This window comes from Stenotrophomonas maltophilia, from assembly GCF_006974125.1.
Classification (GTDB): domain Bacteria; phylum Pseudomonadota; class Gammaproteobacteria; order Xanthomonadales; family Xanthomonadaceae; genus Stenotrophomonas; species Stenotrophomonas maltophilia_O.
In genome coordinates, this window is record NZ_CP037858.1 from 3809294 (window position 1) to 3864142 (window position 54849).

Below are 54849 nucleotides of genomic sequence, written 5' to 3' on the forward strand. Positions count from 1 at the left end.
CGGGTTGCGGCCGCACCACCTCCGAGTTCTTCCAGGAGCTGGCCAAGGTGGTGCAGAACCACGTGCGCGAGAAGATGCCGCTGTGGAAGATCCACCACCCGGGTGCGGAAAACATGACCCTGGCGGTGATGGGCTGCATCGTCAACGGGCCGGGCGAGTCGCGTCATGCCAACATCGGCATCTCGCTGCCGGGCACGGGTGAAACGCCTGCGGCGCCGGTATTCGTCGATGGCGAGAAGAAGGTGACCCTGCGTGGCGACAACATCGCCCAGGAGTTCGTCGCCCTGATCGACGATTACGTCGAACACACGTATGTCCGAAGCGCCGGATAAGCCTGCGATCCTCGCTGCACCGGAGTCCGCCTCCGGTTTCCGCCACTGGATGGCGCGCAACGCCTGGCGCCTGGTCCTGCTGTTCGGTGGCGTGCTGCTGCCGCTGGCGGGCTTTGTTGCCCTGGCCGACGAAGTGCACGAATTTGAATCGTTCCATTTCGACGCACCCCTGCTGTGGCAGATGCATGGCCTGCATTCGCCGTGGCTGGACCGCTTCTTCGTGCTCATTTCGAAACTGGGCTATGAGTGGTTCCTGATCCCGGCAGACGTGCTGATCATCGGCGCGCTGCTGGGCTACCGGCGCTGGCGTGAGGCGACCTTCGTCGCGGTCAGCTTCGTGGGGTCGGCGCTGCTGAACATGGGCAGCAAGCAGTTCTTCCAGCGCCAGCGCCCCAGCCTGTGGGAATCGATCGCGCCGGAATCGACATTCAGTTTCCCCAGTGGGCATGCGATGGGTTCGATGACCCTGGCGGTCACCCTGGTGCTGCTGGCCTGGAACACCCGCTGGCGCTGGCCGGTACTGATGCTGGCGCCCGCGTTCAGCCTGTTGGTCAGCGTGTCGCGGGTCTACCTGGGGGTGCACTACCCCTCCGACATCCTGGCCGGATGGTGTGCGGCGCTGGTTTGGGTGGTAGGGTGCTATCTGGTCATGTTCAGTCGCCGGCACCCATGGCGACGTCACGGCTCGCCGCCAGCGAAGGCCAGCGAAGCATCATCACAGGGGGATTGACGTGGATGGCCCTTCCGGGACGTCTACGTGATAGATCAGTTGTTTCGTTGCAGCAGGTTCTGCAAGACAGGGGGCAAGCACAACGCGCGGTACTGTGATGCGCAAGGCAGATTGCCGGGGTCGCATTCCGAACGCGCTTGCAGGGGTATCGGCACCCTGCCTAGCTTGACCTGCAATGGCCGCATTCGAAGAGGTACGTGAATGACGATTCGAGTCTACCTGGTGGATGACCACGCGCTGGTCCGCACCGGTATGAAGATGATTCTGTCGGGGGAAACCGACATCGAGGTGGTGGGCGAAGCCGAGACCGGCGAGGACGCGCTGCGCGAGGTCCGCCAGCTGTTGCCGGACGTGGTGCTGTGCGATCTGCATCTGCCGGGCGTGAGCGGCATGGAAGTGACCGAGCGCATCGTCCGCAGCCACCGCAATACCCGCGTGGTGATCGTGTCGGTACTGGAAGACGGCCCGCTGCCCAAGCGCCTGCTCGAAGCCGGCGCGGCCGGTTACATCGGCAAGGGCTGCGATGCGCAGGAACTGCTGCGTGCGGTGCGTGATGTGGCGGCCGGTCGGCGCTACCTGGGCACCAGCATCGCGCAGAATCTGGCGCTGTCGACGGTGGAGGGCAATGGTTCGCCGTTCGACAGCCTGTCGCCGCGCGAGCTGGAGGTGGCGCTGCTGCTGACCCAGGGCCTGCGCCAGGAAGACATCGCGCGGCGCCTGAGCCTGAGTGCGAAGACGGTGAACACGCACAAGGCGCGGTTGTTCGAGAAGATGGGGATTCACGACAACATCGCGTTGGCGCGGATGGCGAGCCAGTACGGGCTGGTGGATCCGGCACGGCCGCTGTAAGGGGTTCGGCCAACGGCGAAGCCCCTCGCGATGCGCGGCAGGATTCGTGGGGTTGGCCCTGCGGAGGGATTGCGCAGGGGACGCCGTGAATCCATCCCTGGAGGCTCGGGCGCGCCATCCATGGCGCTTACGCCCCTGCGCAATCCCTCCGCAGGGCCACGGACAGGTTCCGTGCGCCGCTACCACGGAATGAAGAAGGAAGAGCAGGAGCGGGTCGCGCGCTTTGCGCGCTCGTTGCTCGGGGTCGGATCCCTTTCCCGGCGGGAAAGGCTCTGACCCCTGATGATGCCGGAGCCGAGCATGGGCTCGGCTCTACACCTTTGTCGGGCTCAGTGGCCGCGCACGCGCTGGATGATCCTGGCGGCGTCTGCGGCGCTGGCGCGCACCTTGTCCCATTCGCCGTTGGCGATCCAGTTGCCCGGCACCATCCACGAACCGCCGATGCAGACCACGTTCTTCTGCTCGAGGTATTCGGCGGCGGTGTTTTCGGTGATGCCGCCGGTCGGGCACAGCTTCAGGTCCGCCACCGGGCCGGCCAGACCCTTGATCATTGCCAGCCCACCCACGGCCGTGGCCGGGAACAGCTTGCACACGCGGAAGCCGCGGACGTAGAGCGACAGCAGCTCGGTCGGCGTGGCCGCACCCGGCACCACCGGTAGCGGAGCAGCGGCCAGTGCGTCGGCCAGTACCGGCGGCGTACCCGGGGTCACCAGGAAGTCCGCGCCCGCATCGATCGACTGCTGCATCTGCTCCACGGTCAGCACCGTACCGGCACCCACCACCACGTCCGGCAGCTCACGCTTGAGCATCGCCAGCGCTTCCATCGCCACCGGCGTACGCAGCGTCAGCTCGATGGCCGGCAAACCACCTTCCAGCAGCGCCGCACTGACCGCACGCGCCTGGTCCAGCGTATGAATCGTCACCACCGGCAGGATGCCCGCCGCATGCAACAGCTCCGCCGCCTTCACCTGATGTTGTTCGATACCCATGCTTTTGCCCTTGCCTTTGCTCTTCTTGATTCAGTGGCCGCAGCGCAAATGACGCGCCGGGAATTGTCCAAGGGCAGTAGAGCGCCCTGGCCGGGACCGTGAGCGGCATGGATGCCGCGATCGAGCCCCCATGGATGGGTTTACGGCGTGTCCCGGCCAGGGCGCTCTACTGCCCAAGCCGGGAAGCCTGCCGCGGCTTTTCGCTTCAGGCGTCCTTCGCCTCGTGCGGCGCCGCCGCCGCCGCGGCATCGTGCCCCAGCTCGTATTCCGCGTCGTACTCCCACGGCCCGCCATCGGCCGCCGCCGGCCCGCACGAAATCGAAATCGCGCCCTGGTCGGCCGGACCCACCACGCGACGGTTGATCGCGAACAGATTGCGGCCCAGGTCATGCGCGGCCGGTGCGGTGTTCGGTGCCAGCGGACGTGCGGCCCATTCCGCCGCATCGACCAGCACTTCCAGCGTGCCGGCTTCGCCATCCAGGCGGATCATGTCGCCCTCGCGGACCTTGGCAAGCGGGCCACCGCGCGCCGCTTCCGGTGTCACGTGGATCGCCGCTGGGATCTTGCCCGAGGCACCGGACAGGCGCCCGTCGGTGACCAGCGCCACGCGCCGGCCCTGGTTCTGCAGCAGGCCCAGCAGCGGCGCCAGCGAATGCAGTTCCGGCATGCCGTTCGCACGCGGGCCCTGGTAACGCACCACCGCCACGAAATGCTCGGGCAGCAGGCCACCGGCGTGCAGCTTGTTCAACACCTGCGGTGCATCGACCACCACCGCCGGTGCTTCGATCGTGCGGTACTGCGGCTTCACCGCCGACAGCTTGATCAGCGACTTGCCGAGGTTGCCGCGCAGCAGGCGCAGGCCACCCTGGTGCTCGAACGGGTTGTCGACGCCGCGCACCACTTCGTCATCGGCGCTGCGTTCCAGGCCCGGCAGATAGACCAGCTGGCCATCGCGCAGCTGCGGTTCGCGTGCGTAGTCGGCCATGCCGCCGCGCGCCACGCTGACCAGATCGCCGTGCATCAGGCCGGCCTTGATCAGCTCGCCGAACACGAACGCCGGGCCACCGGCAGCCGCGAAGCGGTTCACGTCGGCCTCGCCGTTCGGATAGACGCGGGCCAGCAGCGGGATCAGCTGTGATAGTTCGTCGAAGTCGTCCCAGGTCAGCACGATGCCGGCCGCACGCGCCACCGCGATCCAGTGGATGGTGTGGTTTGTGGAACCGCCGGTGGCCATCAGCGCGATGACTGCGTTGATGATCGCGCGCTCGTCGATGATCCGGCCCAGCGGACGGAAGTCGTCAGCGAGCGCGGTGATGTCCAGTGCACGTTCGGTCGCTTCGCGGGTCAGCGCGTCGCGCAGCGGCGTGCCCGGATTGACGAACGACGCGCCCGGCAGCTGCACGCCCATTGCTTCCAGCAGCACCTGGTTGGAGTTGGCCGTGCCGTAGAAGGTGCAGGTGCCGGCGCCGTGGTACGACGCGGACTCGGCTTCCAGCAGTTCTTCGCGGGTGGCTTCGCCGGCGGCGTAGCGCTCGCGCACTTCGGCTTTCTGCTTGTTGGGGATGCCCGGGGTCATCGGGCCGGCCGGCACGAACACCGCCGGCAGATGGCCGAACGCCAGCGCACCGATCAGCAGGCCGGGCACGATCTTGTCGCAGACGCCGAGGTAGACGGTGGTATCGAACATGTCATGGCTGAGGCCGATCGCCGTGGCCTGGGCAATGACATCGCGCGAGAACAGCGACAGTTCCATGCCGCCGCGGCCCTGGGTGACGCCGTCGCACATCGCCGGAACGGCGCCGGCCACCTGTGCAGTGGCGCCCAGCTCGCGGGCGATCTCGCGGATCTGCTCGGGATAGGTCTCGAACGGCTGGTGCGCCGACAGCATGTCGTTGTAGGCGGTGATGATGCCCAGGTTGGGCGTCACGCCGCCGCGCAGGCGGCTTTTGTCGGTGCCGCCGCAGGCGGCGAACCCGTGCGCGAGGTTGCCGCAGCTCAGGCGGCTGCGGAACGGGCCCTCGCGCAGGGAGGCGTCGATCGCGGCCAGATAGGCGGCACGCGAGGCGGCGCTGCGGCGGATGACGCGCTCAGTGATGGCTTGCAGTTGCGGATGGAGGCTCATTGGCTACCGGCGTTCGTGGTGGCGAGAGGCAAGCGGCGGCATGCGCCGCCGCCAACATCAATCAGCCCAGTGGACGCGCAGGCGCGCGCCGTCCAGGTTGATCGCATTGAGGATCGGGTACTGCTGGGCGTCATTGCTGTCCAGCGCCTGGCGCAGTACCTGCAGCTTCTGCTTGCCGCGCAGCAGCAGCAGGCGCTGGCGGCACTGGCGCAGGCCATGCGGGGTCAGCGTGATGCGCAGCGGCCACTGGTTCGCACCCGGGCAGCCGGTGGCATCCAGCGCGGCATAGGGCAGGGTGCTTTCCAGTGCGCGGGCCAGGTCCTTCGAGCCCGGGAACAGCGAGGCCGTGTGGCCGTCGTTGCCCATGCCAAGTGCCACCAGGCTCGGCGGCTGGCTGTGCTGGGCCTGCAGGTTGGCGGTATAGACGCATTCCGGCAGCGGCTTGCCGATGCGTACCAGCGGATCGAAGTGGGCGCCTTCGGCGCGCTTGAGCAGGTGCTCGCGCACCAGCCAGGCATTGCTGTCGCGATCCTGCGGCGACAGCCAGCGCTCGTCGGCCAGGCTCACCTCCACGCGGTCCCAGTGCACGTCCAGTTCGGCCAGTGCCTGGTACACCGGCGCCGGCGTGGTGCCGCCTGACAGCAGGATGCGCGCGCGGCCCACTTCATTGATGTCGTGGCTGAGGGTCTGCGCCATCTCGGCGGCCACCGCTTCGATCCAGCCATCGGCATCGCCGTGGTGGATGAACTCGATGCGGTCGTCGTGGAAGGTGGGGCTCATGCGGCAACTCCTGGTGCGTCACGTTCGGCGTCGGCGGCATAGGCGGCGGCGCCCAGCAGCCCGGCGTGGGGGTGCATCACCGCCAGCGACAGTACCCGCGCCATGATCGAAGAGAACCGCCCCTTGTGTTCGAAGCGCTGGCGGAACCCGGAGTGCTGCAGCGAATCGAGCATCTTCGGGGTCAGTCCGCCGGTGAGGAACATGCCGTCCCAGGCGCCCTGGGTCAGTACCAGGTCGCCGGCGATGGCGCCGAACACGGCGCAGAACACATCGACCGTGCGCATCGCTTGCGGATCACCGTGCAGGGCACGGGCGGTCACGTCCACCGGCTGCAGCTGGCCCGGGTCGATGCCGGCCATCTCGCACACGGCGCGATGGATGTTGACCAGGCCGGGGCCGCAGATCAGCCGCTCGTTGGAGACGCGGCCGAACTGCTCGGACAGGATCTCCAGGATGCGGATCTCCTCCGGGGTTCCGGGCGGGAAGCTGACATGGCCGCCTTCGGTTTCCAGCGGGTAGCAGCGCCCATGGCGCAGGATCAGGCCGCCGACACCCAGGCCGGTACCCGGACCGATCACTGCGTAGTTGCGCGGCTGGCCCGGCTTGCCTGGTACCCAGGCAGCGCCGCCGACCTGGACCACGTCATCGGGTTGCAGCAGCGAGATCGCCATCGCCTGCGCGGCGAAGTCATTGATCAGGTGCAGTTCGTTGAAACCCAGCATCGCTGCGGTGCGGCTGCGCGAGATCACCCACGGATGGTTGGTGATGCGGGCTTCATCGCCATCGACACGGCCGGCCACCGCGAACACGCCGCGGCTGGCGGCAGCGCCGATCTGCTCAAGGTGGTGGCGGGCCGCATCGCCGAGCGACGGGAACTCCGCCACGGCGTATTCGCGGATGCTCTCCTTCAGCAATGGCGCGTCCAGCGAGGTGTCGGCCAGGGCGAAGCGGGCGTTGGTGCCACCGATGTCGGCGACCAGCACCGGCTGCGAGCTTGCACTCATGCCGACGCTCCGCTGTCCGGCGCGTCCACGCCCTGCGGCAGGAACTCGCCCGCATTGCTCGGACCCCATTGGCCAGCCGGGTAGGGCTCCAGCGGCAGCTTGGCGTCCTTCCATGCGTCAGCGACGCTGTCGATCCAGGCCCACGCTGCGCGCACTTCGTCATCGCGCACGAACAGGGTGTGGTTGCCGTTGAACGCATCCAGGAACAGGCGTTCGTACGCGATGCGGCGATGCAGGCCGGTCGGCACCGACAGTTCCAGTTCCAGCGGATGCAGTTCCAGTGCCCCCCATTCCGGGCCGGCCAGGCTGCTCATCAGGCCCAGTTCGATGTTCTCCTGCGGCTGCAGCTGGAACACCAGGCGGTTCGGTGCTGCCTGTGCGCGCTGCGGGCGCTCGAACAGCCAGTGGGTGACCGGCTTCAGCGTGACCACCACGCGGGTGGTGCGTTCGGGCAGGCGCTTGCCGGTGACCAGGTGGAACGGCACGCCGCTCCAGCGCCAGTTGTCGATATGCGCGGTGACGCCGGCGAAGGTTTCCACGTCGCTGCCTTCCGGCGGCTGGTAGGCCTGCGCCGGCTGGCCGTTGATGGTGCCGGCGGTGTAACGGCCACGGATGCTGTCACGCGCGGCGTGCTTGGCATCGAGCGGGCGCAGCGCCCGCAGCACCTTGACCTTCTCGTCGCGGATGCGGTCGGCTTCCAGCGACGCCGGCGGCTCCATCGCCACCATGCACAGCAGCTGCAGGATGTGGCTCTGGACCATGTCGCGCAGCGCGCCGGAGCGGGCGTAGTAGGCGTCGCGGCCGTCCACGCCTTCGCTCTCGGCCACCAGGATGTGCACCGATTCGATGTAGTTGCGGTTCCACACCGCTTCCAGCAGCGTGTTGCCGAAGCGCAGCGCGATCAGGTTCTGCACCGCCGCCTTGCCCAGGTAGTGGTCGAGGCGGAATACGCGGTCCTCGTCGATCCACTGGCCGATGGTGCTGATGATTTCCTCGGCACTCTCGCTGTCGCTGCCGATCGGCTTCTCCAGCATCAGGCGTGCCGGCGCGGCGAGGGCGCCGCCCTTGGCCAGGCCTTCGCAGGTGGAGATGTACAGGCCCGGCGGAATGGCCAGGTAGCTGACGCACTTGCGGTGCACCAGGTCGGAGACCGCGGCGGCGACCGAGTCGACATCGCGCAGGTCCACCGAACGGTAGTCGATGCGGCGCAGCAGGCCGTTGATGTCCTCCTGCGAGGCCATCGGCATGGCCTGCTGCAGGCGCGGCCGCAGGATGTCATGGAAGGCTTCGGTGTCATGCCCGGACAGGGCCAGCGCACGGATGCGGAAGTCCTCCGGCAGCAGGCCGTCGCCAAGCAGGCGAAGCAGCGAAGGGAACAGGTAGCGCTGGGCCAGATCACCTGTGGCACCGAACAGGAAGAGGGTGTCGTGCATCGCTCGAGTTTCAGATCCGGGTGACATCGTTGTCAATCGCTTCATGGCTGGGTTCGGGGGACATCCGCGCAACTGCCTGTCCGAGGTTCGTCGGGGGCGTTCTACCGGGCACCGGAAGACCGTTCCATTCGAAACCACTGCCTCGGCGGAAGCTTCGTTCCACCGCCGACGCAGATCGGTGCGCACCGATCATCGGATAGTGCCACGTGAAAACGTTTACATGGCAGAATGGGCAACTGTATTCGATTGCAGTGCTCGCCGCCATGCGGCAAGCGCGCAATCATCACTGCCATCGGGAGGGCCGAGGCAGTCCCAAAAGACAGCCCGGCTTCGGGCGGACCGGATAGGTGATATGGCAAAAGTGCAGTTGCAGGGTGTGCGCAAGGTCTATGACAACGGCCAGGTCGCGGTGAAGGACGCCACCTTCGAGGTCGCCGACGGCGAGCTGATGGTGCTGGTCGGCCCGTCCGGCTGTGGCAAGTCGACCCTGCTGCGGATGGTGGCTGGCCTGGAGGAGATCAGCGGCGGCACGCTGAGCATCGGCGACCGCGTGGTCAACGACGTGGCACCGAAGGACCGCGACATCGCCATGGTGTTCCAGAGCTACGCGCTGTACCCGCACATGACCGTTGCCGAGAACCTGGCCTTCGGCCTGAAGCTGCGCGGCCATGACAAGGCCACCATCGACAAGCGCATCGCCGAGGCGGCGCAGACGCTGGGCCTGACCGAGATGATGGACAAGCTGCCCAAGGCGATGTCCGGTGGCCAGCGCCAGCGTGTTGCGCTGGGCCGTGCGCTGGTGCGCGAGCCGGCGGTGTTCCTGCTTGACGAGCCGCTGTCCAATCTGGATGCCAAGCTGCGCCACAGCGTGCGTACCGAAATCGCGCAGCTGCACCGCAAGCTGGGTACCACCATGATCTACGTGACGCACGATCAGGTGGAAGCGATGACCCTGGGCCAGCGCATCGTGGTGCTGAAGGACGGCATCATCCAGCAGATCGATACGCCGATGGCGCTGTACGACCGCCCGGCCAACCTGTTCGTGGCCGGCTTCCTCGGCAGCCCGGCGATGAACGTACTGCGTGGCACGCTGCAGGGCGATGCCGGTGGCGTGACCGTGGTCGACGGCGACTGGCGTGCGCCGCTGGGCCAGGCCACGATCGATCCGGCGTGGCTGCAGAAGCCGATCGCGGTGGGTGTGCGACCGGAACACCTGCAGCCGGCGGCCGCCGATGATGCGCATGCGTTCAGCGCGCGCATCGAAGGTATTGAACCGGTCGGCAACGAAATTTTCGTCAATCTGAGCAGCGGCCAGCATGCGCTGACCATGCGCGTGGCGCCGCAGACGCTGCCGGCGGTGGGCGAGCAGATCCGCGTGGCGATCCACCCGCAGGGCCTGCATTTCTTCAACCCGGAAACCGGCGAGCGCCTGTAACGCGGATCGCGCCGGGCACAGCCCGGCGGAATGTCTTCAGTGCAAGGCGCGGATTCTTCTATTGACTCAAATGTCGAAAGAGGGAGGGGCTATACAGAACCCGTCTTTAATCTGTTCATAAGATCTTCAAGGCTTTCTGTTCGAAATGCTTGAACTGTGGATATTATTAGCCACACAAGCGCGCCTGATAACGCAACGATGAATATTGCCCTCCATACATCTCCAGGTACGCCAAATGATTCTTTAAAGTTTGTCGTGAAAATTGTGGCGAGTAGGGTTATGAAGAGCGCTAGTGCGGTCTGCCAGTCCCTGCCTTTCTCGCTTCTTTTCTTGTGATTGGATATAAGTAGTTGGCATCGATCGCTCGTGATTATTATTATTTCCTGCGATGTATTCTGGTGAACTTTTTCAATGGCGACTTTGGCTGTTGGGTATCTGACGTTGTTGTTCATGGCAATGCTTCCATTGTGAACTGAACGCAGACGTGATGAGCGTTCTCGACGCGGCTGATTATTGCCGAAATGCAGAGATTCACGTCTATCTCCCTCGCGTTGCTGCCATCGCTATCTGATTCTTCTACCTTTAAATTGACAAATGGTGCAGCTTTGAGGAGCTCTGGTTCGATGCTGTTCCAGTTTGTTAGCGTTAGCAATCCGCCGGGGCCGTCTGGGTCTGGGCCTGATTCGGCTAGCCTTCGTTCCGAATTATCTTTGTTGTCGACTAGCTTTATGCGATAGGAGATGGTGTCTTCCATTAGTGTAAATGATATTTTCGCATCTTCTCCTGCGGGAATGAGTAGAGTCGATTGGTGTATCAGTTTTTTGTTTCCGATTTTTACATTTGTATTTGTTGGATTTACATCATGAATAGAATTTGACATTTTTATTGGTGTTGTTGGTGATTTTTATGCGGGAGTTTGGCGGCTATTTTTGTGATTTTATTATTTTGCGAATTTTTCGATATTTTGACTTGAAGTTGCCGTTGGTTCGCTGTTCTGGGAAGGGTGTATGGTTGACGTCTAATGTGACTTTGTCGAGATGCTTTGTGTGGGGTGTCGCGCCGATCAAGGTCGCACGGATGAGTCGGCTTGGTTTTTGGGTGTGATTCTGTCTAGGGGCACTCGTCGCGGGCTATTTGCAGGCCGTCGACGCGCTCATCGAAGGCATCGAGCCGGTCGGCAACGAAATCTTCGTCAACCTCAGCAGCGGCCAGCATGCGCTGACCATGCGCGTGGCGCCGCAGGCGTTGCCGGCGGTGGGCGAGGACATCCGCGTGGCGATCCACCCGCAGGGCCTGCATTTCTTCAACCCGGAATCCGGCGAGCGCCTGTAACCGGTAGTGCCGGCCGCTGGCCGGCAACTTCAACCCGGCGTGGTTGCCGGCCAGCGGCCGGCACTACCACTGCTCCGCCGAAGGCGCGCGGACCAGCGGTCCGCACCCACCGCGTGGATGAGTACCTTCCGGATTCAGCGCGCCAACCCATCCAGCAGCGGCACGCGCTGCGCGGTGGCATCACCCACCTGCAGGTCAGCATCACCGGCCTCCAGCGGCAGCACCGCCAGTGCCAGGTCGCCGGCCACGCTGGCGATCGTGCCCAGCGCGGCGCCGTCCTGCTGCACGCCATCGCCGGCCTGTGCCGGTGCTGCGGTATGCAGCAGCTGCACCGCACGCTTGGCCTTGCCGAGGAAGTGGGTGCGGGCAACGATTTCCTGGCCCGGGTAGCAGCCCTTCTTCACGCTGTAGCCGTTCAGGCGGTCCAGGCCCAGCTGCTGCGGGGTCCAGACTTCACGCTGGCTTTCTTCCAGGCGCGGCAGGCCGTAGCGCAGGTCGGCCTGGCGCCAGGCCAGAGCGAAAGCGGCCTCATCGGTTTCGCTGTCGGCGGCAAACGCTTCGGCGCCGCCAATGCGCAGGGTGCGCGGCAGTGCATCGCTGCCCAGGTCCAGTTCCCAGCCATCACCGGCAGCGTGCGCAATCGCGGCGTCGCTGGCGGCCTCGGGCGCGGTGAAGGCGCCGGCCACGGCCAGATCGCTGCGCACCTGCACCTTCACCTTGCGGCGGAACACGAAGCGCTGCAGTTGCGACGCAATCGCATCGGCATCGCCGTCGGCCAGTACCAGCATCACGTGCTCTTCGGCCAGCCGAAGCAGCTGGAACACTGCCAGGGTGCGGCCCTTGGCACTCAGCCAGGCACTCCACTGCCAGTGCAGCAGGGGCAGCGCGGTGACGTCGCTGCTGAACTGGGCGTGGGCGAAAACGGCCGCATCCGCACCCAGCAGGCTCAGCAGCTGGTGGCCGGGCAGGCGCGGATATCCGACGAAAGCAGGGGGCAGGTTGTCAGGCACGTGAACGAGGTCTAAAATTTGTGCGTTGCGAGACCGAACATGATAGGCCAAACAACCCCCACTCCCGACGACGAATCTGAAGCTCCGCTGGTCCCCGCGGCACCCGTGCCCGTGGAACAGGAAAAAGCAGAGGAATTCGGCGGCCGCGGCGGACTTGATCCGGTGCGGTACGGCGATTGGGAGAAAAACGGACGCTGCATCGATTTCTGATCAGCATTGAGCCAACGCGGCCGTGTGCCGCCCAGCCGAGACAACGAGCCCAGCGAATGGCGACCAGACAACGCCCACTTTCCCCGCACCTTCAGGTGTATCGCTGGCAGATTCAGATGGCCACCTCGATCCTGCATCGAGCCACTGGCGTCTTTCTGTCTGTTGGTGCCCTCATCATCGCCGCCGGCCTGCTGGCCCTGATGATGGGGCCCGAGTCCTGGAACTGCTTCACCGGCCATGCCGGGGCCTGGTATGGCCGCGTGTTCCTGTTCGCGTGGACATGGTCGTTCGCCTACCACCTGTGCAATGGCATCCGCCACATCGTGCAGGACTTCGCCATCGGCTTCCGCATCGCGACGTTCATCCGCAGCAGCTGGATGTCGGTCATCGGCAGCCTGGCGATCACCCTGGCCGTGTGGGCCTATGTGATGTTCGGAGGTGCCGCATGAGCAAGTTCCGTACCCCGCTGAAGAGCGTGCGTGGCCTGGGTTCGGCCAAGACCGGCACCGAGCACTTCGTGCATCAGCGTCTGACCGCTGCCGCGCTGGTGGTGCTGGGCATCTGGTTCCTGGTGTTCGTGCTGGGCCTGCTGGGCTCGGATTACGCGACCGCCACCGCTGCGATCGCCAAGCCGTGGAACGCGGTGCCGCTGATCGGTCTGCTGATCGCCATGTTCTGGCACGCGCAGCTCGGCCTGCAGGTCGTGCTGGAAGACTACATCCACGAATCGCTGCTGGCCCTGGTGCTGCAGACCGCGGTGAAGTTCGTCGCCGTGCTCGGCATGATCGTCAGTGTGTTTGCGGTGGGCCGCATCGCCCTCGGCGTTGCCTGAGCCCAGGCGCCAAGACAGGAATCCAGACTAGATGTCCGCTTACAAGATTACCGAACACAAGTACGACATGGTCGTGGTCGGCGCCGGCGGCGCCGGCCTGCGCGCCACGTTCGGCCTGGCCGCCAAGGGCCTGCAGACCGTGTGCCTGACCAAGGTCTTCCCGACCCGTTCGCACACCGTTGCCGCCCAGGGCGGTATCTCGGCCGCACTCGCCAACATGGGCGAGGACGACTGGCGTTACCACTTCTTCGACACCATCAAGGGTTCGGACTGGCTGGGTGACCAGGACGCCATCGAATACATGTGCCGTGAGGCCATTCCGGCAATCATCGAGCTCGAACACTACGGCGTGCCGTTCTCGCGCACCGCCGAGGGCAAGATCTACCAGCGTCCGTTCGGTGGCATGACCACCAAGTACGGTGAAGGCCCGGCGGCGCAGCGTACCTGCGCGGCGGCTGACCGTACCGGTCACGCGATGCTGCACACGCTGTACCAGCAGTCGCTCAAGCACGATGCGCGCTTCATGATCGAGTACTTCGCACTCGACCTGATCTTCGATGACGAAGGCGCCTGCCGCGGCGTGCTGGCCCTTGACATGTCCGACGGCACCCTGCATCTGTTCCGCGCCCAGGGCGTGGTGCTGGCCACCGGCGGTTACGGCCGTGCCTACTTCAGCGCCACCTCGGCGCATACCTGCACCGGTGACGGTGGCGGCCTGGCGATGCGTGCCGGCCTGGCCATGCAGGACATGGAGTTCGTGCAGTTCCATCCGACCGGCATCTACGGCGCCGGCTGCCTGATCACCGAGGGTGTCCGCGGTGAAGGTGGCATCCTGCGCAACAGCAGTGGCGAGCGCTTCATGGAACGCTACGCACCGCATTACAAGGACCTGGCCTCGCGCGACGTGGTCAGCCGTTCGATGACCATCGAGATCCGCGAAGGCCGCGGCGTCGGCGAGCACAAGGATCACATCCTGCTCGACCTGACCCACCTCGGCCCGGGCGTGATCGACGACAAGCTGCCGGGCATCGCCGAGAGCGCCCGCATCTTCGCTGGCGTCGACGTGCACAAGCAGCCGATTCCGGTCATTCCGACCGTGCACTACAACATGGGCGGCATCCCGACCAACTACCACGGTGAAGTGGTGCAGCGGGTCGGCGACAACGACAATGCCGTGGTGCCGGGCCTGTACGCCATCGGCGAAGCGGCCTGCGTGTCCGTGCATGGCGCCAACCGCCTGGGCTCGAACTCGCTGCTGGACCTGGTAGTGTTCGGTCGCGCGGTGGCCAACCGCTGCGCCGAGACCATCAAGCCGGGCGCGGCGCACAAGCCGCTGCCGGCCGATGCCTGCGACAAGGCGCTGGGGCTGCTGGACAAGCTGCGCCACGCCAACGGCGATACCCCGACCTCGGTCATCCGTGATCGCATGCAGCGCACCATGCAGGCCGACGCCGCCGTCTTCCGCACCAGCCAGACGCTGAAGGAAGGCTGCGAGAAGATGGACAAGATCTTCGACTCGTTCCAGGACGTGAAGGTCTCCGACCGTTCGCTGGTCTGGAACTCGGACCTGATCGAGACCTACGAGCTGAACAACCTGCTGCTCAACGCGGTGGCGACGATCAACTCGGCCGAACAGCGCAAGGAAAGCCGCGGCGCGCATGCGCACGAGGATTTCCCGGACCGCGACGACGTCAACTGGCAGAAGCACACCCTGGTCAGCGTCGACGAGAAGGGCAAGTGCAGCTTCGACTACCGTCCGGTGCACATGTACACGTTGACCGACGACGTGTCCGTGGTGCCGCCGAAGCCGCGCGTGTACTGATCCGACCCCGCCTACCATGCAATCCGCGCCCAAGGGCGCGGGCCGCCTGAGCCAACGAGAGCAGCCATGGCCGAGTTTTCACTCCCCAAGAATTCCAAGATCACGAAGGGCAAGCACTTCCCCGTCAAGAACGGCGGCAAGAACGTGCGCACCTTCAAGATCTACCGCTGGAGTCCGGACGACGACAGCAACCCGCGCACCGATACCTATGAGGTCGATCTGGACGCCTGTGGCCCGATGGTCCTGGACGCCCTGATCAAGATCAAGAACGAGATCGACCCGACCCTGACCTTCCGCCGCTCCTGCCGCGAAGGTATCTGTGGTTCGTGCGCGATGAACATCGATGGCACCAATACCCTGGCCTGCACCCGAGCCATCTCGGACTGCGGCAAGAAGGAAGTGCCGATCTACCCGCTGCCGCACATGAACGTGGTGAAGGATCTGGTTCCGGACCTGACCCACTTCTACGCGCAGTACGCGTCGATCAAGCCGTGGATCCGCACCCAGACCCCGGCGCCGCCGGACCGTGAGCGCCTGCAGTCGCCGGAAGACCGCAAGAAGCTCGACGGCCTGTACGAGTGCATCCTGTGCGCCTGCTGCTCGACCAGCTGCCCGAGCTACTGGTGGAACGGCGAGCGTTACCTGGGCCCGGCGATCCTGCTGCAGGCCTATCGCTGGATCATCGACTCGCGCGATGAGGACACCGGTGCGCGCCTGGACGATCTGGAAGATCCGTTCAAGCTGTACCGCTGCCACACCATCATGAACTGCGCCCGGACCTGCCCGAAGGGCCTGAACCCGGCGCTGGCGATCGCCGAGATCAAGAAGCTGATGATGGAACGCCGCGCCTGATACGGTCCGGCTGTACCCGGTAGAGCCACGCCATGCGTGGCTGCACCTCCCAGCAGAGCCACGCCATGCGTGGCTTTGCTGCATCTGGAGAAACACGATGGAAGAAGACGTTCTGCTGAAGAAGCTGCACTGGCGCTGCCGCCGCGGCATGCGCGAGCTGGACCAGCTGTTCGGCCGTTACCTCGACCACGAATGGAGCACTGCGCCGACCGAAGAGCGCGAGGTTTTCCTGTTCCTGCTCGACTGCGAGGACGATAAATTGTGGCGCTGGTTCATGGGCTACGAGGCCTGCCCGCATGCGCACGCAGTCCCCCTCATGCAGAAGATCCTCGCCCTCAAGCCTTGAGTGGCGGCCCTCACGGCTGCAGGCCGCCGCCCAGCTGGCGGTGCTGCTGGCCGCGCCCTGGCTGCTGCGTGCATCGGACCTGCCGCCGCGCCTGCTGATGCCCGCGGTGCTGCTGGCCTGGGCCATCGGCGTGACCGAACTGGCCTGGCGCCAACGCAGGCCACGCGTGCAGGTGCGTCTGCCGGCGCCACCCGAGTCGCTGCAGGTGGCGGGGAAGGAGGTGGAGGCGCCGCAGCTGGTGGTGCGTGGCCCATGGCTGTTGTTGGTCTGGCGTGAGGATCGTCGCCGTCGGCGCCTGCTGTTCTGGCCGGATGTGCTCGATTCCGGGCAGCGACGTGAACTGCGACTGGCCGTCGCCGCACGCGGCGTTTCCCGTCGGCCCCGGTCGATGGCACCATAAGCTGAATTGACCGGCGTGCCTGCATGTTCAAACCCATCCCCGTGGCCATTGGCCTGCGCTACCTGCGCGCCAAGCGCCGCAACGGCTTCATCTCCTTCATCTCGATGGCATCGATCCTGGGCATCGCGCTCGGCGTGACGGTGCTGATCACCACCCTCGCGGTGATGAGCGGTTTCCAGAAGGAAATCCGCAGCCGCCTGCTGCAGATGACCGCGCACACCACCATCAGCCGCGACGGCGAGCCGATGCCGGACTGGATGCGCGTGGTCGACGTGGCCAGCAAGGACCCGCGCGTGGCCGGTGCCGCGCCGTACATCGAGATCCAGTCGATGATCAGCGGCCCGCGCGTGCAGGGCGCGATCATCCAGGGCATCGATCCGGCGCTTGAGCCGAAGGTGTCGGTGATCGACAAGAAGGTCACCAAGGGCAGCTACGACAGCCTCACGCCGGGCAGCTTCAACCTGTTGCTGGGCAAGGAACTGGCGATCTGGCTGGGCGTGGACGTCGGCGACCAGGTGCTGGTGACCTTTGCAGAAGTGCAGGGCACGCCTGCCGGCGCGGTGCCGCGGATGAAACGCTTCACCGTCAGCGGCATCTTCGAGGCCGGTTACAACGAAGTCGATCGTGGCGTGGGCTTCGCCAACATGCAGGACCTGGAGCGGGTGCTGCGGTCCGATGGCGCTACCGGCGTGCGGCTGAAACTGCACGACATGGATCGCTCGCTGGAAGTGGGCGTGGACCTGGCGCAGAACCTCGGTGGTGCGTACCGGGTGAGTGACTGGACCCAGCAGAACGCCAACCTCTACCACTCGCTGCGCATGGAGAAGGTGGTGATGGGCATCCTGCTGTCGCTGATCATCGCCATGGGCGCCTTCAACCTGGTCTCCTCGCAGGTGATGCTGGTGACCGACAAGCAGGCCGACATCGCCATCCTGCGCACCCTCGGCCTGACTCCAGGCGGCGTGATGCAGGTGTTCATGGTGCAGGGTTCGCTGATCGGCATCTTCGGCACGCTGGCCGGCCTGATCGGTGGCATCACCCTCACACTCAACCTGGAGCGCATCCTCGGCGCCATCGAGAGCGTGTTCAACGTCAAGCTGATGCCGGAGGATGTCTACTACATCACCGGCCTGCCGACCGACATGCAGACCGGCGACGTGGTAGCGATCACCGTGGTCGCACTGCTGATGAGCTTCCTGGCCACCCTGTACCCCGCCTGGCGGGCAGCACGCACCCAGCCGGCGGAGGCCCTGCGCTATGAATAAGGTCTTCAACCGCGGCGATGAAGTGATCCGCGCCGAAGCACTGGGCAAGACCTACGCTGAAGGGCGCATGCAGACCCCGGTGTTCGATGGCCTGGACCTGACCGTGACCGCCGGTGAGACGGTGGCAATCATCGGTGCCTCCGGCGCCGGCAAGAGTACGCTGCTGCACCTGCTGGGTGGGTTGGACATTCCGACCGCCGGCGAGGTCTACGTGACTGGCCAGCGCATGTCGGCGCTGTCGGACACCGCGCGTGGCCTGCTGCGCAACCAGGCGCTGGGGTTCGTCTATCAGTTCCATCATCTGCTGCCGGAGTTCACCGCGCTGGAAAACGTGATGATGCCGGTGCTGCTTGCCGGTACCGCCGTGGCCGAGGCGAGCAGTCGGGCCACCACGCTGCTGGAAGCGGTCGGCCTGGGCCATCGCCTGGATCACAAGCCGGGTGAACTGTCCGGTGGTGAGCGCCAGCGTGCCGCGGTGGCCCGTGCGCTGGTCAATCACCCAGCCTGCGTGCTGGGTGACGAGCCGACCGGCAACCTGGATGACCGCACCGCCGGCACCGTGTTCGAGCTGATGCTGGAGCTCAACCGCGCACGTCACACCAGCCTGGTGCTGGTCACCCATGATCGCAGCCTGGCGCGCCGCCTGGACCGGGTGCTGGAGCTGCGCGAAGGGCGCCTGCACGCACTGGCCCACGCCGACGTCTGAGGCGCCCGGCCCGCTTTGGTAGAAGCCGACCCTGGTCGGCTGCTCCTGCAGGGCAAGCGCCAACCAAGGTTGGCGACTACCGGAATCCGGAGCCTTGGGTCTGCTTTGGTAGAGGTCGACCTTGGTCGACCGCCGACCGGCGCCTGAATGGGGCTGCCGGTCGTCGCGCCGGCATTGCCGGCCCAGGCGCATGATGGCGACAGTTCCCCGAGGAGATCGCCATGAAGACCCCGATCCTGATGGCCGGACTCTGCCTGGCTCTGGCCGCCTGCGCGACCACCGGCCGGCTCAGCAGCGCCGAGAAGCTTGACCTTTACCGTGCCCACGCCGGCGCGCCACAGAACGACATGCAGTTCTTCGGCACCCTCAATGGCTGGACCGAACTGGGCGACAGCGCGCTTGCGGTATGGACGCGTCCCAGCGAGGCCTATCTGCTGGAATTGAGAGGCGCGTGCCAGGACCTGACATATGCCACAGCCATCGGCCTGACCAGCCAGATGAACCGTGTTTCGGCGCGCTTCGACAAGGTGCTGGTGCGCGACCCCACCGGCGGCCCGCGCATGCCATGCTTCATCGACAGCATCCGCAAGCTGGACGTGAAGGCGCTGCGCACGTCGGAGCAGGAGCTGCGCCAGGCGCAGGTGCAGGAGCGCGAGGAAAACACCGCACCGGCGAAATGATCAGAAAAGGGGACGGAGGGGATTAAGTCGTTTGTGCCACAAACGACTTAATCCCCTCCGTCCCCTTTTTGTTGTCAGGCTTCCGGGGTGAAGCCAGCCGGCTTTTCCGCGTCCTTCTCGAACAGGAACTTGACCAGTTCGCCTTCAAGGAACGCGCGATGCTCCGGCGTGCGCGGCGACAGGCGGTTTTCGTTGATCAGCATGGTCTGGTGCGCCAGCCATGCGGCCCAGGCCTGCTTGCCGATGTTGTTGAAGATGCGCTGGCCCAGCTCGCCGGGGTAGGGCACGAAGTCCAAACCTTCGGCATCGCGTTGTTCGTACTGGCAGAAGACGGTTCGGGGCATGGCACTCACTCGTGGTTGCGGGGTTTCTTGGAATTTCGTTTCGACGCCTTGATCGTGGCACCGTCGAGCAGTTTGCGGATCGGCGCCGGCAGGCCCAGCGCGGGCAGTTCGTCGCTGGCGACCCAGCGTAGCGTCGGTTCTTCCACCCGCAGGCCGTTCACCTGCCGCGACAGTACCTGCAGATGCAGCCTGTAGTGGCTGAAGGTGTGCTGCAGTACCGGCAGCTCCTCGGCGTCTTCCAGCGAGCCGTCGACATGGGCATCGAACCAGTCCTGGAGCACGCTGCCGGCGTCGGCCTGCGGCAGCGTCCACAGCTGCGCCCAGATGCCGGTGTCGGGCCGCTTCTGCAGCAGCACGCGCTGCTGGGCGTCGCGCAGCAGCAGGGCCACTGCTTCGCGCTCGGGCAGGGTCTTGCTGGGCTTGGGCGCGGGTAGTTCAGCGGTGCGGCCTTCGCGGCGCGCTACGCACGCGTCCTGCAGCGGGCAGATCACGCAGGCGGGTTTGGCGCGGCTGCACACGGTCGCACCCAGGTCCATCTGCGCCTGGGTGTAATCGGCCATGCGCCCGGCCGGCACCTGTGCCACGTGCGCCTCGGCGATGGCCCACAGTTGCTTCTCGATGGCAGGCAGGCCGGGGAAGCCGTCGATGCCGTGATAACGGCTGAGCACGCGCTTGACGTTGCCATCGAGGATCGCGAACGGGTCGTTCCAGGCCTGGCTGAGGATCGCACCGGCGGTGCTGCGGCCGATGCCGGGCAGGGCATGCAGCGCGTCGAAGTCACGCGGCAGGCCGCCATCGTGCAGTTCGACGCAGCGCTTGGCTGCCGCGTGCAGGTTGCGTGCGCGGGCGTAGTAGCCGAGCCCCGCCCACTGCGCCATCACCGCGTCGTTGCTCGCGGCGGCGAGGTCGGGCAGGGTCGGGAAGTGCTGCAGGAACCGCTGGAAGTAGGGGATGACCGTGGTCACCTGGGTCTGCTGCAGCATGATTTCCGACAACCAGACCCGATAGGGGCTGCGCGGATGCTGCCAGGGCAGATCGTGGCGGCCGTGGTCGTCGAACCAGTGCAGCAGGCGGGCGACGAAGTCGTCGGTCTGCGTGGTTCCGGCGCTGGCGTGCGGCTGGCGGGGCATCGGTGTACCGGAGGTGGGCAGCCACCCATGGGGTGGCTCTACTGTGGTGGGTGTCGCCGCGATGAACCCTGCGCGGCCCGGAGCGCAGTAGAGCCACGCCATGCGTGGCTGCACGGTGTATCAGCCGCCCAGTGCTTCGGGCAGCAGGGCGTCGACGAAGGCTTCCGGATCGAACACGCGCAGGTCTTCCGGGCGCTCACCGATGCCGGCGAAGCGGATCGGAATGCCGAATTCGCGGGCCAGTGCGAACACCACGCCACCCTTGGCGGTACCGTCCAGCTTGGTCACCACCAGGCCGGTCACATTCACCGCGGCATTGAACTGGCGCAGCTGCGACAGCGCGTTCTGGCCGGTGGTGCCGTCGATCACCATCAGCACTTCGTGCGGCGCGGTGGCGTCGATCTTGCCGAGCACACGGCGGATCTTGCCCAGCTCGTTCATCAGGCCGGACTGGGTGTGCAGGCGGCCGGCGGTGTCGGCGATCAGCACTGAAGTGCCGCGCGCCTTGCCTGCCTGCAGCGCATCGAATGCCACCGACGCGGCATCGGCGTTCTGGCCCTGCGCGACCACGGCCACGCCGTTGCGCTCGCCCCAGGCCTGCAACTGGGCCACGGCGGCGGCACGGAAGGTATCGCCGGCGGCCAGCATCAGGCTGTGGCCTTCGTCCTTGAAGCGCTTGGCCAGCTTGCCGATGGTGGTGGTCTTGCCGACGCCGTTGACGCCGACGGTCAGCACCACGAAGGGCTTGGCAGTGCGGTCGATCACCAGCGGCTTGGCGACCGGCTGCAGGATCGCGATCAGCTCAGCGCGCAGCGCGGCCAGCAGTGCAGTGGCATCGGCGAACTCGCGCGCCTTCATGCGCTTGCGCAGGCCCTCGACCAGATCGGTGGTGGCACCTACGCCGACATCGGCGGTGATCAATGCGGTTTCGAGCTCGTCCAGCAGGTCGTCGTCGAGCTTGGGGTTGCGCGAGAACAGGCCGCCAAAGCTGCGCGCGATGACGCTGTTGCGCAGGCGCTCGCGCCAGCCGGGCTTGCCGGCAGTTGCGGGCACGGCATCGACCGAGGCGGCGGCCGGCAGATCGTCGGTGACCGGAACCGGTGCTGGGGTCGGCTCAGGCAGCGGTGCGGGTGCCGGTTCGATGGCCGGGGGCGCGATCGGGGCGACGTCGATCTGCGCCGTCGGCGCAGGAGCGGCCGGAACCGGTGCGGCTGGGGCCGGAATCACCGAGGTGGGCTCGACAGCGACCGGAACGGCGGCTGCCGGTGGCGGCTCGACCGGTGCAGGCTCGACCGGTACGGCTACCGGTGCCGGCTCCTTCTCCTTGTCCTCGACCGGCGCGGCCGACGGGAACGCCGCCGCCAGCTCTTCAGCCGAGTAGTGCTGGGTCTTGGGAGCCTCCGTTGCGGGGGCATCCTGGGGCTTCTTGCGGCGGAAAAAACTGAGCATTGGCAAAAGGCGCTGAAATCAGAGGGATATGCTACCACTCGGGCCTGTCGGGCCGATGTGGACTCAAGGTCGCGGCCCGCCGGCCGTTAACCGGTCCGGAGGGCTGCGCGGAGCGGCCCGGAGACCGCCATGAACAACGTGCTGGGAATCGCCCTCAGCGGGATGCGTGCTGCCCAGCAGGACGTGCAGGTGGCCGCGCACAACGTGGCCAACCTGGCGACTCCCGATGCCCAGCGCCTGCAGCTGCAGCGCAGTGCGGTGGCGCAGGGGGGAGTGGAAACGGCGGTAGCCACTACCGGCCCCGATCCGGGGGCGCCACTGGGTGATCTGCTGGCGGCCAAGGCCGAAGTGGTGGCTTTCGCTGCAAACGCCGCGGTGATCCGGCGGCAGGACCAGATGCTGGGCTCGCTGCTGGATCGCGAAGCCTGAGCAGCCCGCCTCGGCAAGCGCCAACCGCCGCCCCTGGTAGGTGCCAACCTTGGTTGGCACGCTTTTGGGGCGCCAACCAAGGTTGGCCTCTACCACGGCGGGAGTCGCCAACCAAGGTTGGCCTCTACCAGAGCGTCGCCGGGCATCGCCGGGCCATGCCCGGCGATCACCGCCTCGATCAGGCCGACAGCTCCAGCAGCAGCTTGTTCAGGCGCGCCACGTAGGCGCCCGGGTCCTTCAGGCTGTCACCGGCGGCCAGCGCGGCCTGGTCGAACAGCACCCGGCCCAGATCGTCGAAACGCGCGCCATCGGCCTCGGCATCGAGCTTGGCGATCAGCGGGTGGCCCGGGTTGATCTCCAGCACCGGCTTGCTGTCGGGCACCTTCTGCCCGCTGGCTTCCAGGATCTGGCGCATCTGCAGGCCCAGGTCCTGTTCGCCGATGGCCAGCACCGCCGGCGAATCGGTCAGGCGGTGCGAGACGCGCACTTCGGCCACATCATCGCCCAGCACCGTCTTCAGGCGCTCGACCAGGCCCTGCTTGTCCTTGGCGGCCGCTTCCTGTTCCTGCTTGTCGGCTTCGCTTTCCAGCGCGCCCAGGTCGAGGTCGCCGCGGGCGATGTCGACGAAGCCCTTGCCGTCGAAATCGGTCAGGTAGCCCATCAGCCACTCGTCGATGCGGTCGGTCAGCAGCAGCACTTCCACGCCCTTCTTGCGGAACACTTCCAGGTGCGGGCTGTTGCGCACCTGGCTGTAGCTCTCGCCGGTCAGGTAGTAGATCTTGTCCTGGCCTTCGGCCATGCGGCCGAGGTAATCGGCCAGCGACACGGTCTGCGCATCGCCATCGCCACGGGTGGAGGCGAAGCGCAGCAGGCCGGCCACCTTCTCGCGGTTGTTGTAGTCCTCCGCCGGGCCTTCCTTCAGCACCTGGCCGAATTCCTTCCAGAACGTGGCGTACTGTTCCGGCTTGTCGGCGGCCAGTTTTTCCAGCATGTCCAGCGAGCGCTTGGTCAGCGCCGCCTTCATCGAATCGATGACCGGGCCGGACTGCAGGATCTCACGCGAGACGTTCAGCGACAGATCGTTGGAATCGACCACGCCCTTGATGAAGCGCAGGTACAGCGGCAGGAACTGCTCGGCCTGGTCCATCACAAACACGCGCTGCACATACAGCTTCAGGCCCTTGGGCGCATCGCGATGGTACAGATCGAACGGCGCGCGGCCGGGCACGTACAACAGCGAGGTGTACTCCAGCTTGCCTTCAACCTTGTTGTGGCTCCAGGCCAGCGGGTCGCTGTGGTCGTGCGCCACGTGCTTGTAGAACTCGGTGTACTCGGCGTCGCTGATCTCGGTGCGCGGGCGGGTCCACAGTGCGCTGGCGCGGTTGACGGTTTCCCATTCGACCGCGGCGCCTTCTTCGCCACCTTCCTTCGGCATCTGGATCGGAAGGCCGATATGGTCGGAGTACTTCTTGAGGATGCTGCGCAGGCGCCAGCCATCGGCGAAGTCGTGCTCGCCATCCTTCAGGTGCAGGACGATGCGGGTGCCGCGTTCGGCCTTGTCGACAGTGGCCACTTCGAAATCGCCTTCGCCGCGCGAGGTCCAGCGCACGCCTTCGCCTGCAGCCAGGCCGGCGCGGCGCGAGGTCACTTCCACTTCGTCGGCGACGATGAAGGCGCTGTAGAAGCCGACGCCGAACTGGCCGATCAGCTGCGAATCCTTCTTCTGGTCGCCGGACAGCTGGCGCAGGAAATCGCCGGTGCCGGACTTGGCGATGGTGCCGAGATGGGCGATGGCTTCGGCGCGGCTCATGCCGATGCCGTTGTCTTCGATGGTGATGGTGTGGGCGGCGGGGTCGAAGCTGACGCGCACGCGCAGTTCGCTGTCGCCTTCCAGCAGGGCCGGCTGGGTCAGGGCTTCGAAGCGCAGCTTGTCGGCGGCGTCGGCGGCATTGGAGACCAGCTCGCGGAGGAAGATTTCCTTGTTGGAGTACAGCGAGTGGATCATCAGCTGCAGCAGCTGCTTGACTTCGGTCTGGAAGCCAAGGGTTTCGGTCTGGGTGGTCTCGGTCATCGATAAGGCTCCATGTGCAATGCCGCGCCAGCGCGTGCGGCCTCGCCAAGGGGTATGGCTGATTGTCCCGAAATCAAGGGGTTGTTCGGCCGGGCTGCGCCCGGCACCCGCCGAGGCCAGAGCAACAGCAACAGCAACAGCGGCATTCCGTGGGATGGCGGGGCACTGTGGGTTCGCGGGGACGCCGTGAACCCATCCATGGGGGCTTGGTCGCCGCATCCATGCGGCTCACACCCCGCGAACCCACAGTGCCCCGCCTTCGACAGGTTCACGCGGCTGTTGGTGGGTGCCGACCGTTGGTCGGCACATCTGTCAGATATCGAAATAAAACGGGGTCAGATCCGCTTCCCGCAGGAAAACGGATCTGACCCCAAGAGTCGACAGATCGTAGGAAACTGTCGAAGGCGGGGTGGGTCCGGTTGAGGGGGTGTGAGCGCCATGGATGGCGCGACCAAGCCCCCATGGATGGGTTTACGGCGTCCCCCTCAACCGGACCCACCCCGCCAACCCACGGATAGCCGGCTTTTGCCCTTGCTTCGGCTGTTGCTCTGGCCTCTGCGGGTTCCGGGCGCCGCCCGGACGACTACAATCCCGCTCATGCTGAAATTCTCGAATGAACCCCGCCGGGGTCGCCTGTGAGCGGCCGTGGCGGCAATGATGGCCAGGTCCGCATCATCGGTGGGCGCTGGCGCAATACCCGCCTGCCGGTGCCTACCCTGCCAGGCCTGCGGCCGAGCAGCGACCGCGTGCGCGAGACCCTTTTCAACTGGTTGATGCCCAGACTGGGCGGCGCGCGGGTGCTGGACCTGTTCGCCGGCAGCGGCGCGCTGGGGCTGGAGGCGGTCTCACGCGGTGCCGCCCACGCCACCCTGGTCGAGCGCGATGCGCAGCTGGGACGCAACCTGGCCGCCGCCGTCGCCAAGCTGCAGGCCAGCGACCAGATCACCGTCGTGCAGGCCGATGCCCTGCGCTGGCTGCAGGGTGCTCCGGCACAGCAGGCCGACCTGGTCTTCATCGATCCGCCGTTTGCCGATGGCCTGTGGCAGGACGTGCTGGCCCAGCTGCCGCGGCACCTGGCCGCCGACGCCTGGCTGTACCTGGAATCGCCGGCCGGCCACGTGCCGGTGCTGCCGCCGGACTGGCTGCTGCACCGCGAGGGCGGCACCCGTGAGGTGCGCTTTGCCCTGTACCGCCGTGCCACTGCTACACTTTGACCTCATCTGAACATCTGCATCCGCCCATGACCGTGGCCAACCGCCGCATTGCCGTCTACCCCGGCACGTTCGACCCGATCACCAACGGTCATATCGACCTTGTGAGCCGGGCCGCGCCGCTGTTCGAAAAGGTCGTGGTCGGCGTGGCGCAGAGCCCGTCCAAGGGCCCGGCGCTGCCGCTGGAGCAGCGCGTGCAGCTGGCACGTGGCGCACTGGGCCACCACAGCAACGTCGAGGTCATCGGCTTCGATACCCTGCTGGCCCATTTCGTACGTTCGGTCCAGGGCGGGGTGCTGCTGCGCGGCCTGCGCGCGGTGTCCGACTTCGAGTACGAGTTCCAGATGGCCAGCATGAACCGCCACCTGATCCCCGAGGTCGAGACCCTGTTCCTGACCCCGGCCGAGCAGCACAGCTTCATTTCGTCCTCGCTGGTCCGCGAGATCGCGCGCCTGGGCGGTGACGTGTCCGGCTTCGTGCCGGCCGCAGTGCTCGAAGCCCTGCGCAAGGTCCGCGAAGCGAAGGCGGCGCAGTCGTAAGCCCTGCTGTACCCGCACCCCATTACGTACAACACCACGCACCATTCCGGGAGGAAACCCATGAACACCACCATGCGCGCGATGCTGATCGCTTCGTTGGCCCTGGCCTTCACCGCCTGCAAGAAGGAAGAGGCCGCTCCGGTCGACGAGGCCAAGCAGGCCCTGGTCGCCCCGTCCAAGGACGACGATGCAGGCTGGAAGAAGTACCTGCAGGAAGTGGCGATCCAGAACATGGGCAACATCACCAACAGCCCGTTCCTGTACTACCTCTCGCCGGAATCGGATCCGGACTTCCAGGCCAAGTACGAGCGCCAGACCGAGAGCGCGACCCAGGCCGTGGCCCGTGGCGTGCAGCCGGGCAACATGCTGGCCTTCGGTTCGTCGGCCTCGGGCAAGATGGCTGACATGATCCAGGCCGTGTTCAAGGATGTGTCGCCGGATTCGATGAAGGGCGTGCGCGTCGTCTTCATCGGCCAGTCGGCCGACAACGCCCGCGTGCAGGCTGCGATCCAGCCGACCGGTGCCGAGTACATTTTCGTCGAAGCCAAGTAATACCGAGCCGTGGCGGCCATGCTCCGGCATGGCCCGGGCGGCGTCCTGCAAGGGCGCCGCTGATGACCTGACCGGCCCGCGCGCCCGCGCTGGCCGGTCCTTTGTCCCAGGGCGCGGGCGAGGAGTATCGCCGTGTCGCTGAAAATCAACGAGCTCTGCGTCAACTGCGACGTATGCGAGCCGGCCTGCCCGAACCAGGCCATTGCGATGGGTGAAACCATCTACGTGATCGACCCTGCGCGCTGCACCGAATGCGTGGGTCATTTCGACGAGCCACAGTGCGTGGTCGTCTGCCCGGTCGAGTGTATCGATCCGGACCCGGAGATCGTGGAAACGGAAGACCAGCTGCTGGCCAAGCTGCGCCAGCTGCAGCACGATCACCCCGAACTCTACGCGGAGCCCCCATCCGAATGAAGACGCTGATCGTCCGCCCCCTGTTGCTGCTCGGCCTGCTGCTGAGCCCGATGGCCTGGGCCGACAGCCCGGCCCGTGCGGAGCGCCCCGATGGCGCGGCCATTGCCAGTGGCCACACGCTGGCCACCCAGGCCGGCATCGACATCCTGGCGCAGGGTGGCAACGCCTTCGATGCCGCGGTGGCGGTGTCGTCCACGCTGGCGGTGGTCGAGCCGATCAGCTCCGGCCTGGGCGGTGGCGGTTTCTTCCTGCTGCATGACGCGGCCACCGGCAAGGACATGATGCTGGACGCGCGCGAGACCGCACCGGCGGCGGCCACGCCGCAGGCCTTCCTCGACAAGCAGGGCAACCTGGACCGCGACCGCTCGGTCAACGGTGCCTGGTCGGCCGGTATTCCGGGCCTGCCTGCGGCGCTGGTCGAACTGTCGGCCAAGCACGGCAAGCTGCCGCTGTCTGCATCGCTGCAGCCGGCCATCCGCATCGCGCGCGAAGGCTTCCCGGTCTACGACCGCATGGCCAAGGGCTATGCCTCGCGCCGCGAAGTGATGGAGCGCTACCCCGGCACCCGTGAGGTCTACCTGCGCAACGGCAAGCCGATCGCCAGCGGTGACCTGTTCAAGCAGCCGGAACTGGCGCAGACGCTGGAGCGCCTGGCGGCCGGCGGCTTCGACGGCTTCTACAAGGGCCAGACCGGCAAACTGCTGCTGGCCGGCGTGAAGCAGGCCGGCGGCAAGTGGACCGCTGAAGAGCTGGCCGGCTACCGGGTGAAGCAACGCGAGCCGATCGTGTTCAGTTACAACGGCTGGAAAATCACCACCGCGCCGCCGCCGTCGTCCGGTGGCATCGCGCTGGCCAGCATGCTGCAGATCCTGGAAGGCTGGGACATCAACAAGATGGACCCGGCGCACCGCACCCATCTGGTGGTGGAGTCGATGCGCCGTGCCTACCGCGACCGCACCTTCTTCCTCGGCGATCCGGACTTCGTGCAGATCCCGCAGAAGGTGCTGACCAGCAAGGATTACGCACAGGGCCTGCGTGCCACGATCCATCCGGAGAAGGCCACGCCCAGCGACCTGCTGTCGGGCAACCCGACGCCGCTGGAGGACGACGAGACCACGCACTTCTCGATCATCGACCGAGACGGCAACCGTGTTGGCGCCACCCAGACCGTCAACCTGCTGTACGGCTCGGGGCTTATTCCGAAGGGCACCGGCGTGCTGCTGAACAACGAGATGGACGACTTCGCGCTGAAGCCGGGCACGCCCAATGCGTTCGGTGTGATGGGCTACGAGGCCAATGCGCCGAAGCCGGGCAAGCGCATGCTCAGCTCGATGACGCCGACCTTCATGGAGAACGCCGACAAGGTGGTGGTGCTGGGTACCCCGGGTGGCAGCCGCATCATCACCATGGTGCTGCTGGGCATCCTCGGCTACGACGCCGGGCTGGATGCGCAGCAGGTTGCCGCGCTGCCGCGTTACCACCACCAGTGGCTGCCGGACCTGGTCGAAGCCGAGGACGATGCGTTCGACGCGGCGACGGTGAAGCAGCTGCAGGCGATGGGTCACAAGATCGACCTGCCGGGCGACGTTGCCGCAGGCGGCCGCGGGTCCAGCCACGTGTGGGGCAACCTGCAGACCGTGGAATGGGACCGCAAGGCGAACAAGCTGTTCGGCGGCAGCGACCCGCGCAATCCGGTTGGCAGCGCCCAGGTCGTGCCGGCACGTTGACCCGGTAGTGCCGGCCGCTGGCCGGCAACCAGGTGAATCACCAATACCCCAGGACCCCGCCGGCCGGCGGGGTTCTGCATTCTGTGGCTAGCGATTATTTAACGAGCCGGCGCCGATAATCGGCGCATGAAACTCTGGTCTATTCGTGGAAACTCGCAACGCCTCGATGGCGGCGCGATGTTCGGCAACGCGCCGCGTGCGTTGTGGGAAAAATGGGCGGCACCGGACGAGCTCAATCGCATCGAGCTGGCCTGCCGTGCGCTGCTTGCCAGCCCGCTGGAAGGCAAGACAGTGCTGTTTGAAACCGGTATCGGGGCGTTCTTCGATCCGCGCATGCGCGAGCGTTACGGTGTGCAGGAAAGCCAGCACGTGCTGATCGATTCGCTGCGCGAGGCCGGTTTCGAGCACGAGGATATCGACGTGGTGGTGCTCAGCCACCTGCACTTCGATCACGCCGGAGGCCTGCTGGCTGCGTGGAGCGAAGGGCGTGAGCCGGAACTGCTGTTCCCCAATGCGACCTATGTGGTCGGTGCGCAGCATTGGCTGCGCGCCATGCAGCCGCATCCGCGCGACCGGGCCAGCTTCATTCCAGAGCTGCCTGGCCTGCTGCAGGCCAGCGGCCGCCTGGAAGTGGTGGACGGCGAGTATTCGAAGGTACTGGGTCGCAGCGTTCGCTTCAGCTACAGCGACGGCCATACGCCGGGGTTGATGCTGGCTGAGATCGTCGGCCATGCGCACGCCGGCGAGGATGCACACGGTGGGGTGGTGTTCTGTGCCGACCTGATTCCCGGCCGCTCATGGGTGCATGTACCGATCACCATGGGCTACGACCGCAACGCCGAACTGCTGATCGACGAGAAGCGGCAGTTCCTTGAGGACAAGCTGGCGCGCAACGTGCATCTGTTTTTCACCCACGACCCGCAGGTGGCGTTGGCGCAGCTGGGCAGGGATGACAAGGGTCGTTTCGTGACCCTGCACGAACAGGGCGAGCTGAAGGCACGCGCCCTGGGGTAATGAAAAGGCCGGGCAATGCCCGGCCTTTCACAGACGGCGGTAGATCCACGCCATGCGTGGATGGCGTTTTATCCGGACACGACGATTACGACGCCTTCAGGCAGCTGCTCATGAAGGTCTTGCGCGCATCACCGGCCAGCTTCTTCGTACCGGCATCGGCGTTGCATTTGCGCATGCGTTCCTGCGGAGTTGTCGCGGCCTTGGTCTCGGCGGCATGGCCGCTGAGGCAGGAGCTCTGTGCAGTCTTGTAGGCATCACCCTTCAAGCCCTTGTTCTTGGCCGAGCAGTCGGCCATGCGCTGCTGCTGCGGAGTGGTGGCATTGGCAGCCAGGGGCAGGCCGACCAGCAGGACGGCGGCCAGCAGGAAAGAGGCTTTCATCGGGAGCTCCAAGGGTGGCGGGTGCGCGGAGCATTCGCTTCCAGCCTGCAAGGCCACGTGAAGAATCACGCCACTGTCGCGCCTGCTTGCGGCAACGTTCAGATCGGCGTATTACTTAGCCATATGGGTAAGTATGATCCAGCCATTCAAGAGGTCTTCCAGGCGCTGGCCGATCCGACCCGGTGCGCGATCGTGTCCGCGTTGGGGCAGGGGCCGCGCACGGTATCGATGCTGGCCGAGCCCTTCGAAATGGCCTTGCCCTCGCTGATGAAACATCTGGCCGTGCTGGAGCGCAGTGGCGTGGTGCGCAGCCGCAAGCAGGGGCGTGTACGCACCTGCGAACTGGTGCCGGAACGGTTGGGCCAGGCCGAGCAATGGCTGGCCGCGCAGCGCGCCGTCTGGGAAGCGCGCGCCGACCGCATGGTCGAGTTTGTCGAAACCCTTCACCGACAGGAGCAGGCCCATGGCCGTAGACGCAGGCAACAACCCTGACACCGATCTGGTCATCAGCCGCGTGCTGAACGCACCGCGTGCCGCCTTGTGGCGGGCGTGGACCCATCCGGAACTGCTGCGCCAGTGGTGGTGCCCGACGCCGTGGACCACCGAAGTGCGTGCCTTCGACCTGCGCCCCGGCGGGGCCTTCCACACCTTCATGCAGGGCCCCGACGGCGGCAGCAGTGACAACCCGGGCAGCTTCCTGGAGATCGTGCCGGAGCAGCGCCTGGTGTTCACCTCGATGCTCGGCCCGGGCTGGCGGCCGCAGTCACCGTGGCTGGGCTTCACCGCCATCATCACGATGGAGGACGAAGGGCAGGGCTGCCGTTATACCGCGTGGGTGATGCACCCGGACAAGGCCCTGCGTGACCAGCATGAACAGATGGGTTTTTTCGATGGCTGGAACATGGCCATCGACCAGCTGCAGGCACTGGCGACCGGTCTGTGAATACTTGGGGTCAATATTTGGGGTCAGATCCCTTTGCGCAGGCAAAGGGCTCTGACCCCTTCAACCAGATCACACCACGCGGGTGCCGAAGATGCGATCACCGGCATCGCCCAGGCCCGGCAGGATGTAGCCCTTGTCGTTGAGCTGGGCATCGATGGCCGCGGTGTAGATTTCCACGTCCGGGTGCACGGCCTTGACCGCGTCGATGCCTTCCGGGGCGGCCACCAGGAAGATGCCCTTGATGCGGCGGGCACCGGCACGCTTGAGCATGTCGATGGTGGCGATCAGGGTGCCGCCGGTGGCCAGCATCGGGTCCAGGATCAGCGCGTCGCGCTCTTCCAGGCGGCCGGTCAGGCGCTCGAAGTAGGGCACCGGCTGCAGGGTTTCCTCATCGCGCTGCAGGCCGACCACGCTGACGCGCGCGGCCGGGATCAGCGACAGTACGCCGCTGAGCATGCCCAGGCCGGCACGCAGGATCGGCACTACGGTGATCTTGGCGCCGGCGATGCGCTGCACGGTGACCGGGCCGGCCCAGCCGGGCAGGGTGTGCGGTTCGGTGTCCAGGTCGGCGGTGGCCTCGTAGGCCAGCAGCGTGCCCAGTTCATTGGCCAGCTCGCGGAAATCCTTGGTGCTGAGCGCGGCATTGCGCATCAGGCCGATCTTGTGCTGCACCAGCGGGTGGCGCACTTCGACGATCTTCATGGTCGGGAAGGGGAAAAGGAGAGAGGACGCCATTTTGCCGGATTGGACGCCCAACCCCAAACCGGGCCGGAGACGGCCTGCATGAAATGTGCAGATCCATGTCACGGCCATGCAACCTTGCGGACATACCGTGCAGACCCATTCTTAACAGGAATGGGGATTCCCAGTGCATATCAAGACTCCGTTGGCCGTTGCCATCACCCTGACCCTGGCGATGGGGGTTGCCGCACCACTGCAGGCCGCCGGGCAGCAGGCGGTCGCCGCCACCGGCGCCGTGGCTGCCGATGCGGTCGACCTGGACCGCATCGAAGTGCGCGCCCAGCTTGAATCGCAGATCCGCGCGGTCGACCTCAAGCGCAGCAGCGACGCGATCGAAGACGCGGTGTCCTCCGATGCGCTGGGACAGTACCCGGACAAGAACGTGGCCGAGTCGCTGCAGCGGCTGCCGGGCATCAGCGTGACCCGCGACCAGGGCGAGGGCCGCTTCGTGGTGATCCGTGGCCTGGATGCCAATCTCAACAGCGTCAGCGTGGATGGCATCGCCGTGGGCACGCCGGAAGATTCCAGTCGCGCCGCGCCGCTGGATGTGATCCCGTCCGATTCCACCGAGCGCCTGCGCGTGGTGAAGTCGCCTACCCCGGACATGCCCGGCGACGCCATCGGTGGCGCGGTGCTGGTGGAATCGGCCTCGGCCTTCGACCGTGACGGCCGCAGCCTGCGTGGCAAGATCGAAGGCAGCCACCAGCAGCTGTCCGGTGAAACCAGCCCGAAGGCGGCCTTCAACTACAGCGAAGTGTTCAACGACACCTTCGGCGTGGCACTGGGCGTGAACTACCAGAAGCGCACGTTCGAGTCGGACAACACCGAAGTGGAGTACGACGGCGAGGATGACGCCGCACCTGGCGACGTCACCGCGATCAACCTGCAGCACCGCAAGTACGAGATCGAGCGCAAGCGCATCGGTGCCAACCTCAACCTCGACTGGCGCCCGAATGAAGACAGCAAGTACTACCTGCGCACGCTGTACAGCCAGTTCGACGATGCCGAAACCCGCCAGCGCGTGATCTTCAACTTCGACGACGCCAGGATGGTCAAGACCGGTACCGACCAGTACCGCCTGGACGGCATGCCGAAGGATTCCATCGACAAGCGCATGCGCTATCGCACCAAGAAGGAAAACACCTTCGCGGCCAGCCTCGGCGGCGAGAACAAGCTGACCAATGCCGTGGTCGACTACAAGGTTGGCTACACCCGTACCGAAGAGCGGGTGAATGACGAGATGGAAGCGCGCTTCAAGCTCAGCGGCAAGGCCTTCAATGGCACGCTTGACCAGAGTAGTCGCCTGCCCAGCTACAGCTTCGACAATCCGCAGTGGCTGGACAACAGCAACTACGCCTTCGACCGCTTCGTGCTCTCGCCCAAGCAGGTCAATGACAAGGAGCACAGCGCGCAGGTCAACGTGCGTTTCGACGGCGACAGCGGCAGCATCAAGATCGGCCTGCTGGGCCGCTGGCGCGACCGCGACGTCAATGTCGACGAGAACGAACTGCGGGTCGGCCCGAAGGTCGCGCTGTCGAGCTGGAGCACCTCCTCGCCCGAACACCGCCACGGCAACCTCGGTGACGGCATGGACTCAGCTGCGATGCGCGCGTTCTGGGCGGCCAATGGCAGCCAGTACAGCGCCCGCCCGCAGGACATTGGCGGCAACGCGATGACCTCGCTGGAAGAAGACTACGTGGCCAGCGAGGATATCTTCGCCAGCTACGCGATGGGCACCTGGGATATCGGTGCACTGCGCATCATCGGCGGCGTGCGCGTGGAGAACACCCAGTTCAAGGCAACCGGCAACCAGGTGGACGTGGCGGCCAACGGCCGCAGTTTCACCGTCACTCCGCGCGTGGCCAACAGCAGCTATACCAATGTGTTGCCGGGCCTGCACCTGCGCTACGACGCCGCAGACGACTGGGTGCTGCGTGCCTCGGCCAACAAGACCGTATCGCGCCCCTCGTTCGGTGACATTTCACCGCGCGTGGGCTACAGCCGTGGTGACGAGGAAGTACGGCTGGGCAATCCGGAACTGGACCCGTACGAATCGAAGAACATCGACCTGTCGGTGGAGAAGTACATCGGCAGCAGCGGCATCGTCTCGCTGGGCCTGTTCCACAAGTCGATCGACGGCTACATCGTGGAAACCGTGCGCACCAACGATCCGGCCTACGGCGGTTTCGACGTGACCCAGCCGATCAACGGCCGCAAGGCCACCGTGCGTGGTGCCGAGTTCAACTGGCAGCAGCAGCTGGCCTTCCTGCCTTCCGGCCTGGATGGCCTGCTGGTCGGTGCCAGTGGCACCTGGCTGGACACCACGTTCGACGCCGGCATCAAGGACCGTGCGGGCGAGGACTTCACCCTGCCGCGCGCCTCCAAGCACGTCTACAGCGCTCACATCGGCTATGAGAAGTACGGTCTGAGTACGCGGCTGGCGGCGGTGTACCGCAGCGAGTACCTGGACAGCATCGGCAAGGGTCGCGCCTTCGATATCTACGTTGCGCCGAACACCCAGCTCGACTTCTCGCTGGACTACAAGTTCACACCGCGCGTGAGCATGTACCTCGAAGCGCAGAACCTGCTGGACAAGCCGCTTGAGCTGTACCAGGGCACGCGCTCGCGCACGCTGCAGATGGAAGAGTATGGCCGTACCTACGCGCTGGGCCTGAAGGTGGCCCTGTGATGGGGCGTCGCATCACCGTCATGGCCGCGGCGCTGGCGGCTACCCTGCTGGCTGGCTGCACGGCGGCCACCGGCAACGATCCGTCCGTGGCCAAGCCCGAGGTGAAGGCCACGGCCGAGCGTGCGGTGACCACCATCGCCGAGGCATTCCTTTCGCCGATGACGCCGGCCGACAACATCGATTCGCCAGCCGCCTGGCGTGCACCTGACGGAAAGCTGTGGCTGATCGCCACTGCCAAGGCCACCGACAAGCTGGTGGTCTATGACGGCAGCAGCGGCCAGCACCTGCGCGACGTAGGCAGCAGCGGCACCGCGCCAGGGCAGTTCGACCGCCCAAACGGCATCGCGGTGACCGACGATCTGCTGTGGATCGTGGAGCGCGACAATCACCGCGTACAGGTGCTGAGCCTGCCGGACTTCACCCCGCTGGCGACCTTCGCTGCGGACGACCTGCGCAAGCCGTACGGGCTGTGGGTCGACCGCCGTGCCGATGGCTACAGCGTCTACGTCACCGACTCCTGGGACAACGGCGAGGATGCACAGGGCCGTGACATCCTGCCGCCGCTGGCCGAGCTGGACAAGCGCGTACGCCAGTACCAGGTGACCCGCGACGGTGCGAAGGTCGAAGCGAAGCTCGTGGCCAGCATTGGTGACACCACTGAGGCGGGTGCCCTGCGCGTGGTCGAATCGATCTGGGGCGACCCCGAGAACGATCGCCTGCTGATCGCCGAAGAGGACGAGAGCTACGCCAGCGAGTTCAAGGTCTACACGCTGGCCGGGCGTTTCACCGGCACCACCTTCGGTCGCGATGTGTTCAAGGCGCAGGCCGAAGGCGTGACCCTGCGCACCTGCGGCAAGGACGGCTGGTGGATCACCACCGAACAGGGCAAGCAGCGCAGCGTGTTCCACCTGTTCGACCGGCACACGCTGAAGCCGGTTGGTGCGTTCCAGGGCAATACCGTGGCCAACACCGACGGCATCTGGATGATGCAGCAACCCAGCGCGCGCTTCCCACACGGTGCGCTGTATGCAGTGCATGACGACCAGGGCGTGGTGGCGTTCGACTGGGAGAGCATCGCCAAGCAGTTGGCGCTGCCGCTGGAGTGTGGCGCATGAGGGGGCACTGCGTGATGCGCACGCTGGCGCTGGGCCTGCTGCTGGCGTTGCCGTCGCTGTCGTTCGCAGCGGCCGAACCGAATACCCAGGTGCCGGCGGGCAGCCGCCACTACGCAGCGACGACGGTCCCGGACCGCATCGTCGCCTCGCCGGCGGTCGATTCCAGCCATGGGTTCGCCGTGGCCTGGCGTACCGACGGCAGCGTACAGGCACCGCTGCTGGAGATTGCCCCCGCCGGGGATTCGCCGGCCATCGAGGGCATCCGCCAGGTGCGCGCAACGACACGCGCGCTGCAGACCGAGAACGGGCTGTCGCACCACCACCGCGCCGAAATCAGCGGTCTGCAGCCCGATACCCTGTACGTCTACCGCGTGCAGGGCAATGGCAGCTGGAGCGCCTGGAACCAGTTGCGCACGCTGGCCGCGGCCGACCAGCCGCTGACCCTGCTGTACTTCGGTGATACCCAGAACAAGAACGTCAGCCATGTCAGCCGCGTGGTGCGTGCCGCGCAGAAGGCCGCACCGCAGGCACGCATGAGCCTGTTTGCCGGCGACCTGGTCAGCGGCGGCGACAACATGGATGACAGCGAGTGGGGCGAGTGGTTTGCTGCGACCAGCTGGCTCGCGCAGGAAACCCTGGTGGCCCCGGCGATCGGCAACCACGAGTATTTCGAGGAATTCGAGGACACCCCGCAGGAACGCCGCGTGCTGGGCAGGCATTGGCCGGTGACGTTTGCGCTGCCGGGCAATGGTGCTGCCGCCGCGCAGCAGACCAGCTACTGGTTCGATGCGCAGGGCGTGCGCGTGGCCGTGGTCGATGGCACTTCGGCACTCGACCTCGGCACCGCCAAGGCACAGGCACAGTGGCTGGACAAGGTGCTGACCGGCAATCCGCAGCCGTGGACCATCGTGCTGCTGCACCAACCGTTCTACTCGCCGCGTGAAGGCCGCGAGAACGCCGCACTGCGTGACGTGCTGTTGCCGGTGGTACGCCACCACAACGTCGATCTGGTGCTGCAGGGCCACGATCACACCTATGGCCGCCGTGGCGAAGGGCAGGCCGCGACGCCACAGTACGTGGTGACCGTGGCGGGGCCGAAGCAGTATCGCCTTTCCGACGAAGCGCGCAGGACGATGGACCCGGTGGCCGAGGACACCCAGCTGTTCCAGGTGTTGCACATCGACCCGCAGCACCTGCGCTATGAAGCACGCACCGTGACCGGCCGGCTCTACGATGCCTTCGAGCTGCGCCGCGAAGCCAAGGGTGGCAAGCAGCGCACGGAGCTGGCCGAAGGCCGCATCACGCCACGCGACTGCCCGCGCGCGCAGACCGCCAAGGGTCGTGCCGACCGCTGCTGGGAATGAGGACGCACCGATGACCACGCCCCGTCGTATTGTTCCTCTCGCTGCCATCGGTGCCGCCCTGCTGTTGCTGACCAGTGCGGTGACCGCTGCCGATGCCGTGCTGCATCCGTTCCTGGTGGCGCAGCCGAAGCAGGCGCCGCAGGAGGTGAATCTGGCCGTGGAGATTCCGGCCGGCAGCTTCACCAAGTACGAGATCAAAGAAGACGGCCTGGTCCATGTGGACCGCTTCCAGTCGATGCCGGTCGCCTATCCGGCGAACTATGGTTCGATGCCGCGCACCCTGGCCGGTGACAACGATCCGCTGGATGCGCTGGTGCTGACCCGCGAACCGCTGCATCCGGGCGTGATCGTGCGCTTCCGGCCGATCGGCTACCTGAAGATGATCGATGGCGGCGAGCACGACGAGAAGATCATCGGCGTGCCGACCGACAAGGTCGACCCGACCTACGCCAATATTCGCGATCTGAAGGATCTGCCTGAGATCGAACGGCAGCGCATCGAGGCGTTCTTCCGGGTCTACAAGGACCTGCCGGCCGGCCGTAATCCGGTGCAGCTCAATGGCTGGGGCAATGCCGCCGAAGCCCGCGCGCTGATCAGTGAAGCGATGGAGCGGTTCAAGCGGTAGATCCACGCCATGCGTGGATGGCCGGGCACGCGCATCTCCTTCACCGCGGCTGGCTATCATGTCCGCCTTTCACAACGAAGGCGGTGTCTGTGTCGGTAGCGTTGGTATGGTTCCGCCGTGATCTGCGCCTGCAGGACAATCCGGCCCTGCAGGCCGCGCTGGATGCCGGTCACGACGTGGTGCCGGTCTATATCCATGCGTCGCACGAAGAAGGTGAGTGGGCGCCGGGTGCCGCCTCCGATGCGTGGCGCCATCGTTCACTGGGCGCATTGGATGCCGACCTGCGCGTGCGCGGTTCGTCGCTGGTGCTGCGCAGCGGTGACAGCCTGCCGACCCTGCAGCTGCTGATCGAGCAGACCGGCGCCGAGGCCGTTTACTGGAACCGCAAGTACGAGCCGGCCACGCAGCCACGCGATGCCACCATCAAGCGCATGCTGCGTGAGCAGGGCATCGACGCGCAGAGCTGCAATGGCAGCCTGCTGTTCGAGCCCTGGGATATCGCCACCCAGCAGGGGCAGCCGTACAAGGTGTTCACCCCGTACTGGCGCAACGTGCTCAGCCACTGGCGCCTGCCGGCGCTGCAGGCCGCACCGAAGGCGCTGGCGGCGCACGCGGTCGACAGCCTCGCACTGGATGATCTCCAGCTGGCACCGACGCTGGACTGGGACACCGGCTTCTGGGAGCACTGGCAGCCTGGCGAGGCCGGCGCGCTGGAGGCGTTGTCCGTGTTTGAGGACGGTGCGTTGCGCGGGTACCGCGAGCAACGCGACCTGCCGGACCGGGTCGGCACCTCGCGACTGTCGCCGCACCTGCATTTCGGCGAAATCGCACCCTGGCGCATCGCCCATGCGCTGGAAGGGTTGCGCAGCGCTGGCACCGACACCGATATCGACGGCTATCTGCGCCAGCTGGGCTGGCGTGATTTCGCCTACCACCTGCTGCATCACTTCCCGAAGACGTCGACCGACAACCTCAACCCGCGCTTCGACCGTTTCCCGTGGGCCACACCGAGTGCCGCGCAGCTGCATGACTGGCAGCGCGGCGACACCGGCGTACCGATCGTCGATGCCGGTCTGCGCGAGCTGTGGCACACCGGCTACATGCACAACCGGGTGCGGATGATCGTGGCCAGCTATCTGTGCAAGCACCTGCGCGCGCACTGGCTGCATGGCGCACGCTGGTTCTGGGACACCCTGGTCGATGCCGACCTGGCCAACAACACGATGGGCTGGCAATGGGTGGCCGGGACCGGTGCCGATGCCGCGCCGTACTTCCGCGTGTTCAACCCGGTCACCCAGGCCGAGAAATTCGATCCGCAGGCCCGCTACATCAGTCGCTGGGTGCCCGAACTGGCCGCGCTGCCGGTGAAGGCACGATTCGCGCCCTGGCAGCATCCGTTGCTGCTGGCGGCGCACGCACCGGACTATCCACGCACGCCGCTGGTGGATCTGGCCTCAGGTCGCGATGCCGCGTTGGCGGCTTACCGCCAGTCGGGGGCGGGGTAAAGGGCGACCTGAGCGATCCGGTCAGTTAGCTGAACGCGGCCCTGTCGACGTGCCCGATCATCATTCCGGCATCGCATCGGGCTGTTTATTCTCTTTGCGCCCGCAGGCCGCCGGCCGACCGGAAACCAAGGAGAACCTCATGATCCGCAACACCACCCGCAACGTCGCACTGGCCCTGATGAGTGCGGCCGTCCTGTCGGCCTGCGCCACCGGCGGCTCCTACGTACAGAGTGACCAGTACGGCAACCCGACCGAGCAGCAGAACCGCACCGGCCGCAACGCGCTGATCGGTACCGCCATCGGCGTGGCAGCCGGCCTGCTGACCGGCGACAGCGCCACCGAGCGTCGTCAGCATGCCCTGATCGGTGCCGGTATCGGCGCGCTCAGCGGCGCCGCCGTCGGCCAGTACCAGGATCGCCAGGAACGCGCGCTGCGCGAGCGCACTGCCAACACCGGCATTGATGTGCAGCGCCAGGGCGACAACATCATGCTGAACCTGCCGGACGGCATCACCTTCGACTTCGGCAAGTCGACCCTGAAGCCGCAGTTCTACGGTTCGCTCAACGGCGTGGCGGGCACCCTGCGTGATTACAACCAGACCATGATCGAAGTGGTCGGCCATACCGACAGCATCGGCAGCGATGCGGTCAACAATCGCCTGTCGAAGGAACGTGCCGACTCGGTCGCGCAGTACCTGATCGGGCAGGGCGTGCAGAGCGTGCGTATCGAAACGCTGGGCGCCGGCAAGTCGTACCCGATTGCCGACAACAGCACCGACGCCGGCCGCGCCAAGAACCGTCGCGTCGAGATTCGGGTGATTCCGCTCAAGCAGTAACGCGTAGCGTTACAGTTCCGGCGCAGCCGGAACGAAAATGCCGCCCTTGCAGGCGGCATTTTTGTGGGTGCCGAGCGTTGCTCGGCACGCCGATAGCGCTCCCGGTTGCGGCTTCTCCGAACGGCGCCGACCAAGGTCGGCATCTACCGGAAGCCAGGCGCAGCCGGAACGAAAATGCCGCCCTTGCAGGCGGCATTTTTGTAGGTGCCGAGCGTTGCTCGGCACACCGATTGCGTATGTAGAGCCGGTCATGCCGCCGAAGCGGCCACCTTCTCCAGGATGCGCTTGCCGCTGCTTTCCAGTGCCGCGTCTTCCTTTTCCTTCTGCTGCTGCGCCAGCTTCGCACCCGGGCATTGCGCCAGCATGTAGTTGGCGTCGAAGTTGAGCTTCTCGACCAGGAAGTCGACGAACGCCCGCACCTTCGGCGAGACCAGGCGGCCGCCGGCGAACACGGCGTTGAAGTCCACTTCCGGGCCGGTCCAGCCGGCCAGCACGCGGCGCACCATGCCCGATTCAACGAACGGCTTGGCCATCACGTCGCCGGTCAGCAGCAGGCCTTCACCACACACCAATGCCCCATTCAACGCAGACATGTCGTTGGCGGTCATCAGCGGGGTGACCGGGAAGTCGCGCAGTTCACCGCCGTTCTCGCCCAGCTGCCAGGTGAAGCGCGGGGAATTGCCCGTGTGGTACGGCTTGCGCATCGCCAGGATGCGATGGAACTGCAGTTCTTCCGGATGCAGCGGCTCACCATAACGCTCGATGTAGGCCGGGCTGGCGAACACCTGGGTGCGCAGGCTGCCTAGCTTGCGCGCGACCAGATTGGAATCGGGCAGGGCACCCACGCGCAGCGCCAGATCAGCTTCGCCGGCGATCAGGTCCAGCTTCTCGTTGCCCATATGCATGTCCAGGCGGATCTCTGGATACTGCGCATGGAACTGGCCCAGCAGCGGCGCAATCCAGGTGATGCCGATCGAATAAGGCACAGTGAAGCGCAGCCAGCCACGCGGGCCGGACTGCAGCTGGCTCACTGCGCTCTCGGCTTCTTCAAGCTCGCGTGCGATGCGCTGGCAATGTTCGTGATAGATCGAACCAGCTTCGGTTAGGCCGAGGCGGCGGGTGGTCCGGTGCAGCAGGCGCGCACCCAGGCGCGTTTCCAGCTCCTGCACTTTGCGGCTGACCGTGGTCTTGGGCAGGCCGAGCGATTTGGCAGCGGCAATGAAGCTGCCTTGCTCGACCACTTTGACGAAGATCAGCGTCTCGTTGAGATCGTGGGACATGGTCTGGGATCCTGGACGTCGGGGATGGGACAATCGTGACAGAACGATTGGACCGGGAGCGGGATGATTATTCCCCTTAATCAGGACTAATCAAGTAAAGGTTTGAGGTCTATCGTGGCGCCATTCGTTATTTGGAGCCCGTTCGCCATGAGCCTGCGCAACATTCTTGCCCGTCTCCGGAACGCCGGCCAGAGCACCCTGGACCTGGCAATGACCGTTGAAGTCCGCCCGAGTTCCTTGGTACACAAGGACTTTCGTGAGTTTACCGCGCCCATGCGTCAGCAGCGTGGCGGTGCCATCCGCCTGGTCCCGCACAAGGGTGACCGCCTGCGTCGAATCGGGACTATCCCGGATTTGGGAGGAAATGTCCCGTGAATGGGATGCTGACGCCCGAAGTCCTGGTTCTCGGCGGCACCGGTGCCGTCGGCCAGGGCGTGGTCGGCGCATTGCTGGAAGCCGGCAGCCCGGTGCTGGTGGTCGGTCGCGATCCGGGCCGGCTGGCGGCGCTGCATGAGCAGTTCGCCGACGAGCCGGGTCTGGAGACGCTGCTGGGTTCGCTCAGCGATGACGGCTCGGCGCGCGCACTGGCCGAACGCATCGCGCATCGCCCGCGTCCGCTGGCAGCCGTGATTGCCGCAATGGGCGGGCCTTACCGTCGCGGCCGGGTGACCGACCGCAACGGCGATGAACTGCTGGGTGCGATGCAGGCCGACCTGATGCCGCACGTGCACGCGGTGCGTCATCTGCTGCCGCTGCTGCAGGACAACGTGCATGCGCGCCGCTACGTGATGATCGGCAGCCCGGCCAACGCCAAACCGTGGGCGGGCTACGGCGAGACCTCGATCACCACCGCCGCGCTGCGCATGTATGCGCAGGTAGTACACCAGGAAGCGCAGGCGCTGGGCGTGCGCGCGCAGATGCTGGAAGTCTGCAGCCCGGTGTGCACCCCGGCCAACGCGGCCAATGCCTGCATCGAGTGGCCCAGCTCGCTGCTGGTCGGCCGCCGCGTGGTCTCCCTGCTGGATGGCTGCCGTGACAACCGCGCCATCGTCCGCTGCGACAGCAGTGATGCCGAGCTGCCGCGCGGCCTGCTGCACCTGGACGTTCCTCCCCTGTGGCGCGATACCGCAGGCGTCGCTTGACCTCGACCATGGTTGAGGTCGCAGGATACGCCGCCTGTTTTTGCAACACGTTCTCATCTAGCTGTACCACCCCTCCGTACGGATGCATGCCATGACTTCCCCCAATTCCACCCCACATCGTTTCGGCCATCGCATTGCGATGGCCGGCGTGTCGATCCTCGCCGCGGCCGTGCTTGCGGCCTGCAGCGGCGGCCATGCCGAAGAAGCCGGTGCACCGCCGCCGCCGCAGGTCAGCGCCGCGCCGGTGCTGGTCAAGCAGGTCAGCCAGTGGGACGAGTTCAGCGGCCGCGTCGAAGCGGTGCAGAGCGTTGAACTGCGCCCGCGCGTGTCCGGCTACATCGACAAGGTCAACTACGTCGAAGGCCAGGAAGTGAAGAAGGGCGAAGTGCTCTTCACCATCGACGCGCGCAGTTACCAGGCCGAGTACGATCGCGCCGCTGCCGAACTGGCCCGCGCCCGCACCCAGGCCACGCTGGCCCGCAGTGAATCCGAGCGTGCCAAGCGCCTGTCCGAGCAGCAGGCCATTTCCACCGAGACGGCCGAGCAGCGTCGCGCTGCGGCCGATCAGTCCGGTGCCGCCGTGCAGGCGGCGCAGGCTGCGCTGGATGCGGCCCGCCTCAACCTGGAGTTCACCAAGGTGCGTGCGCCGATCGACGGCCGTGCCGGCCGCGCGATGGTCACCGCGGGCAACCTGGTCACCGCCGGCGACAGCGCCAGCGTGCTGACCACGCTGGTCTCGCTCGATACCGTCTTCGTCTACTTCGATGCCGACGAAAGCACTTTCCTGCGCTACGCCCAGATGGCACGCAAGGGCGAGCGCCCGAGCGAGCGTGACAGCGAGCTGCCGGTGAAGGTCGGCCTGTCCGGTGAGGAGGGCTATCCGCACTCGGGCAAGGTTGACTTCCTCGACAACCAGGTTGCCCGCAGCACCGGCACCATCCGCGTCCGCGCACTGCTGGACAACGCCGATCGTCAGTTCACCCCGGGCCTGTTCGCCCGCGTGCAGCTGCTCGGCAGCGGCCAGTTCCAGGCCCTGCTGATCGACGACAAGGCCGTACTGACCGACCAGGACCGCAAGTACGTCTACGTGGTCGACAAGGATGGCAAGGCCCAGCGCCGCGACATCCAGCTCGGCCGCACCGCCGACGGCCTGCGTATCGTCGAGCACGGCCTGGCCGCCGGCGACAAGGTGATCATCGACGGCGTGCAGAAGGTCTTCATGCCGGGCATGCCAGTGCAGGCCAAGGCCGTGGCGATGCAGCCGCAGGCTGCGCCGCCGGCACCGGGCCGTGATGCGACTGCCGCACTGAACCACTGATCCGCGTCCCCGCTTAGCTGCCGGCGCCAGCGGCAGCCGTTCCTGCCTTCGTCAACGTGACGAGGGGCAGGGCGGCTGTTGCCCGCCGAACGCCTTTCCCAGGAATTCCTCCATGGACTTTTCCCGCTTCTTCATCGACAGGCCGATCTTCGCGGCGGTGCTGTCGATCGTGATCTTCGCCGCAGGCCTGATCACGATTCCAATCCTGCCGATCAGTGAGTACCCGGAAGTGGTGCCGCCGTCGGTGGTGGTGCGTACCGTGTATCCGGGCGCCAACCCCAAGGTCATTGCCGAGACCGTCGCCACGCCGCTTGAAGAGGCGATCAACGGCGTCGAAGGCATGATGTACCTGAAGTCGGTTGCCGGCTCGGACGGCGTGCTGCAGATGACCGTCACCTTCCGCCCGGGCACCGACCCGGACGCGGCGGCGGTGAAGGTGCAGAACCGCGTGGCGCAGGCGCAGGCGCGCCTGCCCGAGGACGTACGCCGGCAGGGCGTGACCACGCAGAAGCAGTCGCCGACCTTCCTGATGGTGGTGCACCTGACCTCGCCACAAGGCAAGTACGACACCCTGTACCTGCGCAACTACGCCCGCCTGCACGTCAAGGATGCGCTGGCGCGTATTCCTGGCGTGGGAGACGCGCAGATCTTCGGTGGCGGCGACTACGCCATGCGCGCCTGGCTGGACCCGGACAAGGTCGCCTCGCGCGGCCTGACCGCCAGTGACGTGGTGCGCGCCATGCGCGAGCAGAACGTGCAGGTCTCGGCCGGCCAGCTCGGTGCCGAACCGCTGCCGAACAGCCAGTTCCTGACCCTGATCAATGCCCAGGGCCGCCTGAAGACCGAAAAGGAATTCGGCGACATCGTGCTCAAGAGCGGTGTTGATGGCGAGATCGTGCGCCTGGCCGATGTGGCCCGCCTGGAACTGGGCGCCGGTGACTACACCCTGCGCTCGCAGCTGGACGGCAAGAACGCGGTCGGTATCGGTATCTTCCAGTCGCCGGGTGCCAACGCGCTGGAAATCCGTGACCAGGTCATCTCGACGATGGACGAGATGCAGAAGACCATGCCGGCCGACGTGAAGTACGAAGCCGTGTATGACACCACCATCTTCGTGCGTGACTCGATCAAGGCCGTGGTCTCCACGCTGCTGGAAGCCATCGCGCTGGTGGTGCTGGTGGTGATCCTGTTCCTGCAGACCTGGCGTGCCTCGATCATCCCGTTGATCGCGGTGCCGGTGTCGGTGGTCGGTACCTTCGCTGCGCTGTACCTGCTGGGCTTCTCGATCAACACGCTGAGCCTGTTCGGCCTGGTGCTGGCGATCGGCATCGTGGTCGACGACGCGATCGTGGTGGTGGAGAACGTCGAGCGCAACATCGAAGAAGGCCTGTCGCCCACCGCGGCGGCACACCAGGCCATGCGTGAAGTGTCCGGCCCGATCGTGGCGATCGCGCTGGTGCTGTGTGCCGTGTTCGTGCCGATGGCGTTCCTGTCCGGTGTCACCGGCCAGTTCTACAAGCAGTTCGCAGTCACCATCGCCATTTCCACGGTGATCTCGGCGATCAACTCGCTGACCCTGTCGCCGGCCCTGGCCGCACGCCTGTTGAAGGCCCATGGCGCCCCGAAGGATGGCCCGAGCCGCCTGATCGACCGCCTGTTCGGCTGGGTGTTCCGTCCGTTCAACCGCTTCTTCAAGTCCAGCTCGGAGAAGTACGAGCGTGGCGTCGCCCGCATCCTCGGCCGTCGTGGTGCAGTGTTCGTGGTCTACGCGATCCTGCTGGTCGGTACCGGCGTGATCTTCAAGCTGGTGCCGCCGGGCTTCATCCCGACCCAGGACAAGCTGTACCTGATCGCCGGTGTGAAGCTGCCGGAAGGCTCGTCGATCGCGCGTACCGATGAAATGCTGCGCAAGGTCGCCAAGATCGCCCAGGAAACCGATGGCGTCGCCCACACCATCTCGTTCCCGGGCCTGAATGCACTGCAGTTCACCAACACGCCGAACACCGGTGTGGCGTTCATTCCGCTCAAGCCGTTCGCCGAGCGCCATGGCCGCACCGCCGCGCAGATCAACGCCGAGATCAACCAGAAGATCGCCGGCCTGCAGGAGGGCTTCGCGTTCGCGATGATGCCGCCGCCGATCCTCGGCCTGGGCAACGGCAACGGCTACCAGATGTTCATCGAGGACCGTGGCAACCTGGGTTATGGCGCGCTGCAGAATGCCGTGCAGGCGATGCAGGGTACCGTTGCGCAGACGCCGGGCATGGCCTTCCCGATTTCCAGCTACCAGGCCAATGTGCCGCAGCTGGATGCCGAGGTGGACCGCGTCAAGGCCAAGGCACAGGGCGTGCAGCTCACCGAACTGTTCGACACGCTGCAGACGTACCTCGGTTCGGCCTACGTCAACGACTTCAACCAGTTCGGCCGTACCTGGCAGGTGATCGCGCAGGCTGATGGTCCATTCCGCGAGACAGTCGAGGACATCGGCAAGCTGCGCACCCGCAACGATCGTGGCGAGATGGTGCCGATCGGTTCGATGGTTACCATCAAGCAGACCTTCGGCCCGGACCCGGTGCTGCGCTTCAATGGCTACCCGGCAGCAGATCTGGCCGGTGAAGCCGACCCGCGCCTGCTGTCCTCGGCCGAGGCGATGAACAAGCTGACCGAGATCGCCGGCAAGGTGTTGCCGGTGGGCATGACCACCGAATGGACTGACCTGAGCTACCAGCAGGCCACCCAGGGCAAGGCCGCCTTCATCGTGTTCCCGGTGGCGATCATGCTGGCCTTCCTTGTGCTGGCCGCGCTGTACGAGAGCTGGTCGCTGCCGCTGGCGGTGATCCTGATCGTGCCGATGACCCTGCTGTCCGCGTTGTTCGGCGTGTGGTTGACCGGTGGTGACAACAACGTGTTCGTGCAGGTCGGCCTGGTGGTGCTGATGGGCCTGGCGTGCAAGAACGCGATCCTGATCGTCGAATTCGCCAGAGAGCTGGAGATGGGCGGCAAGGGCATTGTTGAAGCTGCGCTGGAAGCCTGCCGCCTGCGTCTGCGCCCGATCGTGATGACCTCCATCGCGTTCATCGCCGGCACCGTACCGCTGGTGCTGTCGCACGGTGCAGGTGCCGAGGTGCGCTCGGTGACCGGTATCACCGTGTTCGCCGGCATGCTGGGCGTGACCCTGTTTGGCCTGTTCCTCACGCCGGTGTTCTACGTGGCCCTGCGCAAGTTCGTCACCCGCAACGGTGGTGGACAGCTGGTGCAGCACGGCGAGCCGACCATCCACCACTGACATGGAACCCCGTCGCCGCCGGTCACTGGCCGGCGGCGGCTTCCCCCTCACAAGGCAAGAATCCATGAACACCCATCAGAACAAGATCGCGCTGGTCACCGGCGCCACCCGTGGCATCGGCGCCGAGACCGTGCGCCAGCTGGCCCAGGCCGGCGTGCACACGCTGCTGGCCGGCCGCAAACGCGAGACCGCCGTCGAGCAGGCGCTGAAGCTGCAGGCCGAGGGCCTGCCGGTGGAAGCCATCCAGCTGGACGTGACCGACGCGGCCAGCATCGCCGAAGCGGTCGAGCAGGTACGCCAGCGCCACGGACGACTGGACATCCTGGTCAACAACGCCGGCATCATGATCGAGAACCCGGCGCAGGCGCCGTCGGAACAGTCGCTCGATACCTGGAAGCGCACCTTCGACACCAACGTGTATGCGCTGGTGGCGGTCACCCAGGCCTTCCTGCCGCTGGTCAAGCAGGCCAAGTCCGGCCGCATCGTCAACGTGTCCAGCATGCTCGGTTCGCAGACCCTGCACGCCGACCCGGCGTCGGGCATCTACGATTTCAAGGTGCCGGCCTACAACGCCTCCAAGGCAGCGGTGAACAGCTGGACCCTGAGCCTGGCCTACGAACTGCGCAACACCCCGATCAAGGTCAACACCGTGCATCCGGGTTACGTGAAGACCGACATGAACGGCGGCAACGGCGAAATCGAAATCAGCGAAGGCGCGCGTTCCAGCGTTGAAATGGCGCTGATCGGTGAATCCGGCGCCAGTGGCAGCTTCACCTACCTGGGCGAGGTGCTGCCATGGTGATCCGCACGTTGGCGATGGCCGTCTCCAGCCTGGTGCTGGCAGGCTGTGTCAGCGTCGGCCCCAACTACAAGGCGCCGGTGCAGGAGCCCGTGGTGCTGCAGGGTGCGCAGCAGCCGGTGTTCAGTAGCACCTCGCCGGTTGCCAGCTGGTGGGCGCAGTTCGACGATCCGGTGCTGGAAGAACTGGTGCACGGTGCACTGTCGGACAACCTCGACCTGCGCGTGGCGGTGGCCCGCGTCAGCCAGGCCCGCGCGGTGTTCGTCGAAAGCCGCTTCGACCAGGCCCCGCACATAACCGCAGGCGGCAGCTACGACCGCCGCAAGCAACCCGATCCGCAGCTGGGTGGGCAGCGGGTGTTCAGTGAAAGCTACCAGCTCGGCTTCGACGCCGGCTGGGAGCTGGATCTGTTCGGCCGCAAGCGCCGTGCTGCAGAAGCCGCGCGCGCCGACCTGGACGCCGAGCAGGCCAACCTGGCCGATGCGCAGGTACTGGTCGCCGCCGAAGTGGCGCGCAACTACTTCGAGCTGCGCGGTACGCAGAAGCGCATCGCGGTGGCCCAGCACACCCTGGTCAACCTGCGTGATACGCAGAAGCTGACCGAGGCGCGCTGGGAGCTGGGCGCTGGCAGCGAGCTGGACGTGCAGAGCAGCCGTGCACGGCTGAAGGCGATCGAGGCCGACATTCCGCTTCTGGAAGTATCCGAGACGCAGTCACGCAACCGGCTGGCGGTGCTGCTGGGCCAGCGCCCGGAAATGCTGACCGCGATGCTGGCACCGCATGAGGTACCGGCGTTCGCCAAGGCGCTGCCGCTGGGCGATACCCGCGAGCTGCTGCGCCAACGCGCCGACGTGCGCGTGGCCGAGCGTCGCCTGGCCGCTGCCACTGCGCGGGTGGGCGTGGCCACTGCGGATCTGTTCCCGCGGCTGTCGCTGTCCGGTTTCGTCGGCTTCCTCGGCGGCGATGCCAGCGGCCTGGTCAACGGCAACAACAAGGCCTGGTCGCTGACCCCGTCGCTGAGCTGGGCCGCGTTCGATTTCGGCACCGTGCGCGCACGGCTGCGTGCCAGCAAGGCAGAAGCCGAGGGCGTGGCTGCGCAGTATGAACAGGCCGTGCTGTTGGCACTGGAAGACACCGAGAACGCGCTGACCCGCTATTCCAAGCAGCAGGCGCGGCTGGCGATCGTGGTCGAGCAGGCGCAGGCGGCGCGACGTGCCGAATCGCTGGCGCAGATCCGCTATCGCGAGGGCTCGGAGGACTTCCTGACCCTGCTGGATGCGCAGCGCACGCAGCTGGCGGCAGATGATGCATTGGCGGCGGCCGAGGCCGAAGTCAACGTCAGCGTGGTTGGCGTGTACAAGGCGCTGGGCGGTTGGGGGCAATCGCCGCAGCAACCCAGCGTGGCGCAGCTGCAGTAGGCGCAAGGGGACGGAAGCCGCGGCTTCCGTCCCTTTCTGCTTTCAGGGCCAATGATTGGCCGGTATCGCGCGTTCGCGCATGCGCACGATGCAGAAGCGATGGCCGGTCGGCGCTTCCATCACCCACCAGCGTTTGACGAAGCCGATCCGGCGCGCGCCGAGTTTTTCCAGTCGATCTGCCTCGGCATCGATGTCGTCGCTCTCGATGTCCAGGTGCACCCGCGATGGGTGAGCGACCCGCTGCACTTCCACGTTCAGGCCCGCGGGCGCGCCCTGCAGGTCGGCGTACTCGGCGCCGTCTTCGGCATGAGCGGGCTGCGCCTGCAGACCAAGTGCGGCCGCCCAGAAGCGTGCGCCTTCGTCTGCGGGCGTGTCCTGGCAGTCGATGATGAATCCGGCCAGACGGCTCTGGTGCGCCATGACGCCCTCCGCAGATTGGGAATGGAGGAAGGGTAGCGCGTCGCGTGCTGTGGACGTTGTCACAGTCATGACGTTTCTGACTCTGCCAGAACCGGAGCCCGCGGTGTAACTAGTGGGGGCAGATTCCAGGAGGGCAGGCGATGAGCGATGACAAACGCGATACCCAGCGCATGCTGTTCGGTGATCCGGGACCACCCGGCGCAGGGCTGTCGGTAGCGGTCGTAGTGCTGATGGTACTGGCGACGATGGCGGCTGCGATCGGCTTCGTGCGCCTGCCGGACCAGATGCTGGGGCTGGGCCTGATCGGCATCTCCGTGTTTCTGGCGGTCGGTGCCCGCATCTTCCAGGCACGCAACCAGCATCAGGCGTTGTACCGGCTGATGTCGCGACAGCCGCCGCCGTAGCTGCGGCTGCCGCGCAGGTTCAATGTTTCGGCCAATCCAGCTCGACCACCAGCGGGAAATGATCCGACGGCAGTACACCACCAATGCGCCGATCATCGGTAAGGAAGTTGCGCGCATGGAAGCCGCGCACCAGCACCCAGTCCAGCTGTGTGGTGGCTTTGCCGGTAAAGTCATGGAAGGTCAAGCGCGGGCCCTGCGGAGCCTTCACCTGGGTACGGGTGTCCTGCAGCAGGCGGGTGAATGCCTTGTAGGTGTCACCACCGGGCTCGCTGTTGAAGTCACCCGTCAGGATTACCGGCAGGCCGGCCGGCAGGGTTGCCAGATGCTTGCCGATCAGTTCGGCACCCTTCACCCGGCGCGGCTCGTCCTCGTCGCGGTAGGGCAGGTGGGTATCCATGAAGTAGAAACGACGGCCATCGTCCAGGCGCCGGAACAGGGCCCAGGTGACCATGCGCGGGTACAGGTTGCCCCAGGTGATGCTGCCGGGCACCTCCGGTGTGTCCGACAACCAGAAGTTCCCGGATTCCTCGACGGCCAGCACCTTGCTGTCGTAGAACACGCCCATGTGTTCGTCACCGCTTCCACCGCGGCGGCCTTCGCCGAACCAGCGGTAACCGGGCAGGTGCCCGGACAGGTAGTCGGCTTGCTCCTTCACCAGTTCCTGGGTGCCGATCACGGCCGGGTGCGCATCGAGGATGACCTTGACCATGGCATCGCGACGGTCCGGCCAGCGCTTGCCCGGTTCGGTATCAGCCGGGGTGCGGACATTGAACGACATCACCTTCAGTGGCGCCGGCGCAGCGGCCCAGGCAACGGCAGGCAGAGCAAGCGCCAACAATGCGCACAGCGCAGGTCGATGGAAGCGCGACAACATCGTGGAATCCCTCCATTCCATGAAAACGGTTTCATGGAGCATGCCATGGAAGGCGAGGGCAGCGGTATGCCGGGATGGGCGGCTGGCAGGTGCCGGGCGGGCGGTGAAAGCGCCGCCCGGCGGATCGCGCGGGCGCGATCAGGGGTCGTAGATCATCCCGTTCTCGTCACGGTTGTAGTGACTGGTGGCTTCGCGGGTGCCGTCGTCGTAGACCACGTACGACGTGCACCGCTGGTGGAACACGTTGCCCGCGATGCGGAAGGGCACGCACTCTTCCTGGACCTCGATGACTTCGGCAGCCGTTGTGGTGGCGACGGGGGCCAGCATCGACACGGCGAGCACGGCGGCAAACGAACATGCCGACAAACCTTTCTGCAGTCTCATCCTCACGCTCCTTGTTGATGGGGGCTTACATCAGGTACGGATTGCCATATTCGTCGATCCAGTACTCGGTGAGGAAAATCTCGCCGTCCGCATCGGGCATGGTCACGATGCAATGCTGGTGGATCCGGTAGCGCTCCACTTCAAAGGGTTCGCAGCGGGTCACGCTGCCGGGTGGGCTGGTTACCCCGGCGCTGGCGTTGCCGCTCGACATCATTCCGGCGAAGGCCACTGCCAGTGCGGCCATCGAGGCCAGGTGCAGTTTCATGGGCATCATCCTTGTGTCTGCAATCGCGCATCTGCGCGGTGTCATGCAACTACCCCCGGTAGATCAGGCGACCGTGCGGCAGCTGCTGCGTACGCGCCGGCCCGGCTCGTGGCCCGGCGCAGTCCCTTCCAGGCTCAGTCGCGCAGGTAAGGGTTGCCGTACTCGTCGATCCAGTACTCGGCGGTGTAGACGTTGCCGAATTCATCGGTGTAGGTTTCCGTGCAGTGGTGGTGGACACGGTTGCGGTCCACATTCACTGGCACACAGGAAACATTCTCTCTCGGGACCCCTGTGTTGGCGTCCGCCACCGGAGCCAGGGTTGCAGTTGCCACCACCAACGCGGCCATCGCGGCCAGTTGCAGTTTCATAAGCATCATCCTTGCTTTCTGCAATCGCGCACATGCGCATGGCGTGTGTAACACGCGAACCAGACCGCCGGAAGTGCCTCGCCGCGATCAGTCTTCGATCTCGCCGCGACGGCTGGCGGCACGCACTGCCTGCGCGGTGGTCGCCACACCCAGGCGTTGGCGCGCGTGGCGCAGATGGTTCTCCACCGTGCGCGTGGAAAGCCCAAGCGTGGCCGCGATCTCAGCCTGCCGGCGGCCGGCGGCAACCCAGCGCAGCACTTCGCGCTCGCGGTTGCTCAGCGCGCTTCCCGAAAGCTCGGCAGGCGATTCGGCCAGATGGCGTGCGGCTCGGAATGCTGCGGTTGCAGCAGCCTCCAGCTGCAGGCGCGCGCTGGCCGACGCGTCGATCGACGTACCGGCAACGCTGATCGCGCCCTCCAGGCCGGTGGTGCCGAACACCGGCACCTGCAGACCATGCAGGCCTTCGCCGCGTGGCTGCTTCACTATCTGGTAGCGTTCGCCGCGAACGCCTTGGCGCTTGCTCCAGAAGAACGGCGCGTCGCTGTCCAGCACGTGGCGATTGACCGGGCAGGCGTGGAGGTAGCCCGCAAGGTCGGTATCGCTGCCATTGCCGAACCAGTCGCCCTCGATCCAGTACACGCGTTGTGTACCGCGCTCCAGCCCGGTGCCGGTGGCGAACACCAGCACGCGGTCGTAGCCGAGTGGTGCCGCGATGCCTCGCAGGACCGCACCCACCGCGCTCAGCGAACGGGCGCGTTCCATTTCCAGCAACGCCTGCACCAGCGCGGTCATCCGGTTCAGCGCTCGGCCAGGGCGTCGAGCAGGGTGCGTGCAGCCAGTTTGCCCAGCGCATTGCCGGCCAGCGGGCTGTCGCCGGTCAGCAGCAGGCGGTCCTGCAGCACGCTGCCATCGATGCCATCGTTGACGATCTGCACGCCCTGCTGCGCCAGGCGCTCACCGAAGAACCACGGCAGTTGCCCGGGCATGTAGCCGATCTCCGGCGTCTGCCGGTCCATCGCATCGGGGAAGGCGCAGATGCGATAACCGCGGAACAGCGAACCGCCGTCGGCTTCGTCCACGCCTGCAGCGAGCAGTGCGGCCGGGCCGTGGCACAGGGTGATGATGTGGCGTTGCTGGGCCATCGCCCAGTGCAGGACGTCCTTCACTGCACGGCTCTGCGGCAGTCCTATCAGGGCGCCATGGCCGCCGGGGATGAACACTGCGGCATAGTCCGAATCCGCAGCAAGCCCGGCGACCACCTCATCCAACGGCAGTGGCTGGCGGAAACGCGACGCGTAACGTTCGTACAGTCCGCCGATTTCCTTGTCCTCGCGCGGGAACGCCCACCACTCGAATTTGGCGGCGTTGCCCGACAGCGTGGCCACATCGATGTCAAAGCCGGCCTTGTCCAGGTGGTACATCGGCAGCAGGGTTTCCACTGGATGGTTGCCGGTGGAGAACAGGTGGCCGTTGGCAGTCGGCAGGTAGCGTTCGTCCGCAGCAATCATCAGCACCTTCCAGCGCCCATCGCGGCGCGCGTCGGGATAGTCGGCACCGGACAGGTCGCTCCTGGGCGAGGTGAACTGCGACAGCGAGTAGGGCGACGGGAAGAAGGCATCGCGCTCGGCCGGGTCGGGGCTGGGCTGGCGGCTGGGCTCTTGCGTGTTCATGCGGACCTCCTGCGGGGAATGTGAGGCCAGCATAGGAGGACGGGTGCGCACGCGCGATGAGGGATTTCCCTCAGTCGGATGTCGCCGGTGCCTGTTGGCGCCAGGCATTCGGGCTCATGCCGAACGCGCGGCGGAACGCACGACTGAATGCGGGTTCGGACAGATATCCGACATCTCCGGCAATCTGCGACACCCGTCGGTTGCCACTGCGCAGCATCTGCGCGGCCAGCTGCAGTCGTGATTCAGCGAGATAGCGCATCGGCGACATGCCGGTGGCCAGGCTGAACCGCTGCGCGAAATTCGAGCGGGACTGATTCAGGCACGCAGCGAGTGACTCGACGGTCCATGCGTGCGCGGGCCGGGCCTGCATCAACGCCAATGCCCGTCCAATCAGTGGGTCGGCCAAGGCATGCAGACGCTGGCAGTTGTGCGGACCGGACGTTCCGAGCCAGTAGCGCAGGGTCCAGACAAACAACAGGTCGAGCAGGCGTGACAGCATCAAGCCGCTGCCCAGCGTAGGCCGGGACGCTTCCGCCTGGATCGCGGCCAGGGTTACCGCCATCCAGTCGGCCGAGTTGGCAGGAAATCCGCTTGGCATCCGGTCCACCCCTGGAACATGCAACCAGCCGGGCAGGGCATCGAGCAGCAGACGGCTGCCAGGGCCATCGAACCCGAACGATGCGGTGGTCAGGCCGGCCGGCCCCTGCGCGTCGGCGGCGCAGTCGATGCGATGCGTCCGGCCATGCGGCATCAACAGCAGCTCGCCGGTCTGCAGTGGCACAACCGCGGCATCCGCATGCAGCCGCGCCGTGCCGTGCTCGATGAAGTGGAAGCACCCCTTGCCTTCGGCAATGGCGAGTGATCCGCCGGGCTGCATGACGTTGCGGCTGATGTCGCCGCCCTGCATGCGCGACGACTGGAAGATCGCAAACAGTGCGTCGGATCCAGCCTGGAGCGATTCGGTGTTGTGGAGCCTTGGCATGGTTTTCAGGAGTCCGTGCATCGCCGCTGGCGGGTGC

The 54849-nt window shown here is 66.0% G+C and carries 59 protein-coding genes and 1 pseudogene (2 of these 60 only partly in view); 37 read left to right on the forward strand and 23 right to left on the reverse strand.

Annotated features, from left to right (window positions below):
- From ispG to EZ304_RS17575, 3 genes are all read left to right on the forward strand, one after another.
- A protein-coding gene (gene ispG / locus EZ304_RS17565; protein ID WP_099554248.1) for a flavodoxin-dependent (E)-4-hydroxy-3-methylbut-2-enyl-diphosphate synthase crosses the window boundary here: on the forward strand, positions 1–332 show its final stretch. It extends 934 nt beyond the left edge of the window; only the last 332 of its 1266 coding nucleotides appear in the window; its start codon lies off the left edge, out of view; its stop codon occupies positions 330–332.
- Positions 313–1062, forward strand: a complete 750-nt coding sequence (locus EZ304_RS17570) for a phosphatase PAP2 family protein (RefSeq protein WP_099554246.1) — start codon at positions 313–315, stop codon at positions 1060–1062. The genes ispG and EZ304_RS17570 overlap by 20 nt, the downstream gene beginning before the upstream one ends.
- Positions 1063–1263: 201 nt before the next feature.
- Positions 1264–1911 carry a response regulator gene (locus tag EZ304_RS17575; protein WP_006432784.1) on the forward strand — a complete coding sequence of 216 codons (648 nt, stop codon included), beginning with the start codon at positions 1264–1266 and terminating at the stop codon, positions 1909–1911.
- Between the two features lie 329 nt (positions 1912–2240).
- Here the strand turns inward: EZ304_RS17575 and eda are convergent, their stop codons facing one another.
- The 5 genes from eda to zwf all read right to left on the reverse strand — a co-directional run bounded on the left by eda (position 2241) and on the right by zwf (position 8239).
- Positions 2241–2900, reverse strand: a complete 660-nt coding sequence (gene eda / locus EZ304_RS17580) for a bifunctional 4-hydroxy-2-oxoglutarate aldolase/2-dehydro-3-deoxy-phosphogluconate aldolase (protein ID WP_142807719.1) — start codon at positions 2898–2900, stop codon at positions 2241–2243.
- A 205-nt stretch (positions 2901–3105) separates the two neighbouring features.
- The gene (gene edd, locus EZ304_RS17585) at positions 3106–5022 is read right to left on the reverse strand and encodes a phosphogluconate dehydratase (RefSeq protein ID WP_142807720.1); all 1917 of its coding nucleotides are present in this window, start codon (positions 5020–5022) and stop codon (positions 3106–3108) included.
- Between the two features lie 57 nt (positions 5023–5079).
- Complete coding sequence (pgl, locus tag EZ304_RS17590; RefSeq protein WP_142807721.1) at positions 5080–5802, reverse strand: 6-phosphogluconolactonase; 723 nt, start codon at positions 5800–5802, stop codon at positions 5080–5082.
- A complete protein-coding gene (gene glk / locus EZ304_RS17595) occupies positions 5799–6806 on the reverse strand; it encodes a glucokinase (RefSeq protein ID WP_142807722.1) in 1008 nt (335 codons plus the stop codon). The genes pgl and glk overlap by 4 nt, the downstream gene beginning before the upstream one ends.
- Positions 6803–8239 (reverse strand): glucose-6-phosphate dehydrogenase, encoded by a 1437-nt coding sequence (zwf, locus tag EZ304_RS17600; RefSeq protein ID WP_142807723.1) that lies wholly within the window; start codon positions 8237–8239, stop codon positions 6803–6805. The genes glk and zwf overlap by 4 nt, the downstream gene beginning before the upstream one ends.
- Positions 8240–8591: 352 nt before the next feature.
- Here zwf and EZ304_RS17605 point away from each other — a divergent pair, with 352 nt between their 5' ends.
- Complete coding sequence (locus EZ304_RS17605) at positions 8592–9674, forward strand: ABC transporter ATP-binding protein (RefSeq protein WP_142807724.1); 1083 nt, start codon at positions 8592–8594, stop codon at positions 9672–9674.
- An 89-nt stretch (positions 9675–9763) separates the two neighbouring features.
- On the opposite strand, the gene EZ304_RS17610 is transcribed toward EZ304_RS17605, so the two are convergent.
- Both EZ304_RS17610 and EZ304_RS17615 read right to left on the reverse strand, forming a co-directional pair.
- Positions 9764–10126, reverse strand: a complete 363-nt coding sequence (locus EZ304_RS17610) for a hypothetical protein (RefSeq protein ID WP_142807725.1) — start codon at positions 10124–10126, stop codon at positions 9764–9766.
- Positions 10123–10554, reverse strand: a complete 432-nt coding sequence (locus EZ304_RS17615; protein WP_142807726.1) for a hypothetical protein — start codon at positions 10552–10554, stop codon at positions 10123–10125. The genes EZ304_RS17610 and EZ304_RS17615 overlap by 4 nt, the downstream gene beginning before the upstream one ends.
- Before the next feature lie 260 nt (positions 10555–10814).
- On the opposite strand from EZ304_RS17615, the pseudogene ugpC reads away from it, so the two are divergent.
- Positions 10815–11006, forward strand: a pseudogene (gene ugpC / locus EZ304_RS17620) (sn-glycerol-3-phosphate ABC transporter ATP-binding protein UgpC); the annotation flags it as partial.
- A 134-nt stretch (positions 11007–11140) separates the two neighbouring features.
- Here the strand turns inward: ugpC and EZ304_RS17625 are convergent.
- Positions 11141–12016: a YgfZ/GcvT domain-containing protein gene (locus tag EZ304_RS17625; RefSeq protein WP_142807727.1), complete on the reverse strand. Its 876-nt coding sequence runs from the start codon at positions 12014–12016 to the stop codon at positions 11141–11143.
- A 39-nt stretch (positions 12017–12055) separates the two neighbouring features.
- Between EZ304_RS17625 and EZ304_RS17630 the strand changes: the two genes are divergently transcribed.
- The 10 genes from EZ304_RS17630 (at position 12056) to EZ304_RS17675 (ending at position 19129) form a co-directional block, all read left to right on the forward strand.
- Entirely contained in the window at positions 12056–12226 is a 171-nt protein-coding gene (locus tag EZ304_RS17630) for a DUF1674 domain-containing protein (RefSeq protein WP_005409075.1), read from the forward strand.
- Positions 12227–12282: 56 nt separating this feature from the next.
- Positions 12283–12675, forward strand: coding sequence for a succinate dehydrogenase, cytochrome b556 subunit (sdhC, locus tag EZ304_RS17635; RefSeq protein WP_099554228.1), 393 nt, complete (start codon positions 12283–12285; stop codon positions 12673–12675).
- On the forward strand, positions 12672–13058 hold the full coding sequence (gene sdhD / locus EZ304_RS17640) for a succinate dehydrogenase, hydrophobic membrane anchor protein (RefSeq protein WP_099554226.1): 387 nt from the start codon (positions 12672–12674) through the stop codon (positions 13056–13058). Before sdhC ends, sdhD begins: the two co-directional genes overlap by 4 nt.
- Before the next feature lie 31 nt (positions 13059–13089).
- Positions 13090–14880, forward strand: a complete 1791-nt coding sequence (gene sdhA, locus EZ304_RS17645) for a succinate dehydrogenase flavoprotein subunit (protein ID WP_099554224.1) — start codon at positions 13090–13092, stop codon at positions 14878–14880.
- Positions 14881–14946: 66 nt separating this feature from the next.
- The gene (locus EZ304_RS17650; protein WP_005409079.1) at positions 14947–15732 is read left to right on the forward strand and encodes a succinate dehydrogenase iron-sulfur subunit; all 786 of its coding nucleotides are present in this window, start codon (positions 14947–14949) and stop codon (positions 15730–15732) included.
- Between the two features lie 97 nt (positions 15733–15829).
- Entirely contained in the window at positions 15830–16078 is a 249-nt protein-coding gene (locus EZ304_RS17655; RefSeq protein ID WP_142807728.1) for a succinate dehydrogenase assembly factor 2, read from the forward strand.
- On the forward strand, positions 16029–16478 hold the full coding sequence (locus EZ304_RS17660) for a hypothetical protein (protein ID WP_099554222.1): 450 nt from the start codon (positions 16029–16031) through the stop codon (positions 16476–16478). Before EZ304_RS17655 ends, EZ304_RS17660 begins: the two co-directional genes overlap by 50 nt.
- Before the next feature lie 23 nt (positions 16479–16501).
- Positions 16502–17743 carry a lipoprotein-releasing ABC transporter permease subunit gene (locus EZ304_RS17665; RefSeq protein ID WP_099554219.1) on the forward strand — a complete coding sequence of 414 codons (1242 nt, stop codon included), beginning with the start codon at positions 16502–16504 and terminating at the stop codon, positions 17741–17743.
- A complete protein-coding gene (gene lolD, locus EZ304_RS17670) occupies positions 17736–18449 on the forward strand; it encodes a lipoprotein-releasing ABC transporter ATP-binding protein LolD (RefSeq protein WP_014036806.1) in 714 nt (237 codons plus the stop codon). Before EZ304_RS17665 ends, lolD begins: the two co-directional genes overlap by 8 nt.
- A gap of 221 nt (positions 18450–18670) precedes the next feature.
- The gene (locus tag EZ304_RS17675; RefSeq protein ID WP_142807729.1) at positions 18671–19129 is read left to right on the forward strand and encodes a DUF6491 family protein; all 459 of its coding nucleotides are present in this window, start codon (positions 18671–18673) and stop codon (positions 19127–19129) included.
- A 74-nt stretch (positions 19130–19203) separates the two neighbouring features.
- Here the strand turns inward: EZ304_RS17675 and EZ304_RS17680 are convergent, their stop codons facing one another.
- The 3 genes from EZ304_RS17680 to ftsY form a co-directional block, all read right to left on the reverse strand.
- The gene (locus EZ304_RS17680) at positions 19204–19473 is read right to left on the reverse strand and encodes an oxidative damage protection protein (protein WP_014036808.1); all 270 of its coding nucleotides are present in this window, start codon (positions 19471–19473) and stop codon (positions 19204–19206) included.
- Between the two features lie 5 nt (positions 19474–19478).
- Entirely contained in the window at positions 19479–20603 is a 1125-nt protein-coding gene (gene mutY, locus EZ304_RS17685) for an A/G-specific adenine glycosylase (RefSeq protein ID WP_142807730.1), read from the reverse strand.
- Between the two features lie 120 nt (positions 20604–20723).
- Positions 20724–22052, reverse strand: a complete 1329-nt coding sequence (gene ftsY, locus EZ304_RS17690) for a signal recognition particle-docking protein FtsY (RefSeq protein ID WP_142807731.1) — start codon at positions 22050–22052, stop codon at positions 20724–20726.
- A 129-nt stretch (positions 22053–22181) separates the two neighbouring features.
- Between ftsY and EZ304_RS17695 the strand changes: the two genes are divergently transcribed.
- Entirely contained in the window at positions 22182–22481 is a 300-nt protein-coding gene (locus tag EZ304_RS17695; RefSeq protein ID WP_099554210.1) for a flagellar basal body protein, read from the forward strand.
- A 178-nt stretch (positions 22482–22659) separates the two neighbouring features.
- Here the strand turns inward: EZ304_RS17695 and htpG are convergent, their stop codons facing one another.
- Positions 22660–24552, reverse strand: coding sequence for a molecular chaperone HtpG (gene htpG / locus EZ304_RS17700; RefSeq protein ID WP_142807732.1), 1893 nt, complete (start codon positions 24550–24552; stop codon positions 22660–22662).
- Positions 24553–25187: 635 nt separating this feature from the next.
- On the opposite strand from htpG, the gene rsmD reads away from it, so the two are divergent.
- The 6 genes from rsmD to EZ304_RS17735 all read left to right on the forward strand — a co-directional run bounded on the left by rsmD (position 25188) and on the right by EZ304_RS17735 (position 30009).
- The gene (rsmD, locus tag EZ304_RS17710; RefSeq protein WP_099551213.1) at positions 25188–25766 is read left to right on the forward strand and encodes a 16S rRNA (guanine(966)-N(2))-methyltransferase RsmD; all 579 of its coding nucleotides are present in this window, start codon (positions 25188–25190) and stop codon (positions 25764–25766) included.
- A 26-nt stretch (positions 25767–25792) separates the two neighbouring features.
- The gene (gene coaD / locus EZ304_RS17715) at positions 25793–26302 is read left to right on the forward strand and encodes a pantetheine-phosphate adenylyltransferase (RefSeq protein ID WP_010484372.1); all 510 of its coding nucleotides are present in this window, start codon (positions 25793–25795) and stop codon (positions 26300–26302) included.
- 60 nt (positions 26303–26362) lie between these two features.
- Entirely contained in the window at positions 26363–26854 is a 492-nt protein-coding gene (locus tag EZ304_RS17720; protein WP_004153167.1) for a hypothetical protein, read from the forward strand.
- Positions 26855–26986: 132 nt separating this feature from the next.
- Positions 26987–27268 (forward strand): YfhL family 4Fe-4S dicluster ferredoxin, encoded by a 282-nt coding sequence (locus tag EZ304_RS17725; protein WP_004153175.1) that lies wholly within the window; start codon positions 26987–26989, stop codon positions 27266–27268.
- Positions 27265–28995: a gamma-glutamyltransferase gene (ggt, locus tag EZ304_RS17730; protein ID WP_142807733.1), complete on the forward strand. Its 1731-nt coding sequence runs from the start codon at positions 27265–27267 to the stop codon at positions 28993–28995. The genes EZ304_RS17725 and ggt overlap by 4 nt, the downstream gene beginning before the upstream one ends.
- Before the next feature lie 126 nt (positions 28996–29121).
- Positions 29122–30009 carry an MBL fold metallo-hydrolase gene (locus tag EZ304_RS17735; protein ID WP_099551211.1) on the forward strand — a complete coding sequence of 296 codons (888 nt, stop codon included), beginning with the start codon at positions 29122–29124 and terminating at the stop codon, positions 30007–30009.
- 85 nt (positions 30010–30094) lie between these two features.
- On the opposite strand, the gene EZ304_RS17740 is transcribed toward EZ304_RS17735, so the two are convergent.
- Positions 30095–30388 (reverse strand): PsiF family protein, encoded by a 294-nt coding sequence (locus tag EZ304_RS17740; RefSeq protein ID WP_099551210.1) that lies wholly within the window; start codon positions 30386–30388, stop codon positions 30095–30097.
- 57 nt (positions 30389–30445) lie between these two features.
- On the opposite strand from EZ304_RS17740, the gene EZ304_RS17745 reads away from it, so the two are divergent.
- The gene (locus EZ304_RS17745; protein ID WP_239503814.1) at positions 30446–30880 is read left to right on the forward strand and encodes an ArsR/SmtB family transcription factor; all 435 of its coding nucleotides are present in this window, start codon (positions 30446–30448) and stop codon (positions 30878–30880) included.
- Positions 30852–31331 carry an SRPBCC family protein gene (locus EZ304_RS17750; protein ID WP_142807734.1) on the forward strand — a complete coding sequence of 160 codons (480 nt, stop codon included), beginning with the start codon at positions 30852–30854 and terminating at the stop codon, positions 31329–31331. Before EZ304_RS17745 ends, EZ304_RS17750 begins: the two co-directional genes overlap by 29 nt.
- Positions 31332–31400: 69 nt before the next feature.
- On the opposite strand, the gene upp is transcribed toward EZ304_RS17750, so the two are convergent.
- Positions 31401–32033 carry a uracil phosphoribosyltransferase gene (upp, locus tag EZ304_RS17755; RefSeq protein WP_099551208.1) on the reverse strand — a complete coding sequence of 211 codons (633 nt, stop codon included), beginning with the start codon at positions 32031–32033 and terminating at the stop codon, positions 31401–31403.
- Between the two features lie 214 nt (positions 32034–32247).
- Between upp and EZ304_RS17760 the strand changes: the two genes are divergently transcribed.
- From EZ304_RS17760 to EZ304_RS17785, 6 genes are all read left to right on the forward strand, one after another.
- Positions 32248–34761 carry a TonB-dependent receptor gene (locus tag EZ304_RS17760; RefSeq protein WP_428999719.1) on the forward strand — a complete coding sequence of 838 codons (2514 nt, stop codon included), beginning with the start codon at positions 32248–32250 and terminating at the stop codon, positions 34759–34761.
- The gene (locus EZ304_RS17765) at positions 34761–35876 is read left to right on the forward strand and encodes a phytase (RefSeq protein WP_099551206.1); all 1116 of its coding nucleotides are present in this window, start codon (positions 34761–34763) and stop codon (positions 35874–35876) included. Before EZ304_RS17760 ends, EZ304_RS17765 begins: the two co-directional genes overlap by 1 nt.
- A 14-nt stretch (positions 35877–35890) precedes the next feature.
- Positions 35891–37240 (forward strand): purple acid phosphatase family protein, encoded by a 1350-nt coding sequence (locus EZ304_RS17770; RefSeq protein ID WP_260678440.1) that lies wholly within the window; start codon positions 35891–35893, stop codon positions 37238–37240.
- A 10-nt stretch (positions 37241–37250) separates the two neighbouring features.
- Positions 37251–37865: an inorganic diphosphatase gene (locus EZ304_RS17775; RefSeq protein ID WP_099551204.1), complete on the forward strand. Its 615-nt coding sequence runs from the start codon at positions 37251–37253 to the stop codon at positions 37863–37865.
- 89 nt (positions 37866–37954) lie between these two features.
- A complete protein-coding gene (locus EZ304_RS17780; protein WP_142808120.1) occupies positions 37955–39370 on the forward strand; it encodes a cryptochrome/photolyase family protein in 1416 nt (471 codons plus the stop codon).
- 139 nt (positions 39371–39509) lie between these two features.
- Positions 39510–40205, forward strand: coding sequence for an OmpA family lipoprotein (locus tag EZ304_RS17785; protein ID WP_010484399.1), 696 nt, complete (start codon positions 39510–39512; stop codon positions 40203–40205).
- 248 nt (positions 40206–40453) lie between these two features.
- Here the strand turns inward: EZ304_RS17785 and EZ304_RS17790 are convergent, their stop codons facing one another.
- Complete coding sequence (locus tag EZ304_RS17790; protein WP_005409107.1) at positions 40454–41485, reverse strand: LysR family transcriptional regulator; 1032 nt, start codon at positions 41483–41485, stop codon at positions 40454–40456.
- 147 nt (positions 41486–41632) lie between these two features.
- Between EZ304_RS17790 and EZ304_RS17795 the strand changes: the two genes are divergently transcribed.
- From EZ304_RS17795 to EZ304_RS17820, 6 genes are all read left to right on the forward strand, one after another.
- Positions 41633–41860: a hypothetical protein gene (locus tag EZ304_RS17795; protein ID WP_012510726.1), complete on the forward strand. Its 228-nt coding sequence runs from the start codon at positions 41633–41635 to the stop codon at positions 41858–41860.
- The gene (locus EZ304_RS17800) at positions 41857–42627 is read left to right on the forward strand and encodes an SDR family NAD(P)-dependent oxidoreductase (RefSeq protein ID WP_049400332.1); all 771 of its coding nucleotides are present in this window, start codon (positions 41857–41859) and stop codon (positions 42625–42627) included. Before EZ304_RS17795 ends, EZ304_RS17800 begins: the two co-directional genes overlap by 4 nt.
- 91 nt (positions 42628–42718) lie before the next feature.
- Entirely contained in the window at positions 42719–43945 is a 1227-nt protein-coding gene (locus EZ304_RS17805) for an efflux RND transporter periplasmic adaptor subunit (protein ID WP_099551201.1), read from the forward strand.
- 112 nt (positions 43946–44057) lie between these two features.
- On the forward strand, positions 44058–47228 hold the full coding sequence (locus EZ304_RS17810; protein WP_049456792.1) for an efflux RND transporter permease subunit: 3171 nt from the start codon (positions 44058–44060) through the stop codon (positions 47226–47228).
- A gap of 64 nt (positions 47229–47292) precedes the next feature.
- Positions 47293–48030: an SDR family oxidoreductase gene (locus tag EZ304_RS17815; RefSeq protein WP_106549383.1), complete on the forward strand. Its 738-nt coding sequence runs from the start codon at positions 47293–47295 to the stop codon at positions 48028–48030.
- Positions 48024–49445 (forward strand): efflux transporter outer membrane subunit, encoded by a 1422-nt coding sequence (locus EZ304_RS17820; RefSeq protein ID WP_099551198.1) that lies wholly within the window; start codon positions 48024–48026, stop codon positions 49443–49445. The genes EZ304_RS17815 and EZ304_RS17820 overlap by 7 nt, the downstream gene beginning before the upstream one ends.
- A gap of 42 nt (positions 49446–49487) precedes the next feature.
- Here EZ304_RS17820 and EZ304_RS17825 read toward each other — a convergent pair whose 3' ends face one another.
- Positions 49488–49865 carry a VOC family protein gene (locus EZ304_RS17825; RefSeq protein WP_142807737.1) on the reverse strand — a complete coding sequence of 126 codons (378 nt, stop codon included), beginning with the start codon at positions 49863–49865 and terminating at the stop codon, positions 49488–49490.
- Between the two features lie 140 nt (positions 49866–50005).
- On the opposite strand from EZ304_RS17825, the gene EZ304_RS17830 reads away from it, so the two are divergent.
- A complete protein-coding gene (locus tag EZ304_RS17830; RefSeq protein WP_142807738.1) occupies positions 50006–50269 on the forward strand; it encodes a hypothetical protein in 264 nt (87 codons plus the stop codon).
- Between the two features lie 19 nt (positions 50270–50288).
- Here the strand turns inward: EZ304_RS17830 and EZ304_RS17835 are convergent, their stop codons facing one another.
- The 7 genes from EZ304_RS17835 to EZ304_RS17865 all read right to left on the reverse strand — a co-directional run.
- On the reverse strand, positions 50289–51143 hold the full coding sequence (locus tag EZ304_RS17835) for an endonuclease/exonuclease/phosphatase family protein (protein WP_142807739.1): 855 nt from the start codon (positions 51141–51143) through the stop codon (positions 50289–50291).
- Between the two features lie 138 nt (positions 51144–51281).
- On the reverse strand, positions 51282–51527 hold the full coding sequence (locus tag EZ304_RS17840) for a hypothetical protein (RefSeq protein ID WP_049449218.1): 246 nt from the start codon (positions 51525–51527) through the stop codon (positions 51282–51284).
- 25 nt (positions 51528–51552) lie between these two features.
- Positions 51553–51792: a hypothetical protein gene (locus EZ304_RS17845; RefSeq protein ID WP_313770298.1), complete on the reverse strand. Its 240-nt coding sequence runs from the start codon at positions 51790–51792 to the stop codon at positions 51553–51555.
- 134 nt (positions 51793–51926) lie between these two features.
- A complete protein-coding gene (locus EZ304_RS17850; protein ID WP_006433851.1) occupies positions 51927–52160 on the reverse strand; it encodes a hypothetical protein in 234 nt (77 codons plus the stop codon).
- Between the two features lie 87 nt (positions 52161–52247).
- A complete protein-coding gene (locus EZ304_RS17855) occupies positions 52248–52952 on the reverse strand; it encodes a PA1136 family autoinducer-binding transcriptional regulator (RefSeq protein ID WP_142807741.1) in 705 nt (234 codons plus the stop codon).
- A 5-nt stretch (positions 52953–52957) separates the two neighbouring features.
- A complete protein-coding gene (gene hchA, locus EZ304_RS17860) occupies positions 52958–53830 on the reverse strand; it encodes a glyoxalase III HchA (RefSeq protein ID WP_142807742.1) in 873 nt (290 codons plus the stop codon).
- A 70-nt stretch (positions 53831–53900) separates the two neighbouring features.
- Positions 53901–54849 carry the 3' portion of an AraC family transcriptional regulator gene (locus EZ304_RS17865; protein WP_260678441.1) on the reverse strand. 56 nt of this gene lie beyond the right edge of the window, so only the last 949 of its 1005 coding nucleotides appear in the window; the start codon falls outside the window, past its right edge; the stop codon is at positions 53901–53903.

Coding starts and splice junctions, on each gene's coding strand:
- EZ304_RS17570 (WP_099554246.1), top strand. CDS start 313: ATGTCCGAAGCGCCGGATAAGCCTGCGATCCTCGCTGCACCGGAGTCC.
- EZ304_RS17575 (WP_006432784.1), top strand. CDS start 1,264: ATGACGATTCGAGTCTACCTGGTGGATGACCACGCGCTGGTCCGCACC.
- eda (WP_142807719.1), bottom strand. CDS start 2,900: ATGGGTATCGAACAACATCAGGTGAAGGCGGCGGAGCTGTTGCATGCG.
- edd (WP_142807720.1), bottom strand. CDS start 5,022: ATGAGCCTCCATCCGCAACTGCAAGCCATCACTGAGCGCGTCATCCGC.
- pgl (WP_142807721.1), bottom strand. CDS start 5,802: ATGAGCCCCACCTTCCACGACGACCGCATCGAGTTCATCCACCACGGC.
- glk (WP_142807722.1), bottom strand. CDS start 6,806: ATGAGTGCAAGCTCGCAGCCGGTGCTGGTCGCCGACATCGGTGGCACC.
- zwf (WP_142807723.1), bottom strand. CDS start 8,239: ATGCACGACACCCTCTTCCTGTTCGGTGCCACAGGTGATCTGGCCCAG.
- EZ304_RS17605 (WP_142807724.1), top strand. CDS start 8,592: ATGGCAAAAGTGCAGTTGCAGGGTGTGCGCAAGGTCTATGACAACGGC.
- EZ304_RS17610 (WP_142807725.1), bottom strand. CDS start 10,126: ATGAACAACAACGTCAGATACCCAACAGCCAAAGTCGCCATTGAAAAA.
- EZ304_RS17615 (WP_142807726.1), bottom strand. CDS start 10,554: ATGTCAAATTCTATTCATGATGTAAATCCAACAAATACAAATGTAAAA.
- EZ304_RS17630 (WP_005409075.1), top strand. CDS start 12,056: ATGATAGGCCAAACAACCCCCACTCCCGACGACGAATCTGAAGCTCCG.
- sdhC (WP_099554228.1), top strand. CDS start 12,283: ATGGCGACCAGACAACGCCCACTTTCCCCGCACCTTCAGGTGTATCGC.
- sdhD (WP_099554226.1), top strand. CDS start 12,672: ATGAGCAAGTTCCGTACCCCGCTGAAGAGCGTGCGTGGCCTGGGTTCG.
- sdhA (WP_099554224.1), top strand. CDS start 13,090: ATGTCCGCTTACAAGATTACCGAACACAAGTACGACATGGTCGTGGTC.
- EZ304_RS17650 (WP_005409079.1), top strand. CDS start 14,947: ATGGCCGAGTTTTCACTCCCCAAGAATTCCAAGATCACGAAGGGCAAG.
- EZ304_RS17655 (WP_142807728.1), top strand. CDS start 15,830: ATGGAAGAAGACGTTCTGCTGAAGAAGCTGCACTGGCGCTGCCGCCGC.
- EZ304_RS17660 (WP_099554222.1), top strand. CDS start 16,029: ATGCGCACGCAGTCCCCCTCATGCAGAAGATCCTCGCCCTCAAGCCTT.
- EZ304_RS17665 (WP_099554219.1), top strand. CDS start 16,502: ATGTTCAAACCCATCCCCGTGGCCATTGGCCTGCGCTACCTGCGCGCC.
- lolD (WP_014036806.1), top strand. CDS start 17,736: ATGAATAAGGTCTTCAACCGCGGCGATGAAGTGATCCGCGCCGAAGCA.
- EZ304_RS17675 (WP_142807729.1), top strand. CDS start 18,671: ATGAAGACCCCGATCCTGATGGCCGGACTCTGCCTGGCTCTGGCCGCC.
- EZ304_RS17680 (WP_014036808.1), bottom strand. CDS start 19,473: ATGCCCCGAACCGTCTTCTGCCAGTACGAACAACGCGATGCCGAAGGT.
- mutY (WP_142807730.1), bottom strand. CDS start 20,603: ATGCCCCGCCAGCCGCACGCCAGCGCCGGAACCACGCAGACCGACGAC.
- ftsY (WP_142807731.1), bottom strand. CDS start 22,052: ATGCTCAGTTTTTTCCGCCGCAAGAAGCCCCAGGATGCCCCCGCAACG.
- EZ304_RS17695 (WP_099554210.1), top strand. CDS start 22,182: ATGAACAACGTGCTGGGAATCGCCCTCAGCGGGATGCGTGCTGCCCAG.
- htpG (WP_142807732.1), bottom strand. CDS start 24,552: ATGACCGAGACCACCCAGACCGAAACCCTTGGCTTCCAGACCGAAGTC.
- coaD (WP_010484372.1), top strand. CDS start 25,793: ATGACCGTGGCCAACCGCCGCATTGCCGTCTACCCCGGCACGTTCGAC.
- EZ304_RS17720 (WP_004153167.1), top strand. CDS start 26,363: ATGAACACCACCATGCGCGCGATGCTGATCGCTTCGTTGGCCCTGGCC.
- ggt (WP_142807733.1), top strand. CDS start 27,265: ATGAAGACGCTGATCGTCCGCCCCCTGTTGCTGCTCGGCCTGCTGCTG.
- EZ304_RS17735 (WP_099551211.1), top strand. CDS start 29,122: ATGAAACTCTGGTCTATTCGTGGAAACTCGCAACGCCTCGATGGCGGC.
- EZ304_RS17740 (WP_099551210.1), bottom strand. CDS start 30,388: ATGAAAGCCTCTTTCCTGCTGGCCGCCGTCCTGCTGGTCGGCCTGCCC.
- EZ304_RS17750 (WP_142807734.1), top strand. CDS start 30,852: ATGGCCGTAGACGCAGGCAACAACCCTGACACCGATCTGGTCATCAGC.
- upp (WP_099551208.1), bottom strand. CDS start 32,033: ATGAAGATCGTCGAAGTGCGCCACCCGCTGGTGCAGCACAAGATCGGC.
- EZ304_RS17760 (WP_428999719.1), top strand. CDS start 32,248: ATGGGGGTTGCCGCACCACTGCAGGCCGCCGGGCAGCAGGCGGTCGCC.
- EZ304_RS17765 (WP_099551206.1), top strand. CDS start 34,761: ATGGGGCGTCGCATCACCGTCATGGCCGCGGCGCTGGCGGCTACCCTG.
- EZ304_RS17770 (WP_260678440.1), top strand. CDS start 35,891: ATGCGCACGCTGGCGCTGGGCCTGCTGCTGGCGTTGCCGTCGCTGTCG.
- EZ304_RS17775 (WP_099551204.1), top strand. CDS start 37,251: ATGACCACGCCCCGTCGTATTGTTCCTCTCGCTGCCATCGGTGCCGCC.
- EZ304_RS17785 (WP_010484399.1), top strand. CDS start 39,510: ATGATCCGCAACACCACCCGCAACGTCGCACTGGCCCTGATGAGTGCG.
- EZ304_RS17790 (WP_005409107.1), bottom strand. CDS start 41,485: ATGTCCCACGATCTCAACGAGACGCTGATCTTCGTCAAAGTGGTCGAG.
- EZ304_RS17795 (WP_012510726.1), top strand. CDS start 41,633: ATGAGCCTGCGCAACATTCTTGCCCGTCTCCGGAACGCCGGCCAGAGC.
- EZ304_RS17805 (WP_099551201.1), top strand. CDS start 42,719: ATGACTTCCCCCAATTCCACCCCACATCGTTTCGGCCATCGCATTGCG.
- EZ304_RS17810 (WP_049456792.1), top strand. CDS start 44,058: ATGGACTTTTCCCGCTTCTTCATCGACAGGCCGATCTTCGCGGCGGTG.
- EZ304_RS17815 (WP_106549383.1), top strand. CDS start 47,293: ATGAACACCCATCAGAACAAGATCGCGCTGGTCACCGGCGCCACCCGT.
- EZ304_RS17820 (WP_099551198.1), top strand. CDS start 48,024: ATGGTGATCCGCACGTTGGCGATGGCCGTCTCCAGCCTGGTGCTGGCA.
- EZ304_RS17825 (WP_142807737.1), bottom strand. CDS start 49,865: ATGGCGCACCAGAGCCGTCTGGCCGGATTCATCATCGACTGCCAGGAC.
- EZ304_RS17830 (WP_142807738.1), top strand. CDS start 50,006: ATGAGCGATGACAAACGCGATACCCAGCGCATGCTGTTCGGTGATCCG.
- EZ304_RS17835 (WP_142807739.1), bottom strand. CDS start 51,143: ATGTTGTCGCGCTTCCATCGACCTGCGCTGTGCGCATTGTTGGCGCTT.
- EZ304_RS17840 (WP_049449218.1), bottom strand. CDS start 51,527: ATGAGACTGCAGAAAGGTTTGTCGGCATGTTCGTTTGCCGCCGTGCTC.
- EZ304_RS17845 (WP_313770298.1), bottom strand. CDS start 51,792: ATGAAACTGCACCTGGCCTCGATGGCCGCACTGGCAGTGGCCTTCGCC.
- EZ304_RS17850 (WP_006433851.1), bottom strand. CDS start 52,160: ATGAAACTGCAACTGGCCGCGATGGCCGCGTTGGTGGTGGCAACTGCA.
- EZ304_RS17855 (WP_142807741.1), bottom strand. CDS start 52,952: ATGACCGCGCTGGTGCAGGCGTTGCTGGAAATGGAACGCGCCCGTTCG.
- hchA (WP_142807742.1), bottom strand. CDS start 53,830: ATGAACACGCAAGAGCCCAGCCGCCAGCCCAGCCCCGACCCGGCCGAG.